This is a genomic window from Butyricicoccus sp. AF18-9LB, from assembly GCF_027684505.1.
Classification (GTDB): Bacteria; Bacillota; Clostridia; order Oscillospirales; family Butyricicoccaceae; genus Agathobaculum; species Agathobaculum butyriciproducens.
Window position 1 is genome coordinate 2,051 of sequence record NZ_JAQCWA010000008.1, and the last position, 57,111, is coordinate 59,161.

Annotated in this window: 54 protein-coding genes and 1 other annotated feature (1 of these 55 running past the window's edge); of the genes, 32 read left to right on the forward strand and 22 right to left on the reverse strand. The window is 54.0% G+C overall.

Features of this window, described 5'->3' with window-relative positions:
• Positions 1–56 precede the first annotated feature (56 nt).
• Positions 57–470 carry an EamA family transporter gene (locus PGY33_RS06580; protein WP_117488099.1) on the reverse strand — a complete coding sequence of 138 codons (414 nt, stop codon included), beginning with the start codon at positions 468–470 and terminating at the stop codon, positions 57–59.
• A gap of 203 nt (positions 471–673) precedes the next feature.
• Positions 674–2,608 (reverse strand): methionine--tRNA ligase, encoded by a 1,935-nt coding sequence (metG, locus tag PGY33_RS06585; RefSeq protein WP_117752003.1) that lies wholly within the window; start codon positions 2,606–2,608, stop codon positions 674–676.
• Between the two features lie 527 nt (positions 2,609–3,135).
• Positions 3,136–3,379, forward strand: a binding site (T-box leader).
• A 76-nt stretch (positions 3,380–3,455) separates the two neighbouring features.
• Between metG and PGY33_RS06590 the strand changes: the two genes are divergently transcribed.
• The 4 genes from PGY33_RS06590 to leuB are packed head-to-tail and all read left to right on the forward strand — an operon-like array spanning position 3,456 to position 7,841.
• Complete coding sequence (locus tag PGY33_RS06590; RefSeq protein WP_118480023.1) at positions 3,456–4,967, forward strand: 2-isopropylmalate synthase; 1,512 nt, start codon at positions 3,456–3,458, stop codon at positions 4,965–4,967.
• Between the two features lie 21 nt (positions 4,968–4,988).
• Positions 4,989–6,251 (forward strand): 3-isopropylmalate dehydratase large subunit, encoded by a 1,263-nt coding sequence (gene leuC / locus PGY33_RS06595; RefSeq protein ID WP_181967635.1) that lies wholly within the window; start codon positions 4,989–4,991, stop codon positions 6,249–6,251.
• A gap of 17 nt (positions 6,252–6,268) precedes the next feature.
• Positions 6,269–6,760 carry a 3-isopropylmalate dehydratase small subunit gene (locus PGY33_RS06600; RefSeq protein WP_117488093.1) on the forward strand — a complete coding sequence of 164 codons (492 nt, stop codon included), beginning with the start codon at positions 6,269–6,271 and terminating at the stop codon, positions 6,758–6,760.
• 4 nt (positions 6,761–6,764) lie between these two features.
• Positions 6,765–7,841, forward strand: coding sequence for a 3-isopropylmalate dehydrogenase (leuB, locus tag PGY33_RS06605; RefSeq protein WP_118480025.1), 1,077 nt, complete (start codon positions 6,765–6,767; stop codon positions 7,839–7,841).
• A gap of 165 nt (positions 7,842–8,006) precedes the next feature.
• On the opposite strand, the gene PGY33_RS06610 is transcribed toward leuB, so the two are convergent.
• A complete protein-coding gene (locus tag PGY33_RS06610; RefSeq protein ID WP_118480027.1) occupies positions 8,007–9,743 on the reverse strand; it encodes a carbon starvation CstA family protein in 1,737 nt (578 codons plus the stop codon).
• A 764-nt stretch (positions 9,744–10,507) separates the two neighbouring features.
• Between PGY33_RS06610 and thiD (PGY33_RS06615) the strand changes: the two genes are divergently transcribed.
• From thiD (PGY33_RS06615) to PGY33_RS06645, 7 genes are all read left to right on the forward strand, one after another.
• Positions 10,508–11,299, forward strand: coding sequence for a bifunctional hydroxymethylpyrimidine kinase/phosphomethylpyrimidine kinase (gene thiD / locus PGY33_RS06615; RefSeq protein ID WP_270477822.1), 792 nt, complete (start codon positions 10,508–10,510; stop codon positions 11,297–11,299).
• 6 nt (positions 11,300–11,305) lie between these two features.
• On the forward strand, positions 11,306–11,815 hold the full coding sequence (thiW, locus tag PGY33_RS06620; protein WP_116704920.1) for an energy coupling factor transporter S component ThiW: 510 nt from the start codon (positions 11,306–11,308) through the stop codon (positions 11,813–11,815).
• Positions 11,812–12,639, forward strand: a complete 828-nt coding sequence (gene thiM / locus PGY33_RS06625; RefSeq protein ID WP_270477824.1) for a hydroxyethylthiazole kinase — start codon at positions 11,812–11,814, stop codon at positions 12,637–12,639. Before thiW ends, thiM begins: the two co-directional genes overlap by 4 nt.
• A 77-nt stretch (positions 12,640–12,716) precedes the next feature.
• The gene (gene tenA / locus PGY33_RS06630; RefSeq protein ID WP_270417902.1) at positions 12,717–13,385 is read left to right on the forward strand and encodes a thiaminase II; all 669 of its coding nucleotides are present in this window, start codon (positions 12,717–12,719) and stop codon (positions 13,383–13,385) included.
• A gap of 3 nt (positions 13,386–13,388) precedes the next feature.
• A complete protein-coding gene (locus PGY33_RS06635; RefSeq protein WP_270477827.1) occupies positions 13,389–14,144 on the forward strand; it encodes an ABC transporter ATP-binding protein in 756 nt (251 codons plus the stop codon).
• The gene (locus tag PGY33_RS06640) at positions 14,141–14,890 is read left to right on the forward strand and encodes an ABC transporter permease (RefSeq protein WP_118359346.1); all 750 of its coding nucleotides are present in this window, start codon (positions 14,141–14,143) and stop codon (positions 14,888–14,890) included. Before PGY33_RS06635 ends, PGY33_RS06640 begins: the two co-directional genes overlap by 4 nt.
• Positions 14,891–14,951: 61 nt before the next feature.
• The gene (locus PGY33_RS06645; protein WP_270477829.1) at positions 14,952–15,968 is read left to right on the forward strand and encodes an ABC transporter substrate-binding protein; all 1,017 of its coding nucleotides are present in this window, start codon (positions 14,952–14,954) and stop codon (positions 15,966–15,968) included.
• 50 nt (positions 15,969–16,018) lie between these two features.
• On the opposite strand, the gene PGY33_RS06650 is transcribed toward PGY33_RS06645, so the two are convergent.
• A complete protein-coding gene (locus tag PGY33_RS06650; RefSeq protein WP_270477831.1) occupies positions 16,019–16,963 on the reverse strand; it encodes an L-lactate dehydrogenase in 945 nt (314 codons plus the stop codon).
• A gap of 116 nt (positions 16,964–17,079) precedes the next feature.
• Between PGY33_RS06650 and PGY33_RS06655 the strand changes: the two genes are divergently transcribed.
• The 6 genes from PGY33_RS06655 to pyrB all read left to right on the forward strand — a co-directional run bounded on the left by PGY33_RS06655 (position 17,080) and on the right by pyrB (position 23,789).
• Positions 17,080–18,333 carry an S-layer homology domain-containing protein gene (locus PGY33_RS06655; RefSeq protein WP_270477833.1) on the forward strand — a complete coding sequence of 418 codons (1,254 nt, stop codon included), beginning with the start codon at positions 17,080–17,082 and terminating at the stop codon, positions 18,331–18,333.
• Positions 18,334–18,384: 51 nt separating this feature from the next.
• Entirely contained in the window at positions 18,385–19,083 is a 699-nt protein-coding gene (locus tag PGY33_RS06660) for an N-acetylmuramoyl-L-alanine amidase (protein WP_118480043.1), read from the forward strand.
• 10 nt (positions 19,084–19,093) lie between these two features.
• Positions 19,094–20,449 (forward strand): DNA repair protein RadA, encoded by a 1,356-nt coding sequence (radA, locus tag PGY33_RS06665; RefSeq protein WP_110436803.1) that lies wholly within the window; start codon positions 19,094–19,096, stop codon positions 20,447–20,449.
• Positions 20,450–20,510: 61 nt separating this feature from the next.
• The gene (locus PGY33_RS06670) at positions 20,511–21,467 is read left to right on the forward strand and encodes an efflux RND transporter periplasmic adaptor subunit (protein ID WP_118480045.1); all 957 of its coding nucleotides are present in this window, start codon (positions 20,511–20,513) and stop codon (positions 21,465–21,467) included.
• The gene (locus tag PGY33_RS06675; protein WP_118480047.1) at positions 21,464–22,636 is read left to right on the forward strand and encodes an ABC transporter permease; all 1,173 of its coding nucleotides are present in this window, start codon (positions 21,464–21,466) and stop codon (positions 22,634–22,636) included. Before PGY33_RS06670 ends, PGY33_RS06675 begins: the two co-directional genes overlap by 4 nt.
• A gap of 88 nt (positions 22,637–22,724) precedes the next feature.
• Positions 22,725–23,789 (forward strand): aspartate carbamoyltransferase, encoded by a 1,065-nt coding sequence (pyrB, locus tag PGY33_RS06680; protein WP_118359360.1) that lies wholly within the window; start codon positions 22,725–22,727, stop codon positions 23,787–23,789.
• A gap of 213 nt (positions 23,790–24,002) precedes the next feature.
• On the opposite strand, the gene PGY33_RS06685 is transcribed toward pyrB, so the two are convergent.
• Entirely contained in the window at positions 24,003–25,055 is a 1,053-nt protein-coding gene (locus tag PGY33_RS06685) for a tyrosine recombinase XerC (RefSeq protein WP_117488071.1), read from the reverse strand.
• Between the two features lie 129 nt (positions 25,056–25,184).
• On the opposite strand from PGY33_RS06685, the gene PGY33_RS06690 reads away from it, so the two are divergent.
• On the forward strand, positions 25,185–25,709 hold the full coding sequence (locus PGY33_RS06690) for an O-acetyl-ADP-ribose deacetylase (protein WP_116704923.1): 525 nt from the start codon (positions 25,185–25,187) through the stop codon (positions 25,707–25,709).
• Entirely contained in the window at positions 25,702–26,700 is a 999-nt protein-coding gene (locus tag PGY33_RS06695) for a helix-turn-helix transcriptional regulator (protein WP_118480049.1), read from the forward strand. The genes PGY33_RS06690 and PGY33_RS06695 overlap by 8 nt, the downstream gene beginning before the upstream one ends.
• A gap of 232 nt (positions 26,701–26,932) precedes the next feature.
• On the opposite strand, the gene PGY33_RS06700 is transcribed toward PGY33_RS06695, so the two are convergent.
• From PGY33_RS06700 to metF, 3 genes are read right to left on the reverse strand one after another with little or no spacing between them, the layout of a single operon-like run.
• Positions 26,933–29,302: a homocysteine S-methyltransferase family protein gene (locus PGY33_RS06700; protein ID WP_270477836.1), complete on the reverse strand. Its 2,370-nt coding sequence runs from the start codon at positions 29,300–29,302 to the stop codon at positions 26,933–26,935.
• Between the two features lie 5 nt (positions 29,303–29,307).
• Positions 29,308–29,952: a vitamin B12 dependent-methionine synthase activation domain-containing protein gene (locus PGY33_RS06705; protein WP_270477837.1), complete on the reverse strand. Its 645-nt coding sequence runs from the start codon at positions 29,950–29,952 to the stop codon at positions 29,308–29,310.
• Positions 29,949–30,809 carry a methylenetetrahydrofolate reductase [NAD(P)H] gene (gene metF, locus PGY33_RS06710; protein WP_118359370.1) on the reverse strand — a complete coding sequence of 287 codons (861 nt, stop codon included), beginning with the start codon at positions 30,807–30,809 and terminating at the stop codon, positions 29,949–29,951. Before metF ends, PGY33_RS06705 begins: the two co-directional genes overlap by 4 nt.
• A gap of 176 nt (positions 30,810–30,985) precedes the next feature.
• Here metF and PGY33_RS06715 point away from each other — a divergent pair, with 176 nt between their 5' ends.
• Complete coding sequence (locus tag PGY33_RS06715; RefSeq protein ID WP_199667436.1) at positions 30,986–31,879, forward strand: radical SAM protein; 894 nt, start codon at positions 30,986–30,988, stop codon at positions 31,877–31,879.
• 1 nt (position 31,880) lies between these two features.
• Positions 31,881–32,678 (forward strand): bifunctional hydroxymethylpyrimidine kinase/phosphomethylpyrimidine kinase, encoded by a 798-nt coding sequence (gene thiD, locus PGY33_RS06720; protein WP_118480057.1) that lies wholly within the window; start codon positions 31,881–31,883, stop codon positions 32,676–32,678.
• Between the two features lie 236 nt (positions 32,679–32,914).
• Here thiD (PGY33_RS06720) and hydF read toward each other — a convergent pair whose 3' ends face one another.
• From hydF to PGY33_RS06740, 4 genes are all read right to left on the reverse strand, one after another.
• Positions 32,915–34,132 carry a [FeFe] hydrogenase H-cluster maturation GTPase HydF gene (gene hydF, locus PGY33_RS06725; RefSeq protein ID WP_118480059.1) on the reverse strand — a complete coding sequence of 406 codons (1,218 nt, stop codon included), beginning with the start codon at positions 34,130–34,132 and terminating at the stop codon, positions 32,915–32,917.
• A 12-nt stretch (positions 34,133–34,144) separates the two neighbouring features.
• Positions 34,145–35,593, reverse strand: a complete 1,449-nt coding sequence (gene hydG, locus PGY33_RS06730; protein ID WP_118480061.1) for a [FeFe] hydrogenase H-cluster radical SAM maturase HydG — start codon at positions 35,591–35,593, stop codon at positions 34,145–34,147.
• Positions 35,594–35,665: 72 nt separating this feature from the next.
• Positions 35,666–36,712: a [FeFe] hydrogenase H-cluster radical SAM maturase HydE gene (gene hydE / locus PGY33_RS06735; RefSeq protein ID WP_118480063.1), complete on the reverse strand. Its 1,047-nt coding sequence runs from the start codon at positions 36,710–36,712 to the stop codon at positions 35,666–35,668.
• Positions 36,705–36,962: a TM1266 family iron-only hydrogenase system putative regulator gene (locus PGY33_RS06740; protein ID WP_110436788.1), complete on the reverse strand. Its 258-nt coding sequence runs from the start codon at positions 36,960–36,962 to the stop codon at positions 36,705–36,707. The genes hydE and PGY33_RS06740 overlap by 8 nt, the downstream gene beginning before the upstream one ends.
• Positions 36,963–37,388: 426 nt before the next feature.
• Between PGY33_RS06740 and nrdD the strand changes: the two genes are divergently transcribed.
• The 3 genes from nrdD to PGY33_RS06755 are packed head-to-tail and all read left to right on the forward strand — an operon-like array spanning position 37,389 to position 40,541.
• Positions 37,389–39,509 carry an anaerobic ribonucleoside-triphosphate reductase gene (gene nrdD, locus PGY33_RS06745; protein ID WP_118480065.1) on the forward strand — a complete coding sequence of 707 codons (2,121 nt, stop codon included), beginning with the start codon at positions 37,389–37,391 and terminating at the stop codon, positions 39,507–39,509.
• A 5-nt stretch (positions 39,510–39,514) separates the two neighbouring features.
• Entirely contained in the window at positions 39,515–40,009 is a 495-nt protein-coding gene (gene nrdG / locus PGY33_RS06750) for an anaerobic ribonucleoside-triphosphate reductase activating protein (protein ID WP_270477841.1), read from the forward strand.
• A gap of 16 nt (positions 40,010–40,025) precedes the next feature.
• Positions 40,026–40,541: a deoxyuridine 5'-triphosphate nucleotidohydrolase gene (locus tag PGY33_RS06755; protein WP_118285774.1), complete on the forward strand. Its 516-nt coding sequence runs from the start codon at positions 40,026–40,028 to the stop codon at positions 40,539–40,541.
• Between the two features lie 153 nt (positions 40,542–40,694).
• On the opposite strand, the gene PGY33_RS06760 is transcribed toward PGY33_RS06755, so the two are convergent.
• Positions 40,695–40,841, reverse strand: a complete 147-nt coding sequence (locus tag PGY33_RS06760) for a hypothetical protein (protein ID WP_158557213.1) — start codon at positions 40,839–40,841, stop codon at positions 40,695–40,697.
• 141 nt (positions 40,842–40,982) lie between these two features.
• Here PGY33_RS06760 and PGY33_RS06765 point away from each other — a divergent pair, with 141 nt between their 5' ends.
• The 8 genes from PGY33_RS06765 (at position 40,983) to PGY33_RS14475 (ending at position 48,985) form a co-directional block, all read left to right on the forward strand.
• A complete protein-coding gene (locus PGY33_RS06765) occupies positions 40,983–42,458 on the forward strand; it encodes a DUF3794 domain-containing protein (RefSeq protein WP_270477842.1) in 1,476 nt (491 codons plus the stop codon).
• Positions 42,459–42,472: 14 nt separating this feature from the next.
• A complete protein-coding gene (spoIVA, locus tag PGY33_RS06770; RefSeq protein ID WP_118480071.1) occupies positions 42,473–43,948 on the forward strand; it encodes a stage IV sporulation protein A in 1,476 nt (491 codons plus the stop codon).
• Positions 43,949–44,078: 130 nt separating this feature from the next.
• The gene (locus PGY33_RS06775; protein ID WP_118359391.1) at positions 44,079–44,591 is read left to right on the forward strand and encodes a hypothetical protein; all 513 of its coding nucleotides are present in this window, start codon (positions 44,079–44,081) and stop codon (positions 44,589–44,591) included.
• Positions 44,592–44,652: 61 nt separating this feature from the next.
• Positions 44,653–46,572 carry an HlyD family secretion protein gene (locus PGY33_RS06780; protein WP_118480073.1) on the forward strand — a complete coding sequence of 640 codons (1,920 nt, stop codon included), beginning with the start codon at positions 44,653–44,655 and terminating at the stop codon, positions 46,570–46,572.
• A 162-nt stretch (positions 46,573–46,734) separates the two neighbouring features.
• Entirely contained in the window at positions 46,735–47,607 is an 873-nt protein-coding gene (pdxS, locus tag PGY33_RS06785; RefSeq protein WP_118480075.1) for a pyridoxal 5'-phosphate synthase lyase subunit PdxS, read from the forward strand.
• Between the two features lies 1 nt (position 47,608).
• Positions 47,609–48,193, forward strand: a complete 585-nt coding sequence (pdxT, locus tag PGY33_RS06790) for a pyridoxal 5'-phosphate synthase glutaminase subunit PdxT (RefSeq protein ID WP_118480077.1) — start codon at positions 47,609–47,611, stop codon at positions 48,191–48,193.
• Positions 48,194–48,360: 167 nt separating this feature from the next.
• A complete protein-coding gene (locus PGY33_RS06795) occupies positions 48,361–48,732 on the forward strand; it encodes a transposase (protein WP_118480079.1) in 372 nt (123 codons plus the stop codon).
• The gene (locus PGY33_RS14475) at positions 48,704–48,985 is read left to right on the forward strand and encodes a helix-turn-helix domain-containing protein (RefSeq protein WP_442861225.1); all 282 of its coding nucleotides are present in this window, start codon (positions 48,704–48,706) and stop codon (positions 48,983–48,985) included. The genes PGY33_RS06795 and PGY33_RS14475 overlap by 29 nt, the downstream gene beginning before the upstream one ends.
• Before the next feature lie 69 nt (positions 48,986–49,054).
• Here PGY33_RS14475 and PGY33_RS06800 read toward each other — a convergent pair whose 3' ends face one another.
• The 9 genes from PGY33_RS06800 to PGY33_RS06835 form a co-directional block, all read right to left on the reverse strand.
• Positions 49,055–49,867 carry an HAD family hydrolase gene (locus tag PGY33_RS06800; protein ID WP_118480081.1) on the reverse strand — a complete coding sequence of 271 codons (813 nt, stop codon included), beginning with the start codon at positions 49,865–49,867 and terminating at the stop codon, positions 49,055–49,057.
• A complete protein-coding gene (locus PGY33_RS06805) occupies positions 49,864–50,784 on the reverse strand; it encodes an RluA family pseudouridine synthase (protein ID WP_118480083.1) in 921 nt (306 codons plus the stop codon). The genes PGY33_RS06800 and PGY33_RS06805 overlap by 4 nt, the downstream gene beginning before the upstream one ends.
• 2 nt (positions 50,785–50,786) lie before the next feature.
• Entirely contained in the window at positions 50,787–51,257 is a 471-nt protein-coding gene (gene lspA, locus PGY33_RS06810) for a signal peptidase II (protein ID WP_118480085.1), read from the reverse strand.
• A 61-nt stretch (positions 51,258–51,318) separates the two neighbouring features.
• Entirely contained in the window at positions 51,319–54,108 is a 2,790-nt protein-coding gene (gene ileS, locus PGY33_RS06815) for an isoleucine--tRNA ligase (RefSeq protein ID WP_270477846.1), read from the reverse strand.
• A 27-nt stretch (positions 54,109–54,135) separates the two neighbouring features.
• Positions 54,136–54,729: a DivIVA domain-containing protein gene (locus PGY33_RS06820; protein WP_117488033.1), complete on the reverse strand. Its 594-nt coding sequence runs from the start codon at positions 54,727–54,729 to the stop codon at positions 54,136–54,138.
• 95 nt (positions 54,730–54,824) lie between these two features.
• Entirely contained in the window at positions 54,825–55,103 is a 279-nt protein-coding gene (locus PGY33_RS14480) for a YggT family protein (RefSeq protein WP_147358098.1), read from the reverse strand.
• Between the two features lie 9 nt (positions 55,104–55,112).
• Positions 55,113–55,613 (reverse strand): cell division protein SepF, encoded by a 501-nt coding sequence (locus PGY33_RS06825; RefSeq protein WP_243022707.1) that lies wholly within the window; start codon positions 55,611–55,613, stop codon positions 55,113–55,115.
• 20 nt (positions 55,614–55,633) lie between these two features.
• Positions 55,634–56,359 carry a YggS family pyridoxal phosphate-dependent enzyme gene (locus PGY33_RS06830; protein WP_118480089.1) on the reverse strand — a complete coding sequence of 242 codons (726 nt, stop codon included), beginning with the start codon at positions 56,357–56,359 and terminating at the stop codon, positions 55,634–55,636.
• On the reverse strand, positions 56,356–57,111 hold the 3' portion of the coding sequence (locus tag PGY33_RS06835; RefSeq protein ID WP_118480091.1) for an HlyD family efflux transporter periplasmic adaptor subunit. The gene runs 534 nt beyond the window's last position; 756 of the gene's 1,290 nt are visible here — the last part of the coding sequence; its start codon lies off the right edge, out of view — the gene reads right to left on this strand; its stop codon occupies positions 56,356–56,358. Before PGY33_RS06835 ends, PGY33_RS06830 begins: the two co-directional genes overlap by 4 nt.

A 57,111-nucleotide genomic window follows, 5' to 3' on the forward strand; every position in this document is an offset into this window, starting at 1 on the left:
TAAATCACTCTTGTTCAATTATGCGGTATTGCCTTAACTCTTTTGCTTAAAATATATCACAGAATCATAAACAGCGTGCCTGCCGCAATCAGAATGCCGCCGATCACACCCTTGACCGTCACGGTCTCGTGCAGGACAACAAACGCCAGAATCATCGTGATAACAACGCTCAGCTTGTCGATCGGAGCCACACGGCTAGCCTCTCCCATCTGCAGTGCCTTGTAGTAAAACAGCCACGAGCCGCCGGTCGCCAGTCCGGACAGGGTAAGAAATACCCAGCTTTTGGCGCCGATTGCGCTTACGCCGCCCTGTTTTCCCAGCAGGAAGACCATGCCCCATGCCATCACGAGCACCACAGCGGTTCGGATAGCAGTAGCAAGCGTGCTGTCCACGTTTTCCACGCCGATTTTGGCTAAAATCGTTGTCAGTGCGGCAAATACCGCAGAGAGCAGCGCATAAATGATCCACATTGCATTTCGCCCTCTTGTCATAATTTTCGCTTCCTAAATTGTTGATTGTAGTGTGTGCGAAATTATACATGGGATAACACATCTGTTAACCCATTCGTAGGGCGGGCTGCCCTCAGCCCGCCGTTGCAACCGAGTGTTCCCGTTTATGTGCGGCGGGGTGAGGGCACCCCGCCCTGCGGAATCCGTTGTAAAGTGTGTTTATTTTAGCACAGTTTAGCGCCAGCCGGAATGCTGTCGTCCAGCATGAGCAGGTTGAGCTTTTCGTCCTTTTCGGCGGAAAGCAGCATGCCGTTGGACTCCTGACCCATCATCTTGCGCGGCGGCAGGTTGGTAACGGCGACGACCGTCTTGCCGACCAGCTCCTCCGGCTTGTAATACTTGGCAATACCGGACAGAATCTGACGCGGCGTGCCCGAGCCGTCATCCAGCTGGAACTTGAGCAGCTTATTGCTCTTCTTGACGTTCTCGCATGCGAGTACCTTGCAGACCGTCATATCGACCTTGCAGAAATCGTCAAACGGGATATCCGGCAGGAACTCAACTGCAGGCTTCTGCTCTGCCTCGGCAGCCTTCTTTTCCTCCTCGATCTCAGCGAGCTTCTTCGGAATGTCGATGCGCTCGAACAGGATGGAGGCTTCGCCGACCGGCTGACCCGGCTGCATGCCGTCAAACGAGGTCAGGCTCTCGACGCCCTTGTTTTCAACACCCAGCTGTGCGAAAATCTTGTCCGCGGTGTCCGGCAGATACGGCTTCAACTCAACAGCGGCAAAGCGGATCGCTTCGAGCAGGTTGTACAGCACCGTGCCCAGACGCGCCTGCTTGCTCTCGTCCTTGGCGAGTGCCCACGGCATGGTCTCGTCGATATACTTGTTGGAGCGACGCAGCAGTGCAAATACCTCGTCGATGGCATCTGCAACGTGCAGGGTGTCCATCTTCTTCTCAACAGCCGCCGGCAGACCGAGTGCGACTGCCTTCAGCTCGTCGTCGAGTGCTTCCGGTGCGGTCGGCGCCGGAACAATACCGCCGAAATACTTCTTGGTCATGGCAATCGTGCGGTTGACCAGATTGCCGAGCACATTTGCCAGATCAGAGTTAATGCGTTCGCAGATCAGCTCGTAGGAGAGCACACCGTCATTTGCGAACGGCATCTCGTGCAGAACGTAGTAGCGGATGGCATCCACACCGAACAGGCGAACCAGATCGTCCGCATAGATAACGTTGCCGAGCGATTTGGACATCTTGCCGTCGCCGACCAGCAGCCACGGATGACCGAATACCTGCTTGGGCAGCGGCTCGCCGAGCGCCATCAGGAAGATAGGCCAGTAAATCGTGTGGAAGCGAATGATATCCTTGCCGATCAGGTGCACGTCCGCCGGCCAGAACTTCTTGTAGTGCTCATCGTGGTTGCCGTCCGGATCGTAGCCGCAGAAGGTGATATAGTTGGTAAGCGCATCCAGCCAAACGTAAACAACATGGCCCGGGTCAAAGTCTACCGGAATACCCCAGCTGAACGAGGTGCGGGAAACACACAGGTCCTGAAGTCCCGGCTTGAGGAAGTTGTTTACCATCTCGTTCTTGCGGCTCTCCGGCTGAATGAACTCGGGGTGCTCCTCGATGTGCTTCATCAGGCGGTCGGCGTACTTGCTCATGCGGAAGAAGTATGCCTCCTCCTCAGCGTCTACACACGGGCGGCCGCAGTCCGGGCAGCAGCCGTCCTTCAGCTGGCTTTCGGTCCAGAAGGACTCACACGGCTTGCAGTATTTGCCCTTGTACGCACCCTTGTAAATATCGCCCTGATCATAAAGCTTTTTGAAGATCTTCTGCACTTTTTTCTCATGCATCGGGTCGGTGGTGCGGATGAATTTGTCATAGGTGGTGTTCATCAGATCCCAGATGGTCTTAACCTCACCGGCAACCTTATCAACGTGCTGCTGCGGCGTAATGCCGGCTGCCTCGGCCTTCTCCTGAATCTTCTGACCATGCTCGTCCGTACCGGTCTGGAAGTAAACATCGTAACCGGTCATGCGCTTGTAGCGTGCGATAGCGTCGGCCAGCACGATCTCGTAGGTGTTGCCGATGTGCGGCTTCGCCGAGGTATAGGCGATCGCCGTCGAGATATAATAGGGTTTCTTGTCCATTCGTGTATTCTCTCCTTACATATATAAATATGTTTTATGCGTAACAGCGGGGAACAGGGAACAAAAAATCCTCCGTTCCTGCAATGGCCTGTATTTTGCCACTGCAAGGACGGAGGACAAACCTTCCGTGTTACCACCTTGCTTTACGCCTTCCTCGCGGAAAGGCGCCTCAGCGGGTAGGATGCTACCCATCGTCCTCGATAACGGCAGGACCTTGCCGCCGCAGCCTTGCCTACTATTATAAAGCAGGTTCGGTGCGAAGCTCCAAGACCATGTTCGGCAGTGCCCTCTGCGCTCCGCTTTCACCGCCCGGAACTCGCTTTGACGTACCTCACTGCGTACTCTTCTCTTCACTGCTTTTAACAGATGTGCTCAGGAAAACAGCGTTTTCCTGTATACAATGTTATTTTACTATATCGGGGAAGGTTTGTCAAATCTGTTTACGGTGCAGCAAGGCCGGTCGTCGCAGCCTCAAGTAAAAAAAGTCTTGACAACAGTGGCTCAGAGGTCTAATATAAAACATATTGATAAAGGTGATGAACGGGTAAAGTAATTGTCACCCCTGTCCGCAGAGAGTTGCCGGTTGGTGTAAGGCAGCGTCAGGAAGCAGTGAAACTCGCCCGGGAGCTGTCCGCTGAAAGTCCTTCGGACCGGTAGGAGGGAACGGATACCCACCGTTACAGGGGAGCGCATTGTCAGATGTGCATAGAGTGGTCGCACCATACTGCGGCAACAAGAGTGGTACCGCGGAGCTTTCGCTTCGTCTCTTAATGATTGGATTAAGGGACGAAGCTTTTTTTGTCCCTGTAAGCCCGGTAAAATTCTGAATAGGAGAGGACAAGATACCATGGGAAGAACAGTTAAGATTTTTGATACGACGCTGCGTGACGGTGAGCAGTCTCCCGGCTGCAGCATGAACCTGAATGAGAAGATCGAGGTCGCAAAGCAGCTCGAAGCCCTCAAGGTTGATATCATTGAAGCAGGCTTTGCCGCTGCTTCGCCCGGCGATGCTGCTGCTATCGCAGCAATCGCTGATACTGTACGCGGCGCTACCATCTGCTCGCTGGCACGCTGCCGTGAGCAGGACATCGAGGCGGCATGGAACTCCATTCGCCGTGCAGAGTCTGCCCGCATTCACACCTTCCTGGCAACCAGTCCGGTACACATGGAGTACAAGCTGAAGATGACGCCGGACGAGGTGCTGGAATCCGTAGCACATAACGTGGCCTTCGCCAAGAAGTTCTGCTCGGACATCGAGTTCTCCGCTGAGGACGCAACCCGCTCCGACCTCGACTTCCTGTGCCGCGTCGTTGAAACCGCCATCAAGGCCGGTGCTACTACCATCAACATTCCGGATACCGTCGGCTACATGATCCCGCAGGAGTACGCCTCCCGCATCAAGTACCTGCGTGAGCACACCGAGGGTATCGAGAACGTCATCCTGTCCTGCCATATGCACAACGACCTCGGCATGGCAGTTGCAAACTCTCTGGCAGGCGTTGAAGCCGGTATTGACCAGATCGAGTGCACCATCAACGGCATCGGCGAGCGTGCCGGCAACGCCTCCATGGAGGAGTGCGTCATGGCGCTCAAGACCCGTGCCGACCACTTCGGCATCGGCTGCAACATCGAAACCACCCAGATCTACCGCGCAAGCCGCATGATCCAGACCATTACCGGCGTTGCTGTTGCACCGACTAAGCCGATCGTCGGTGCAAATGCGTTCGCACACGAGGCGGGCATCCACCAGCACGGCGTGATGGCCAACAAGGAAACCTACGAGATCATGACTCCGGAATCCGTCGGCATCCCGAAGAACGCGATCGTGCTCGGCAAGCATTCCGGCCGCCATGCGTTCGAGGAGCGCCTGCATGAGCTGGGCTACACGCTCGATCACGAGAAGCTCGAGAAGGCATTCGAGAAGTTCAAGGTTCTGGCCGACAAGAAGAAGGTCATCAAGGATCGCGACCTCGAGGGTCTGATCGGTGCTGTTCCGGTTTCCGGCGAGGAGCGCTACACGCTCGACCGCTTTGTCATCAACTCTGGCAACACCATTACCTCTACCGCTGTTATCCGCGTCAAGAAGGGCGACGAGATGTTTGAGCGTGCTGCCGCTTCCGACGGCCCGATCAATGCATCGTTCCATGCAATCGACAAGATCATCGGCAAGGAAATCGTTCTGGAGGACTACTCGCTGCGCGCACTGACCGACGGCGAGGACGCACAGAGCGAGGCTATTGTCAAGATCCGCGTAGACGGCAGCAACGAGGTTGTTACCGGCCGCGGCGTATCGGTTGACGTTATGGAGGCGTCCATCAAGGCGTACATCAACGGCATTAACAAGTATTTTAACGACTAATTCAGCAGGAGGAACGCTGTTATGGGTATGACAATGACGCAGAAGATCCTCGCAAAGCATGCGGGTCTGGAAAGCGTAACGGCAGGTCAGCTGATCGAGGCAAACGTAGATCTCACGCTGGCAAACGATATCACCGGTCCGGTTGCCATCCGAGAGATGGAGAAGGCGGGCTTCGATAAGGTGTTCGACAACACCAAGATCGCACTGGTAATGGACCACTTTGCACCGAACAAGGATATTAAGTCCGCAGAGCAGTGCCTCGAGTGCCGCGAGTTCTCCAAGAAGTACAACATCGTAAACTTTTTCGACGTTGGCGCAATGGGTATCGAGCACGCGCTGCTGCCGGAAAAAGGCCTGACCGCTCCCGGTGAGCTTATCATCGGCGCGGACAGCCACACTTGCACCTACGGCGCACTGGGCGCATTCTCCACCGGCGTCGGTTCTACCGATCTCGCCGCAGGCATGGCGACCGGCAAGGCATGGTTCAAGGTGCCGAGCGCCATCAAGTTTGTGCTCACCGGCAAGCTGAGCCCGTGGGTATCCGGCAAGGACGTCATCCTGCACATCATCGGCAAGATCGGCGTGGACGGCGCTCTGTACAAGTCGATGGAGTTCGTCGGCGAGGGTGCACACGCGCTGTCCATGGACGACCGCTTCACCATCTGCAACATGGCCATCGAGGCCGGTGCAAAGAACGGCATCTTCCCAGTAGACGACAAGACGATGAATTACATCAAGGGCCGCGTAAACCGCGAGGTTACCGCATTCGAGGCCGACGCTGACGCCGAGTACGAGCAGACCATCGAGATCGACCTGTCTGCACTCCGTCCGACCATCGCGTGCCCGCACCTGCCGGAGAACACCAAGACCATTGACGACCTCGGCCATATTGAGGTTCAGCAGTCGGTCATCGGCTCCTGCACCAACGGCCGCATCGACGATATGCGCGTTGCAGCCGAAATTCTCAAGGGCCGCAAGGTAAATCCGAATGTGCGCACCATCATCATCCCCGCAACACAGGAAGTTTACCTGCAGTGCATCGAGGAGGGTCTGACCAAGATCTTCATTCAGGCCGGCGCTATCGTTTCCACGCCGACCTGCGGCCCGTGCCTCGGCGGTCATATGGGTATTCTGGCGCACGGCGAGAAGGCGGTTTCCACCACCAACCGCAACTTTGTAGGCCGTATGGGTCATATCACCTCGGAAATTTATCTGGCAAGCCCGGCCGTCGCTGCCGCAAGTGCGGTAGCAGGCTATATCTGCGCACCGGACGACCTGAAGTAAGGGAGGAAACACATACCATGAACGCAAAAGGCAAGGTTTTCAAGTACGGCGATAATGTCGATACCGACGTTATCATCCCCGCACGTTATCTGAATATCGCAGACCCGAAGGAGCTGTCCACCCACGCAATGGAGGACATCGACGCGGATTTCGTAAAGAATATGCACCCGGGCGACATCGTTGTCGCAACCCGCAACTTCGGCTGCGGCTCCTCCCGTGAGCACGCACCGCTCGTTCTCCGCGAGAACGGCGTTTCCTGCGTTATCGCGTCCTCGTTCGCGCGTATCTTCTACCGCAACGCCATCAATATCGGTCTGCCGATCCTCGAGTGCGAGGCAGCGGCCAACGGCATCGACGCAGGCGACGAGGTAGAGGTCAACTTCGACACCGGCGTGATCACCGACGTTACCAAGGGCGAGAGCTGGCAGGCAGCTGCATTCCCGCCGTTTATCCAGAACATCATCAAGGCAGGCGGCCTGCTCAAGTCGCTCAAGGAGAGAGAGGCATAATCCCATGGAATACAATATTGCTGTTGTCAAGGGTGACGGCATCGGCCCGGAGATCGTATCCGAGGCTATGCTCGTGCTCGATAAGGTCGGCGAGAAGTTCGGCCACAAGTTTGGTTTTCAGGAGGTCCTCGCAGGCGGCTGCTCGATCGACAAGAACGGCATCCCGCTGACCGATGAGACCATCGAGATCTGCAAGAACGCGGATTCCGTTCTGCTCGGTGCAGTCGGCGGTCCGAAGTGGGACGATGTGCCGAGTGCAAAGCGTCCGGAGAAGGCACTGCTCGGTCTGCGCGCCGCACTGGGTCTGTTCGTCAACCTGCGCCCGGCGCAGATGCACAAGGCACTTGCGGATGCGTGCCCGATCAAGCCTGAGATTATTGGTGACGGCTTCGACATTCTCGTTTGCCGTGAGCTGACCGGCGATGTTTACTTCGGCAAGCACTACCGCCGCGAGAGCGACAAGGGCTGGGGCGAGACCGGTGCAGACGACATGAACTACTCGGTTTATGAGGTAGAGCGCATCGGCCGCCGTGCTTTTGAGATGGCGATGAAGCGCAATAAGAAGGTCTGCTCGGTAGACAAGGCAAACGTGCTCGAAACCAGCCGCGTATGGCGCGAAACCATGCACCGCATCAAGGACGAGTACCCGGAGGTCGAGTACACCGATATGTATGTTGACAACTGCGCGATGCAGCTTGTCCGCAATCCGGGTCAGTTCGATGTTATCGTAACCGGCAACCTGTTCGGTGATATTCTGTCTGACGAGGCTTCTATGATCACCGGCTCCATTGGTATGCTGCCATCCGCCTCGATGAATGAGAGCGGCAAGGGTATGTATGAGCCTATCCACGGCTCCGCGCCGGACATCGCGGGCAAGGGCATCGCAAACCCGATCGCGACCATCCTGTCGTGCGCGATGATGCTGCGCTACTCCTTCGGTCTGAAGGACGAGGCAGACGCCATCGAAAGCGCTGTTGAGAATGTCCTCAACGCAGGCCACCGCACCGCGGACATCGCCGCAAAGGGCGAGAAGGTACTGTCCACCTCCGAGATGGGTGCACTGATCCGCGAGCAGCTTTAATTGTGCGGTGTTGCCTTAAGAATAATCAGGAATGAGTAATCCGTAATTACTCCGTGAATTTTTTCCTATCAAGAAACCCGGTTGCGATTAGGCTGCAACCGGGTTTTTCGATAGTCTCGCGGCTTCGGTTTTTCGAAGCCGTTTTTGTTATATGGAGAATCGGCTTTACGCGTTCTCACTGTTTCTCTCGCTCTTGGCATAGCTCTTGAACGAGTGGATAACGATCGTCAGACCGAGTACGATCAGCAGTACCGCAAGGATAAGCTGCAGACCGTTTGCGATGAATACCGCTCCCCAAGTGGTCTCACCGGCCGGAATAGCCGTTGAGGCGGCAGCAGAGATCGCCTTTACCATAGCAAGGAAACGCTGCACCAGCGCGGTGAAGGTAACACACAGCATGATGACCAGCGGCGGGAAGATCATCTTGTTGCTGCGGCCGGTAACCTTGAGGAATACGCAGAGCGTGATAAGCACCAGAGCGCTCAGCAGCTGGTTGGCAGAACCGAACAGCGGCCAGATATTGGCGTAGCCGATCTTGGTAAGCAGAAAGCCAAATGCCAGCGTGATAATCGTGGAGAAATATACGTTGCAGAACAGCTTGCGCCAGCCCTCGGCATGCTCCATGTCATCGATGGAGAACAGCTCCTGAAAACTCATGCGGCCGATACGCGCAACCGCGTCCAGACTGGTCAGCGCCAGTGCAGAAACGCACATGGTCATAAATGCAGTGGCAACATAAACCGGAACGCCGAACATCTCGAAGAAGCCTGCGACACCGCTGCTGAATACCTGAAACGGCGTGCCCGCTGCCGGCGTACCGTCAGCTGCTGCAGCAGCACCAGCAACGCACAGTGCCAAAACAGCCAGCAGGCTTTCCAACACCATCGCGCCGTAGCCAACCTTGGGCATGTCCTTTTCGTTCGCAATGGTCTTGGAGGACGTACCCGAGGAAACCAGGCTGTGGAAACCGGAAACCGCACCGCATGCAACGGTTACAAACAGGATCGGGAACATCGTGCCAAGCTTCTCATTGGTAAAACCGGTGAATACCGGCAGGTTCATAGTCGGATGTGCAACAACCAGACCGACAACTGCGCCTGCGATCATGCAGATGAACATGAAGGTGGTCATGTAGTCGCGCGGCTGCTTGAGCAGCCACATCGGAAGGACAGCGGCGAAGAAGATATAAACGAAGGTGATATAGCTCCATGCTGCCTTACCGAAGATAAGCGGGCAGTTCATGCCGATTGCAAAGGAGGCAACGATGCACACAATGCCGACAACTGCTTCTTTCCAGCCGGTCAGGTTAAACTTTTTCTGGATAAGGCCGAGCACAACCGCGAATACCATAAACATGATGGAGATCATGCCTGCCGCACCGTTGGTGGTTGCGGCAGCAGCCAGCTCGGTAACGCCTGCGTCAGTGACAGTGTAGGCGTTGAATGTGCCCGCAACCATATCTGCGAATGCCGCAACAACGATGCAGCAGAAGATCCACGAGAAAATCAGGAACAGCTTGCGGCCGGTTTTGCCGATGTACTTCTCAATCAGCATACCCATCGACTTGCCCTTGTTCTTAACCGAAGCGTACAGCGCGCCGAAGTCGGCTACCGCGCCGAAGAATACGCCGCCGATCAGCACCCACAGCAGTACCGGCAGCCAGCCGAACGCCGCAGCCTGAATTGCGCCGGTTACAGGGCCTGCGCCCGCGATGGAGGAGAACTGGTGACTGAATACCGTCCAGCCGTTGGTCGGCACAAAGTCCTTGCCGTCATTAAATTCAACGGCAGGCGTCTTGGCTTTCGGGTCGATACCCCATTTGTTCGCCAGCCAGCGTCCGTAGAAAACGTACGCGCCGAACAGAACAACAGCCGCGATCAGCACGATTACAAGTGTGTTCATGTTTTTTCGTCTCTTTCTTGAAATGATTTGCGATTCCGCAGCCAAAGGTACGCAAAAAAGCCTTCGTCCATGCAGGAGGATCACGAAGATGATCCTGCAAAGACGAAGGCATATACATTATTGCTGTATTTACTTCCGCGTTACCACTTTGCTTGCCGACAGTACGCTGCCGACCTCTCATTGCCGCCCGGTACCGCATTCTTCCGGAGGGCTTTTCCTGTTAACGGTGGATATCCGGCCTCGACTACTCGGCATTGCCTTTGATCGAAGCTGCTCGCAGGGGATAGCGAACCCGTGCCTTGCTGCCGTCTTGCACGACCGACGGCTTTCTGTGAGCGGTGATACGGATACGTCATGTCCTGTTCAAAGCATTTGGCTACTGAACGATTCGTATGATAGACCTCTTTTTGCCGTTTGTCAACCGGACAGGAGACGAAAAATGCAATTTTGGCAACACCTGCAAATCCGGCAGTATTGATAAATAAAAATTTGTTTATTTTTTAACGGCGTATCAGATACAGCAAGATTCTATACTTGACAAATGCATTTTACACGGCTTATACTGATATTATATAAAAGACAAGCAAGGGTGCTGTGATGAGCGGCTGAGAGGGCGAGAAACCCAACCTTTTGAACCTGTTGGTTAATGCCATTGTAGGGAAGCTGTCGCATTGCTGGGATTGAGTGCTTCGGTTTTGCCGCAGGGTGAAAACGAGGCGTTTTTTATTTTCCCGGCAGCGATGATAAAATTGGAGGGAACAGGAATGAAAACAGTGCTTACCATTGCCGGTTCGGACTGCTCCGGCGGTGCAGGTGTACAGGCCGATCTGAAAACCATGGCGGCACACGGCGTGTTCGGCATGAGCGTTATCGTATCAGTCGTAGCGGAAAACACCGCACGCGTGATCGACATTCAGGACATCAGTCCCAAGATGATCGAAGAGCAGATCGATGCCGTATTTGAGGATATTGTGCCGGATGCGGTTAAAATCGGCATGCTGTCCTCGCCGGAGTGCATGAAGGCGGTAGCCGGCAAGCTGGCACAGTACAAGCCGGCGCACATCGTGATTGATCCGGTGATGTTCGCCAAAAACGGTGATCCGCTGATGGATCCGGCGTCTGTCGGCACACTTATTGAGACCGTGCTGCCGTTTGCTGAGGTGCTGACTCCGAACGTACCGGAGGCGCAGTATCTGGCAGATATGGAAATCCGCACGCCGGAGGACATGGAGGAGGCGGCACGCCGCATCTATGCCAAGGGCTGCAGAAACGTGCTAGTCAAGGGCGGCAAGAACATCGCGGGCGCGGTGGATGTACTGTTTGACGGCGAGACCTGTCACCGCATTGAGATTGAGCAGATCGACACCACCAGCACGCATGGCACGGGCTGCACGCTGTCCTCTGCGATCGCATCCAATCTGGCGCTTGGCCACAGCGTGCCCGAAGCGGTAAAGCTGTCTAAAGAGTACGTCACCGACGCTATCCGTCATGCACCCGGTCTGGGGCATGGCTGCGGTCCGCTCAACCATTTTTGCCGTATTTTTTCGGAGGAGTGAAAGACAATGAAAAAGAATTCTATCCGTAAGCTGACCATTGCAGGCGTTCTCGTCGCAGTTGCAGTCGTTGGCAGCCTGTTTTCCATACCGGTGCTTGGCGCAAAGTGCTCGCCGGTGCAGCATATGGTAAATGTGCTCGGCGCCGTTCTGCTGGGCCCGTGGTACGCGCTCGGCATGGGCTTTGCAGCAGCACTGATTCGCAATGTGCTCGGCTTGGGAAGTCTGCTGGCATTCCCCGGCTCGATGATCGGTGCGCTGCTGTGCGGTCTGGCCTACAAGGCCTGCCCGAAGCTGCCGGTCGCTTACGTTGGTGAGGTATTCGGCACCGGCATTCTCGGCGGTCTGGCTTCCTACCCGATTGCCGCATTCGTGATGGGCAATACCAAGGCAGCTCTGTTCACCTTTGTGCCGTCCTTCCTCGTGTCCACTGCGGTAGGTGCGGCGATTTCGGTTCTGGTGCTGAGCGCCCTCAAGCGCACGCATGTTCTCAGCGCACTGGAAGGTGCTAAGCATTGATCGAAACCATTAAAACCGTTCTCGAAAACACGCAGAACCGCACACCGATGGTGCATTCCATCACTAATAATGTTACCATCAACGACTGTGCGAATATCATCCTTGCGGCAGGCGGCACGGCCATTATGGCGCAGGATGAGCGTGAGGTCGAGGAGATTACCTCGCACGCGCAGGCACTTGTAATCAACATGGGCGCTGTCCGTGCACAGGAGGCCATGCTGCGTGCAGCCAAGATTGCCAGGCGAAACGGCAATCCGGTCGTACTCGATCCGGTAGCCGCCGGTGCCAGCACGCTCCGGCGTGAAATGTGTTCCCGTCTGCTAAGTGAAAATCTTGTTTCGGTCATTCGCGGCAATGCATCCGAGGTGCGGGCGCTCGCCGCCGGCGCCGAGCAGGAGACCGGCGTGGAAGCCAGTGCGCTCGACAGCGTGACCGAGGACAATTTACAGGAATCCGCAGCGTGGCTGCGGTCGTTCAGCCGCCGGACCGGAGCTGTCGTCATGCTCACCGGCGCGATGGATGTGATTACCGATGGAACCCGTACCGCAGTGGTACGCGGCGGCAGTACGTATCTGCGGCGGATCACCGGCGCAGGCTGTATGCTCACCTCGCTGACCGGCGTATACTGCGGTGCGAATCCAGATATATTGTTAGAAGCCGCAGTCACGGCATCGGAGGTGATGAAGCATTGCGGAGAAACAGCCGAGGCGCGTGTGCGTAAAGAGATGGAGGGCACCGCTTCCTTTCGTACGCGCCTGATCGACGCGGTAAGTCTGCTGAACGCGGACGAGCTGACGCCGAACCTCTGTTTGCAGATTCTGTAAGCAGAAAAATGCTGCCGGCAGAATTTTGCCGTCAGTCTTAGGAAAATCATCAACATACTTTCATTGGGGGTACCACCTTGAACAACAAAACCACCGAAAGACTGCTTGCCGCAACGCAGGACATCTGGGAAGGCTATCTGAACCATCCGTTTGTCCACGGTATTGCCGACGGCAGCCTCGACATTCAAAAATTTCGTTTTTATCTTCTGCAGGATTATGTTTACCTGTTTGATTACGCAAAGGTATTCGCGCAGGGCGTTGTCAAGTCCCGTGATCCCGAGATCATGCGCGTGTTCGCAACCTCGGTGGCGAATATTCTCGGCGGCGAGATGAACATTCACCGCGGCTACATGGGCCGTCTCGGCATCACCGAGGAGGATGCAGAGCGCGTCAAGCCATCGCTGAATAACGAGTCTTACACCTCATACATGCGCGCTGTTGCGGCCGAGGAAGGTCCGGCGGAGATCATGGCGGCTGTGCTTTCGTGTGCACTCAGCTATGAATACATCGCCAAGTGGATCGTCGCCAACTACCCGAACGCCGATCAGCATGAGTTCTACGGTGAGTGGGTACAGGGCTACGCATCCGAGGACTATGCGGCAGAAAACCGCAAGCTGGTCGCTTATATGGAGCGCCTGAGTGAGGGCTATACCGAGCCGCAGCTTGCGCGTCTGACCGATATTTTCGTCGCATGCTCGCGCTACGAGGGCATGTTCTGGGACATGGTCTGGAACGAGGCGATGTAAGCCATGCTGGAGTTTCAGAGCGTCGTTTTTCAGTACGACAGTGAGGATTTTAACATCATCGACGGTCTGTCCTTCCATCTTGAGAAGGGAGAATTTGTGTCGGTCATCGGGCCGTCCGGCTGCGGCAAATCCACCATTTTCCGCCTGACCAACCAGCTTCTGCCGCGCAAGAGCGGTGAAATTCTGGTGGACGGCAAGAGCATCGACGGACGGCGCGGCTACTGCGGCTACATGCCGCAGCGCGACCTGCTGTTTCCGTGGCGCACGGTGAACGAAAACCTGCGTCTGCCGATGGAAATTCGCGGCGGCATTTCCCGCGCGGAGATGGACAAGCGTGCGGCGGAAACGCTCGAGCACGTCGGTTTGGCTGGCTGGGGCGACAAGCGCCCGGAGGAGCTTTCCGGCGGCATGCGTCAGCGTGCGGCATTCGCGCGTACGCTGCTGACCGGCTCGGAACTGCTGTTGCTCGATGAACCGTTTTCCGCACTGGACTTTCTCACGCGCATTACCATGCAGGAATGGCTGCTCGATCAGTGGGAGCAGGACAGCAAGACCGTCCTGTTCATCACCCACGATGTAGAGGAGGCTATTTTCCTGTCCGGCCGTGTTCTGGTCGTGGAGGATACACCGATCCGCAAGCTGCACTCGTTTAAGGTGCCTGCACCGTATCCGCGCACGCGTGCGTGCCTGACCGACCCGAAGATGCTCGAGCTGAGAGAAAATCTGATTTCGCTGCTCAGAAAAGAGGTGCAGGCATGAAAAAGAATGCAAATCTGCCCGCACTGATCTTTATGTTCGCGCTGCTCATCGTCTGGCAGTGCATAGCCATGGGCATGAATGCGGCCTACATTCTGCCGTCGCCGACACAAGTGCTTGTGCGCCTGTGGGAGCTGCGCAAGCCGCTGTTCACCGCACATCTGCCGGCCACCATGCTGTGTACCGGAGTCGGCCTTGCGATCTCGATCGCGCTCGGTCTGCTGCTCGCCATCGTAATGGACGCGAGTCCGTCGGCGGAGAAAATGCTGTACCCGCTCATCGTCGCTTCACAGACCATTCCGACGACTGCACTTGCGCCGCTGTTTGTGCTCTGGTTTGGCTACACGATCTGGAGCAAGGTGCTCGTCACCGTGCTCATCACGTTTTTTCCGATCGCGATGACCGTGTTTGACGGTTTCCGCTCAGCGAAGACCGATATGATCGATATGCTCAAGACCTTCGGCGCAGGCAAGAAGGAGATTTTCCTCAAGCTGAAGATCCCGGCAGCGCTGCCGTACTTTTTCTCGGCGCTCAAAATGGCGATCCCGATGTCGATCATCGGCGCTGCTATCGGCGAGTGGCTGGGCGCACAGGCGGGTCTTGGCTATTTCAGCCGCCGCATGATGACGCAACTGGACGGCGCAGGCGTGTTTGCACCGATCGTACTGCTGAGCGTGGTTGCGATGATCGCAGTAGGTATTGTAAGCTGGCTGGAAAAGAAGATCATCACCTGGCGCAGCAGTTTATAATCTTGATAACATAATTTTAAGAAAACGAAATTTTTGTTCTAACATAAGGAGAAAATTACATATGAAAAAGCGTATTTTTGCACTTCTGGCAGCAGGCACCATGCTGCTGACCGGCTGTGGCGCACAGAACGCCGCACAGTCTGATGCGGCAAACAGCGGCAGCGATGATCTGCAGCACCTGACCGTTGTGCTCGACTGGTATCCGAATGCTCTGCACGCATTCCTGTACGAAGCACAGGAGAAGGGGTACTTCGCCGAGGAAGGTCTGGATGTGGATATCCAGTCTCCGGCAGGCGTAAACGATGCGATGAGCATGGTTGCTGCCGGTAAGGCAGATATCGGTCTGTACTATCAGCAGGATGTGATTCAGGCTCGCGCAGAGCAGAATGTGCCGATCAAGTCCATCGGTGCGGTAGTTCAGGGTCCGCTGAACATCATCCTGTCGCTCAAGGACAAGAACATCACCAAGCCGCAGGATCTCGAGGGCAAAACAGTCGGCTACGCAGGCACCGAGCTTTCCGAGGCACTGGTCCGCAGCATCATGCAGTCCAACGGTGCCGATCCGAACAGCGTGAACATGGTTGACGTTGGCTTCGACCTGATGAGCTCGATGACCACCGGCAATGTTGATGCAACCATCGGCTGTCTGGTTAACCACGAGGTACCGCAGATGGAGAAGGAAGGCTTCGAGGTCAATTACTTCTTCCCGGATGATTACGGTGTTCCGAAGTATTACGAAGGTATTTTCCTCGCAAGCGATGATATGATTGCGAACAATTCCGATACGCTGAAGGGCTTCCTGCGCGCTTGCAGCAAGGGCTTTGAGGACTTCAAGAGCAATACCGACGATGTTCTGCAGGTTCTGCTCGACAATCAGGACGAGGCAAACTTTGCACTTGATCCGGATGTAGAGAAGAAGTCCTGTGAGACGCTGCTGCCGCTCATGGAGACCGAGGACGCCAAGTTCCTTTCTCAGACCGAGCAGTGCTGGCAGGAGAACATTGACTGGATGTACGATCAGGGCCTGATTGCAGAGAAGCCGGATGTTTCCGACGTTATGGTAAACCTTGACTTCTAAAAGTACGCATATAGAACAGGGGACAGAGCATTGGCTCTGTCCCTTTTGTGTTATCCGTCCAGCTTGTCGATCATTTCGCGCATTGTGTCCGCGGAACGCTGCAGCTGTGCCAGTTCTTCCTCGGAGAGTGGAATATCCAGCACGGCTTCCGCGCCGTTTCGTCCGACGATAGTCGGCACACCCAGACAAATACCGTCCACGCCGTAGTGTCCGTGAATCATCGAGGTGACCGGCAGCACGGAATGTTCATTGCGCACAATGGCCTCCGCGATACGCCGCACCGCCATGCCGATACCGTAATAGGTTGCGCCTTTGCTGTCGATAATCTGGTAAGCCGCATCGCGCACATGCTCGTAAATGCGGGAAAGCTCGTCTGTGGGCTTGGTGATGCCGGCAATGCGGCAGTAATCGTCCAGATCGGCGCCGGAGATGTTAGCGCTCGACCATACCGCCAGCTCGCTGTCGCCGTGCTCGCCGATGATAAACGCATGCACGTTGCGGCTGTCCACGCCAAGCCGCTGCCCGAGCAGGTACTTGAGCCGCGCAGTATCCAGCACGGTACCGGAACCGAGCACACGTCCGGCAGGGAAGCCGCTCAACTGCTGCGCCAGACAGGTCAGCACATCGACCGGATTGGATACAACCAACAGGATCGCCTCACGATTGACTGCCGTAAGCTGTGCAATGATGGATGACAGGATGCCTTTATTGCGCCCGAGCAGCTCCAAACGGCTTTCGCCCGGTTTCTGGTTTGCGCCTGCCGCAATGATGATAAGACCGCATTCGGCGAGGTCAGCATAGTCTCCGGCAGTGACGCGGCACGGCTTGCTGAACGCCACACCATGATTGATGTCCGATGCCTCACCGATAGCCTTGCCGCGGTTCATATCCACGAGTACCAGATCGGAGAATAGTCCGGAAACCGCCAATGTGTACGCGCAGGTCGCACCGACAAAGCCTACACCAATCACGCCGCATTTTTGAATATTCGTCATATTGGATACACTCCTTCTGCGAGTAGTATATCCGTTTTGTTGTTGGAAAACACATGACTTTGTGCTATACTTATACTGTATTTTTATCGGCAATATCAGTTCAGGAGGATAGGGCTATGAATAAATGGTTACGCGCTGTCTGTGTTGGCGCGGCTGCCGCTGCTATGCTGACCGCTTCGGCCTTTGCGGCAAATTATACGAATTGTGCGGATTCGCTGCACGAAATGGGTCTGTTTCAGGGCACGCAGAACGGCTACGATCTTGACCGCACGCCGACCAGAGCGGAAGCGGCTGTCATGCTGGTGCGGCTGCTCGGCAAGGAGGCTGAGGTCAAGACGCTGACGTATACTGCACCGTTTACCGATCTCAAGGGATGGGAAAAGCCGTATGTGCAGTATCTGTACAGCAACGGTCTGGTGAACGGCACGAGCCGGACGACCTTCAATCCGACTGGCAAATGCACCGCGCAGATGTACGCGACCTTCCTGCTGCGTGCGCTCGGCTACTCGGATACGGCGGATTTCAGCTATGCGAACGCAATAGAGACTGCTCGTGAACAGGGTATTTACGACACCGGTATCATCAACACGCAGAATTTTCTGCGCGATGATGCTGCAGCGGCAAGCTACACGGCGCTGTCCGTTTCGCCGAAGAACAGTGAAGGCACACTGCTGGACCAGCTTGTCAGCGAAAACGCGATAACCGAAGCGAACGCGAAATCGTATCAGAATCTGTTTTCGACCTACGCGCAGTACCGCGAGGCAACCGCCGGTATGGATGCTCTGCTGCATTACTCGGTCAACAGCGAGCTTGCATCTCCGGTGGTTGTAACTCGTGACGGCAAGACCGTCATGCAGGTGCAGACGAGTGAGACCACCGTGTTCGACCGCGAGAAGAACGAGCTGCTCACCGACCGCAAAATGACGCTTTCCGCGCCGAATACATCGGATAAGCAGTTGCTGACGCAGAGTTATCTGTCGGACGGTGCGCTGTATCACAAATTGAATGGCTCATGGTCGGCAGAGCTGGTGACTGCTGCTGAGCAGGAGGGCCTTGCCGCGATGTATGGCCGCGTACCGTTGGTGTGTGTCGATTCGCTGAGCCAGCGTGCAGGCAGCTGGACCATTATCTGTGCCGATACGCCGAACGTGTATACCGAACTGCTCTGGTCGGTCGAAAGTGCAATGGGTGATTTAGACGAAGCCGTCCGGCTGCAGCCGACCACGGTAACACAGTCGGTCAGCGGCGGCACAATTCACAGGCAGAGCGTTTCTGCAGCCTTCACGCTGGACGGCATGACGGCAGAGCCTGTTATCATCAGCACACTGGACAAAACCGGTGCAGATGCTGTGCTGAACGCGCCCAAGTAAACGCATAAGTTCCGCCTTTTTCGCATATTTGTGTAATACGGAGGTGCGGAGATGGAGAGACGGCTGAAATGCGGCGTTTGCGCCGCGGCGGCACTCGCGCTGGTGCTGTGCTTTGGCATGGAGCAGAAAACCCGTGCAATGCAGACGGCAGGGAACACCGAAGTTACGCTCGTCATTGATGCCGGACACGGCGGCTTCGACGGCGGTGCGGTCGGCGCGGATGGAACCGCCGAGCAGGATATCAATTTGAGCATTGCAAAACGGGTGCAAGTGCTGGCGAATTTCTTCGGTGTGCCGACTGCTATGACGCGGCCGGATGAAAATGCACTTGATTACGACCCTTCCCGCACGGTGCGAGAGAACAAAATCGCGGATATCAAGGCGAGAGAAAAGCTGGTAAACAGCATTCCGTCACCGGTGTTTTTGAGCATTCACCTGAATAAATTCAGTGACGCACAGTACCATGGCGCACAGGTGTTCTACTCGGCAGGGAATGTGCAGAGCAAGCCGCTGGCCGAGCAGATACAGCAGTGCCTGATCGACGGCTGCGACCCATTGAATCATCGCAAGGCTAAACAGGCAGACAGCGCCATCTATCTGATGAAAAAGCTGGACTGCCCGGCGGTTATCATCGAATGCGGCTTTCTGTCCAATCCGGCCGAAGAAGCGCGGCTGCGGGACGAAGCCTATCACAAACAACTTGCTGCCGCCGTGATCTGCGGATATTTACGCAGCCAGAGCGGAATGTAACGGAGGAAATATGAAGCAAAAGACAGTTTTTCTGTGCGGTGACTGCGGATATGAAAGTCCGAAATGGTACGGCAAATGTCCGTCCTGCGGCGCATGGAACACCATGAGCGAATTCAAGGAGAAGCCGGTTTCGGCGGCACGCGGCACAAATACATTTCAGCGCGGCGAATCGCGGCCGACGCTGCTCAAGGATATTGATACCGGAGACGAGAGCCGGTTCCATTCGGGCATCGGTGAACTTGACCGCGTTCTCGGCGGCGGCGCTGTACACGGCTCGTTTGTGCTGGTCGGCGGTGAGCCGGGCATCGGCAAATCGACGCTTCTGCTGCAGATGTGTCAGGAAATGTGCAAAAACGCACGCGTGCTCTATGTTTCGGGCGAGGAATCGCTCAAGCAGATCAAAATTCGTGCGGCACGCCTGCACATTTCTTCACCCGAGCTGTACATCCTTGCAGAGACCGACATGGAGCAGATCATCAACGAAACCGAGCTGCTCGAGCCGGATATTCTGATCGTGGACTCTATCCAGACGGTCTACAAGCGTGATTTAACTGCCGCTCCCGGCGGTACAACGCAGATCAAGGAATGCGCGATGAGCCTGATGCAGTACGCGAAGAATCGCAACGTGACGATTTTTATTGTTGGTCATGTCAACAAAGAGGGTACGCTGGCAGGTCCCAAAATCCTCGAGCATATGGTAGACTGCGTGCTGTATTTCGAGGGGGAATCCGCCGGTCCGTTCCGCTGTCTGCGTGCGGCGAAAAACCGTTACGGCTCGACCAATGAAATCGGCGTGTTTGAGATGAGCGATCACGGTCTGCTCGAGGTGCAGAATCCGTCTGCGGCTATGCTGGCCGGTCATCCGCAGGGTGCGTCAGGTAACTGCATTGCCTGTGTGATGGAGGGCAGCCGTCCTCTGCTCGCCGAGGTGCAGGCGCTTGCTGCGAAAACGCAGTTTGGTGTGCCCCGCCGCACCGCTGCCGGCGTGGACTACAACCGCATGGTGCTGCTGCTCGCCATTCTGGAAAAACGCTGCGGGCTGTTTCTCTCATCGAGCGATGTGTACGTCAACGTCGTCGGCGGCATGCGGCTGGACGAGCCTGCTGTGGATTTGCCGATGGTGCTGGCAATCGCATCCAGCTTTCGGGACAAGCCGCTGCCGGAAGGCGTCATGAGCTTCGGCGAGGTCGGTCTGACCGGCGAGCTGCGCGCGGTATCCAATCCGGGACAGCGTATCAATGAAGCATATCGTCTTGGTTTCCACACCTGCATCATGCCCATGCAGGATGTGGACGAGGACCTGCTGCAGAAAATGAATATCGTGCGTGCGAAAACCGTCGGTGACGCGATTCGTGCCGTATTGTGAGCATAATTTACACCTCCTCTCCGCAGACTAAACTCAGTTTGCGTCAGGGGAGGTTTTGCATTTGGAGAAAAAGATCCGCGCGGTGCTGCTTACGACGGCAGGTGTGCTGACGGCAATGCTGTTCTGGTCGTGGAAGCACCGTCCACCGGAGGCGGTTTTGGTACGCACAGCGGCCGCCGAAACGCAGGATATCTACAATAGTGTGACGATTTTCGGTACGGTCGAGTCCGCAGAGAGCACAGCGGTTTGTCCGGCGAAAAATGGTGTAGTAAGTGCAGTGTATGCCGAGGCAGGCGACACCGTGCAGAAGGGTGATATTCTGTGCACGCTGACTGATATCGGCAGATCGCAAACAGCTGCGGATTACTGGCAGACCGCACAGAGCGTGTTTGCAATTTCCGGCACGGTGAACACTGTCACCGCCGAGGACGCTCACGCGCTGTATGCGCCGATGGACGGTACTGTGCTGACCGTTCCGCAGGCGGGCGAGAGTGTATCGGCCGATATGCCGTGCATACAAATTGCGAATCCGGATAAGCTGCGCGTGCGTGCGCAGTCTCCCGAGCTATATGTAGGAGAGCTTGCTGTCGGGCAGCGCGCTAACATCACATTTTCGGCAGTGGACGGCACCTTTCACGCCGAATTAACCGCAATTGCTCCTGCGGCTGTGAAAACCTTTAGTCTGACAAACGAAGATGCCGAAGCAACCGTTGAGGTGCTGCTCGATTTGAACGGCTCAACCGAAAATCTGCGCCCCGGTTATTCCGCGACCGTTAAGGTGCTCACAGACCATCGAGACGATGCTGCGGTTGTACCATATGAAGCAATTTGCCAGCGCGGAGAACAAGAGTTTGTATTCTGCGTGCAGGACGGCCATGCCGTGCAGTGCGCGGTACAGACCGGCTATCTGCTCGAGGATACGGTTGAAATTATAGACGGCTTGCCAACAGGTGTATCGGTCATTCTGTCGCCGCCCGATGAATTGACTGACGGTGATCCGGTGGAGGTACAGACATGAGACTGCGGGATATTCTGTCACTTGCGGCACATAATCTGCGGGAAAGTCCGCTGCGGACGGCACTTTGCGCGCTTTCTGTTGCGGTTGGAAGCGGTGCACTGCTGCTTATCCTTTCCATTGGTCTGTATGGGCGAAAACAGGTGGACGTCGGTTTGCAGACACTCGGCGTCAGCGGTTTATCGGTGTACACGGAAAGCGGACACGCGGGAACGATACTCTCGGCAGCACTGGCGGATGAGATAGAGCAGGATGTGGACGGCATTCGCACGCTGATGCCGATCAAGGCGCAGAGCGGCACCGTGCGCGTCGGACACACAACTGAGCACGCGGTACTTCTCGGTGCAGACGAACGGCTCGGTGAAGTCATGCAGATGGAGATGCTGGCAGGCACACTGCCGAACGCATGGCAGTGTGCAAACGCTGAGCCGGTCGCCGTGGTCGGCGATGATCTGGCACAGGCGCTGTACAGACGGACAAATATCACCGGACGGCAGATTCGGCTAAAGGTAAACGGCACCGACCGGTATTTCACGGTATGCGGTGTTGTGCGGGCACAGACGGGGGCATTCGGCGGAATGCTGTCGGCGGTTGCACCGCATCTGGTCTATGTGCCGTATGTGTGTATCGCGTCGCAAACCGAACGCACGGATCAAGTGTTCGTGCAGTGCATTTCGCAGGCAGATACTGCTTCGGTCAGCTCTCAGATCGAAAAGTACCTGACCGATCGACAGCAGGTGCGCGGCGTGCATGTACAGAATATGTCGGGTGCGGTGCAGACCGTACAGCAGCTTGCCGAAATGGGAATCGGCCTGTTTGCCGCCGTCGGTGCGGTAACACTGTTTGTCGCGCTCATCGGTGTGATGGGAAGCATGCTGGCTGCCGCTCACGAGAAAACAGGGGAGATCGGCATTCTGCTGGCGCTCGGCGCACAGCCGCATGATATTCGCCGGACATTTCTCCTGCAGGCTGTGCTGCTGTGCCTGTTCGGCGGAACCGCCGGTCTGGCAGCCGCAGGTGCGCTCCTGCACTTCGGAGCAGCACTGCTCCTGCCGGAAGGCCGTGTGTTTGCCGGATTGCTGATACTTTCCACACTCAGCGGAGCCGCTGCCGGACTGCTCCCGGCGGTTCGTGCGGCTGCTCTCGATCCAATCGACGCAATATGCAAATAACTCTTTTCTTTCGCCTTTATTTGTGCTATCATTAACAGTGACAAATAACGAATAGGGCGACTGTACCGTAGAAAGGAATGGAGTTTGCATGCGCCATATTATTGATTTATGTGATTTAACGGAAAAGGAATTTTCCGATCTGTACAAGCTGGTCAGCAATATTATCGACCGACCGGAGGGTTATGTAGATGCCTGCCGCGGCAAGGTGCTGGGCAGCCTGTTTTATGAACCTTCTACCCGTACCAACCTGTCGTTTTCCACCGCGATGATGAGACTGGGCGGCAGTGTTGTCGGTTTTTCCGATCCGAACGCTACTTCTGCGTCTAAGGGCGAAACGCTCAAGGATACTATCAACATGGTATCCAGCTATGCGGATATGATCGTCATGCGCAACCCGCGAGAGGGTGCAGCCAAGGTAGCTTCAATGTACTCGTCTGTGCCGGTCATCAATGCCGGCGACGGCGGTCATCTGCACCCGACCCAGACGCTTGCCGATATGATTACCATTCTGCGTATGCGCGGCTCGGCTGACGATATGAAGATTGGCCTGTGCGGTGATTTGAAGTACGGCCGTACCGTGCATTCTCTGCTGCATTTTCTGCAGCGGTATCATAATGTACAGTTTTATCTGATTGCACCTGATGCACTCAAGCTGCCGGACTATATGGTAAAATTCCTGAAAGACAACAATATGCCGTTCTGCGAGGTAGACAGCATTGATGAAGTTCTTCCCGAGTTGGATGTGCTGTACATGACCCGCATTCAGCGCGAGCGCTTTGTCACGGCAGAGGAGTACACAAACCTTGAAGGCAATTATCAGCTGACTGCTGAGAAGATGAAGCGCGCCAAGAAGGACATGCTGGTGCTTCATCCGCTGCCGCGTGTTGATGAGATTGCACAGGACGTGGATGATGATCCGCGTGCGGTCTACTTCCGCCAGGCACGATTCGGCATGTTCGGCCGTATGGCACTGCTGCTGACGCTGTCCAAGCTGCCGTTCGAGCGTGCCGGTCATCATGAAATCGGTGCAGATCCTGGCATCCGCTGCTCCAACCACAAGTGCATTACAAGAAGCGAGCTGTATGTACCGCTGCACGGCAAGGTCGGTGACCGCTGTCCGTACTGCGATGCCGCGATAGAGCTGCAGCTGTAATAAAAAACAAAGGGGCTGTTGCAGAACAGGTCCGCAAAGAGCGCAGGGACGAAAGGCTGCATAAGGCATTTCGTCCCTGTGCCTGTTTTCGGAAATGGGTGGTTTGATTTTGTTTCACACCTTAATCATAAAGCAAAAAGACGAGTAAGCACTCCCTTTCGAGGGAACTTACTCGTCTTTTCTTACGCACTATTTTGCAGCGCGCCCCTTTTGTTACTTATCGCTGTTTTTCGGCTGTTTTACAGGCACACGCTCACCGTTCGGCCGGATTTCCGCCAGCGGATTTCTTGCCGCAGCTTCACGCATGTTTTCATTCTCGATGTGGGTATAGATCATGGTCGTATCCACACTCGAGTGACCAAGAATGCTTTGCAGCGTGCGGATATCCACGCCGTTCTGGTACATGAGCGTTGCTGCTGTGTGACGCAGCTTGTGCGCAGAGTATTTTTTCTGATCGAGACCGGCCTGACCGATATATTTCTTTACCAGCCACTTGACTGTCTGTGCGTTAATACGGTTGCGCTTTTTGCTGACAAACAGCGCGTCCGCGTCCTGCTCGTTCGGCTCCAGGCGTTTGGGCAGATACTGCTCGAGTGCGGCAAGACACGCATCATTGAGAAATACCGTCCTCTGCTTGCCGCCCTTACCGAGCACGCGCACGGTATCGTCCTTGAAGTCGGTCAGATTCAGTCCGACCAGTTCGGAAACACGCATGCCGCAGTTAAGGAAAAACGTCAGGATGCAGTAATCTCGCTCGGCATACGGGCCGGTGACGGATTCCAGAAGCCGCACGCTGTCGTCCGTTGTAAGATAAGTCGGCAGAGATTTACGGACAGTCGGCGCTTCCAGTCCGCTGACCGGATTGACCTCTAAAACATGCTGTTTATCGGTTAAATACCGAAAAAACGCGCGTATCGCAGAGACCTTGCGTGCACGCGAGTTGACACTCAATCCGTAATTGGTGTGGTTGCTGTTCTGCTGAGTTGGGCGGCTCTGCGCCATGTATTCCAGATAATCATAGGTGTCCGACAGCGTGATATCACGGATAAAATCCAGATCAATGTCGCTGATGTCGATCTCATCAAGCGGAAGATTTTTATCGACTGCGCCTTTGTTGTGCTTGAGTACGCGAAAAAACAGCCGCAAATCAAGATAATACTCGTGTGCGGTTTTTGCGGATTTGCCGCGTATTGTGGAAATATAGGTTAAAAAATCCCGCAAAACGCGCGGTGCGTCTGCGGCGTATTCGTTCATCGGCTTGTCCATTGCTGCGCTCTCCTCGCCTGCTGTGATACTGTATTTATTATAACGCATTCTGCAATTTGCGTCAAACTTGCAATTTTCGGAAAAACAACGTATAATAAAGCCAACAACTTAATGGAAGGGGCATGGCTGATGAGCCGAATTTCTATTCAGCGCGGAGATATTACCCAATGCACGACAGATGCGATCGTAAACGCTGCCAACACGTCCCTGCTGGGCGGCGGCGGTGTGGACGGTGCCATTCATCGTGCAGCAGGACCGGAGCTGCTGGCGGAATGCCGCACGCTCGGCGGCTGTCGGACTGGCGAAGCCAAAGCAACACGAGCATATCGTCTGCCATGTCGGTATGTCATTCATACGCCGGGACCGATCTGGCGCGGTGGACATGCGGGTGAGGCGGTACTGCTGGCAGGCTGCTATCAAAACTGCCTGCGCATTGCATCTGAATTAAATTGCAAAACCGTGGCGTTTCCGTCCATCAGCACCGGTGTGTATCGCTTTCCGCTGAATCGTGCCGCTGAAATCGCTATCCGTACGATTGAGGAATATCTTTCAACTCATGCAGAAATTGAGCAGGTAAGCATGATCTGCTTTGATGGAACCACGCTTTCGGCGTATCAAAACGCGCTTTCTGAACGGGAGGCTAACCATGTCTAAAAATCCGAATCAAAAGCTGAAGCTGCTGTATTTATACCAAATCCTGCTGCAGCGAACGGATGAGAACCATAAACTTACCACAGATGAACTGCGTGCGGCGCTCGAGCGCTGCGGAATTACCGCTGAGCGCAAAAGTATTTATTCGGACATCGAAGCACTCCAGAATTTTGGTCTGGATGTAATTTGTCAGAGAGGTACCGGCGGCGGCTATTACGTCGCGTCACGCGAATTTGAACTGCCCGAGCTCAAGCTGCTCGTGGATGCAATCCAGTGCTCCCGCTTTATCACCGAGAAAAAATCCAACGAGCTCATCGGCAAAATCGAGCACCTCACCAGTGACCATGAAGCGCATACGCTCCAGCGTCAGGTGTATGTTTCCGAACGTGTGAAAACGCTTAATGAGCAGATTTACTACAATATTGATGCGCTGCATGCGGCCATATCCAACGATGTCCAGATTACGTTTCACTATTTCAACTGGGTGCTGAATTTCTCTGCCAGTCCGCGCATTCAAAAGCAGTACCGCCGAGATGGTGCGCGCTACCGCGTCAGTCCGTGGGCACTGACGTGGGACAATGAAAATTACTATCTGATTGCCTTCGATCACGATGCCGGTGAAATCCGCCACTACCGCGTAGATAAGATGGATTCACTTGTGCAGACCGACCTGCCTCGTGAGGGTAAACAGCTGTTCGATGATCGGTTTGACGCGGCAGCCTACTCCCGTAAGGTGTTCGGCATGTTCTCCGGCGAGGAGAAAACCGTGAAGCTGAAATGCCTGAACCGCTTTATCGGTGTCATGCTCGACCGCTTCGGCAGCAGTCTGCGTCTGTTTCCGGCGGATAACGAACATTTTTATCTGGATGTGGATGTTGTCGTCAGTCCGCAGTTTTTTTCCTGGGTGTTCAGTCTGGAAGGCGATGTGCGCATTGTAAACCCGCCGGAGGTCTGCGAAGCGTTTGAAAAGCAGATTCACAAATTCATAGACTAAGTACCGTTTAACGTACTTTCCTTTTGTTATACTATGTACAACAAAAGGAAAGGGGATGCGCAAGATGAACTGCACTCTCGAATATGTAAACGGACACATTGAAGTATATGACGGAACCGGCGCGTTTCTTTTCTCTGCCGACACCAAGCAGGAGGCGCTTGAAGAACTCGAAGACGCCGCTTAATTTCGTAAAAAAGAGACTGTATCGGTGATACAGTCTCTTTTTCTTATCTTATACGCCAAATACGGAATCCGCATAATGCACGGTTGCCATAGCGTCCTTCGCGTAGCAGTCCGCGCCGATGGAATCTGCGTATTCCTGTGTGAGCACGGCACCGCCGACAACGACCTTGGTGCCCGGCTTTTTCTCACGCAGCTGTTTAATGGTCTCTTCCATGCTGACAACCGTTGTCGTCATCAGCGCACTCAGGCCGACCACTGGAACATCTTCCTTGATAGCGGTATCAACGATCACCTCGGGCGGAACGTCCTTGCCGAGGTCGAGCACCTGATAGGCGTAGTTTTCCAGCAGAACCTTGACAATATTCTTGCCGATATCGTGAATATCTCCCTTGACGGTCGCAAGAATAATTTTGCCCTTGATCTGCTGGCTCTCGCCCTTCATCGCGTCCTTTACGACCTCGAAAGCCGCCTTGGCTGCTTCTGCGCTCATGAGCAGCTGCGGCAGGAACACGGTGCCCTTCTCGAAGCCCTTGCCGACGCGGTCAAGCGCCGGAATCAGCTCGTTGTTGACAACCTCGAGCGGCGGAACCGTCTGCAGCATTTCCTTTGCCGCGTCGATCGCACGTTCACGCAGGCCGCGTTCAATGCTCTCCGCAAGCGGCATCGCCGTGCCGCCTGCTGCCGCAGGAGCCGCTGCCGGCTGGTTGCCGTAGGCCGCAATGTAGCCCGCGCACTGCTCATCCAGGTTGGCCAGCGCCAGATAGGAACGATACGATTTCATCATCGCCTCGTTATTCGGGTTGATGATCGCGCAGGACAGACCGCTCTGCATCGCCATTGTGAAGAAGTTCGAGTTGACAATCTCACGCTGCGGCAGACCGAACGAAATGTTCGATACGCCGAGAATCGAGTGACCGTGCAGCTCATCACGAATGCGGCGCAGCGTTTCAAGCGTTACGAGAGCCGAACCGCTGTCCGACGAAATGGTCATCGCCAGACCGTCAATCACGATATCCTCATGCGGAATACCGTATTTCTCCGCTGCATCGTAAATCTTCTTTGCAATCCGGATGCGGCCCTCTGCCGTGGACGGAATGCCGTTTTCATCCAGTGCCAGACCAACAACAACACCGCCGTACTTGCGTACAAGCGGGAACACGGCTTCCATGCTTTCCATCTTGCCGCTGACCGAATTGATCATCGGCTTGCCGTTGTACAGACGCATGCCGCGCTCCATTGCGATGGTATCCGAGGTATCAATCTGCAGCGGCAGCGCGATAACACTCTGCAGGCGCGTAACAACGCGCTCCATCATCACGGGTTCGTCGATTTCGGGCAGACCGACGTTGACATCAAGAATATGTGCGCCGCTGTCCTCCTGCGCCATGCCTTCACCGAGGATGTACTCGATGTTATTCTCGCGCAGAGCTGCCTTGAATTTGCTCTTGCCGGTCGGGTTGATACGCTCACCAATGATAACCGGCTTCGGACCGATCTCCACGGCCTGCGAGAACGAGGAGACCACCGTACGGCGCTTGGCCACCGGCGGTCGGAACGGTACCTTACGGCACTTTTCGATGGTCAGCCGCAGATGCTCCGGCGTAGTGCCGCAGCAGCCGCCAAGTGCCTGCACGCCCATGCCTGCGATTTCTTCCATCAGGTCGGAAAACTCAGCAGGCGCGATATCGAATACCGTCTTGCCGTTTTCGCTGCGCGGCAGACCGGCATTCGGGTTGACGATGATCGGCAGTGAGCTGACCTGCGTCAGACGCTCGATGATCGGGTGCATCTGCTTCGGACCAAGACCGCAGTTAACGCCGAGCGCGTCTACGCGCAAGCCCTCGAGCATGGAAACCGTGGAATCCACCGTGCCGCCTGTCAGCAGCTTGCCTTTTTCATCGAAAATCAGCGTTACGAGCACCGGCAGGTCGCAGTTTTCCTTGGCAGCCAGCACAGCCGCCTTGGCCTCGTAGCTGTCGCTCATAGTTTCGATGAGCACGAGGTCTGCGCCCGCCGCCGCACCGATGCGAATGGTTTCTCCGAACAGCTCGACCGCCCGTTCAAACGGCAGGTCGCCCATCGGCTGGAGCAGCTTGCCGGTCGGGCCGATGTCAAGCGCGATATAGGCATCCTCTCGGCCTGCCTGCTGACGCGCGGTTTTTGCATGCGAAACTGCAGCTTGTACGATTTCCTGCAGGTTATCCGGATATTTAAGGGCATTTGCACCGAAAGTGTTGGTGTTCACCACATCACAGCCAGCTTCAAAGTAGCTGCGGTTCAGCGCAATAATCTCATCCGGATGGGACAGATTCCATGTTTCCGGCAGTTCACCGGCTTTTAAGCCGTGCTCCTGCAGGATGGTGCCCATGCCGCCATCGAAAAATACCCATTCTTTTCCCAGTCGTTCGGTCAGTTTCATTCTTTTCATCTCCTGTAAGTGCAATCCGTCTTGCCGCATTCCTCACAGCCCTTGCGGTGACACGGCTGCGGTGTTTCAGACAGACCGATTACCGCCGTTACCGACTTGATAGGTGCCAGAAGACAGCTTTCGGTCACGGTCAAGCCAATCTTGCGCGGCGTATCCAGCAGGCGGCTGAAATCCCGCTGGTGTGCGATCGGAAAATCGCCGTAGCCAGGACTGAACCGCGGGCGGCAGTACATGCCGCGCTGAGCGGCTTCCTGCCGGATGCATTCGTTGACCTCATCGCAATAGGTCTCGACCATGGCCGCTGCCGCCGCCTGATAGATCACCGCGTCGCTCATCCGGACTGCAGACGCGCGGGCAATCAGGCGATCCGGTCCGATGCCGAGCGTTGCTGCCATCAGACAGACCTCGCTGCAGCCCTGCAGATTACGTGCCAGATTTTTGCTGTGAATTTGTACATCTGCGATCTCGAGCGTTTGCGCGTCAATATGCTGCAGCGGAAACACGCGGAAGATCGACTTGGGTTCCGCCGCCTGCTGCAGTGCTTCACCGCATCGTGTCAGGCTGGCCTGCACAGCCTCATCCGGCTGCGTGCCGTGATAACCCATGTAGCGGATGGCTTCCGATCTGTCCAGTTCAATCACTTGAGAATCTCCGACAGGCTGGACTGAATGCCTGCGGCAATTTCCGGCTTGTTCATCGAGTAAACATGGATATGGTTGACGCCGTTTGCAATCAGGTCGATGATCTGCTCGGTCGCGTAGATAACGCCTGCCTGCTTCATAGCCGCCGGATTGTCGCCGAAACGGTCAACGATGGCCTTGAAGCGTTCGGGCAGGTAGGTGCCGGACATGGAAGTGATACGCTTGATCTGCTTGACATTCGTCACCGGCATAATGCCCGCAACAACCGGAACCGTAATACCCTTTTCTCGAATGCGATACAGGAAGTTGTACATGATGTTGTTATCAAAGAACATCTGCGTAGTCAGAAATTCACAGCCTGCGTCTACTTTTTCCTTGAGGTGCAGAATATCCTCGGTTTTATTGGCTGCCTCAACGTGACCCTCCGGGTAGCAGGCGCCGCCGACGCAGAAATCGCCCTGCGACTTGATATCGCGTACCAGCTCAGCGGCATAGTGGTAGTCAGAATGCGGAGCACCGCCCTCCGGAATATCACCGCGCAGTGCAAGAATGTTCTCGATACCGGCATCCTTATACTTTTTTACCATCGCTGCAACGTGCTCACGGGTAGACGAAACACAGGTCAGATGGGTCAGAACGGTAACATCATACTTCTTCTTGAGATCTGCCGCGATGTTGACAGTGTGTTCGCTCGTGCCGCCGCCTGCACCGTATGTAACGCTCATAAAGTCCGGACGCAATGCCGCAATTTCCTGCGTTGCGTGTGCGACAGACTCATAGCTGCTGTTGGTCTTGGGCGGGAATACCTCAAAAGAAAGGGTTACTTTGTCCTGATTCAAAAGTTGAGAAACCTTCATATTGCATCTCCTATGTTTCTACTTGTATTTCTGTTTAATAAAAGACACGATTTTGATCCGCGCGAAAATTCTATACGTTCCAAAGCCGTAGTGTTTATTATATCACATTTCCCTACTTTATTTCCAGACAAAAATACGATATAATATACCGTATCGGAGGGATTATTTTGACCGATATGCTTAAGAACTGTCAGCTGTGTCCGCGTGCCTGCGGCGCAGACCGTACAAAGAACCGCGGAGCCTGCGGTGCAGGCGTTGAAATCGAAGCCGCACGCGCGTCGCTGCATATGTGGGAGGAGCCACCGATTTCGGGTACAAATGGCTCGGGCACGGTGTTTTTCTCTCATTGCTCGCTCGGCTGTGTGTTCTGCCAAAACCGCAAGATCAGCCGCAGAGAGGCCGAGGGACAGAACATTACGGCAGATGCACTGGCGAAAACCTTTCTCTCTCTGGAGAAAAAAGGTGCGCATAACATCAACCTTGTTACCGGCGCCCATTATGTGCCGCAAATTATCGAAGCACTGCAAATTGCCAGAAAACAGGGACTTTCGCTTCCTATTGTATACAATTCCAGCGGATATGAGCAAGTGGAAACGCTGCAGCTGCTCGATGGTCACATTGACATCTATCTGCCGGATTACAAGTATTACAGCAGCTACTACGCAGGTCTGTACTCGCATGCGGAGGATTACCGTGAGTTTGCCGTTCCGGCTATTGATGAAATGGTGCGCCAGACAGGTGCACCGCAGTTTGATAAAAATGGCCTGCTGAAGCGCGGCACGGTCATCCGGCATTTGATGCTGCCCGGACTGGCCGGCGACACCGCGCAGGTACTTCGGGATATCGCCTCTCGATGGGGCGACAGCGTGCTTGTCAGTCTTATGCGGCAGTACACGCCGTTTGATATGCATGATTATCCCGAGCTTGACCGCACCATCACCGCAGAGGAGTACGCAGATGCCTGTACGCTGTTCGGTGAGCTTGGACTCGGCGGCTTTTTTCAGCAAGATGAATCCATCAGCGAGAGCTTTATTCCCGCCTTTGACGGCACAGGATTGGAGGAAAACTAACATGAAAACCGTTCTCAGCATTGCAGGCACCGACCCGACCGGCGGCGCAGGTATTCAGACCGACCTGAAAACCTTTGAAGCCTTCGGCGTGTATGGCATGGCCGTTATCACTGTCGTGTGTGCACAAAATACCACTGGTGTATTCGGTCTGCAGCCGGTTTCCGCTGAACTGGTTGGCAAACAGATTGACTGTGTGTTTGACGATATTTGCCCGGATGCCGTCAAGGTCGGCATGCTGTATGACGCAGAGATTATTCACACAGTAGCGGAGCGCTTGAAGGCGTACCACGCCCAAAATATCGTACTCGATCCGGTGATGATGTCCTCAAGCGGTACCGCGCTGCTGCATCACGATGCGGCAAAGGTTCTGCAGGAGGAGCTGTTCCCGCTGTGTACCTTGGTAACGCCTAATCTGCATGAGGCAGCCGCTGTCTGCAGCCATAACATCACCAACCGTGAAGATATGGAGCAGGCGGCACGCGAAATCGTCGGCAAGACCGGCGGCGCTGTTCTGGTCAAGGGCGGTCATCTGGCAGACTGCGCAGATGATCTGCTGTTTGACGGCACAGAAATGCACTGGCTTCCCGCGCCGCGTATTGACAACCCGAACACACACGGTACCGGCTGCACGCTATCCAGTGCAATCGCATGCGGACTGGCACAGGGCGTGTCGCTCATCGGCAGCGTCAAGCGAGCCAAGCGATATCTGACCGCCTGCATTGACTTCAAACTGGATCTTGGTCACGGTTCCGGTCCGCTGCAGCACCGCATTGCGGATTGGGAGAACCGGCATGCGTGAACTGCGGTGCATTCCCGACGCAGGCCAAGCATTTCAATTTTTCAAAATGTAAGCAGGAAAAAGTGCAAAGAATACAGGGACAAAAGGCTGAAAAAGGCTTCTTGTCCCTGCACTCATTTACACTGCACCGGTGTTGTTTTACACCTTAATCTAAAGCAAAAAGGCGAGTAAGCAAACCCCATTCGGAGAAACTTACTCGTCTTTTCTTGCGCGCTGTTTTCAGCGCGCCCCATGTTTTATCCGTTTGCGGTGCTGCTCCATGCCTGATGCAGATCAGGGAACGGAGCAAGTGCACGATCGAGAATGCCGTGCATATGAGCGATGGCAATGCCATAGTTGGTCATCGGCACATTCCGCTCGGCGCTGTGCCGCAGACGATACTGCATTTCCCGCTCGTTCAGCATGCAGCCGCCGCAGTGCACGACAAGTGCGTACTTGCTCACGTCCTCAGGAAACTCATTACCCGCGGTAAACGAGAACTGCACATCCTTACCGGTAAATCTGCGAATCCAGTTCGGCAGTTTTTCCGTGCCGATATCGCCGCACTGGCGGTGATGCGTGCAGCCTTCGGAGATGAGCACAGTATCGCCATCCTGCAAAGAATTCAACTGTGCAGCACCGAGAATCGCCTGCCGCAGATTGCCTTTGTATCGGGCAAACAGGATGGAGAACGAGGTCAGCCGGACATTTTTCGGCACCAGCTTGTCCACAATGCCGAACGCCTGCGAGTCCGTGATAACCAGCCGCGGCGGCTCACGCAAGGATTCCAGCGTGCGGGTCAGCTCGGTTTCACGGGTGACAAGCGAAATTGCGCCTGCTTCCAGAATATCGCGGATGGTCTGCTGCTGCGGCAGGATCAGCCGGCCTTTCGGTGCAGCTGAGTCGATCGGCACGACCAGTACGACTGTGTCATTCGGCGCAAGCAGGTCAGCAACCAGACGTTTTTCCGGCTCGGTCGGCTTGACGGCTCGTGCGATCAGTTCCTTGAGTTCACGGATGTTGCTGTCGGCTGCTGCGCTGACGTAAATCTCGTTTTCCGGCATAGCGACAGGAACCGAAGTCAAATCCGCCTTGTTGTGCGCGATGACAAACGGAATCTCCCGCTTGCGGAACAGCTCGATAAGCTCCTGCTCGGCAGGCTGCAAACCACGCGTGCTGTCCGTGACAAGAACCGCAATATCCGTCTTTTCCAGCACGCGGAGCGCCCGGCGGACACGTTCCTCACCGAGCGTGCCCTCATCATCAATGCCCGGCGTGTCGATGATAACCACCGGACCGATAGGGAGGAGTTCCATCGCTTTCTGCACCGGATCAGTCGTAGTGCCCTTAATATCGGACACGATGGACAGCGTTTGTCCGGTCACACGGTTCACCACGCTGGATTTGCCCGCATTGCGCAGACCGAAAAAGCCGATGTGTACACGCTCGCCGGAGGGCTGTGCGTTCAGTCCCATAGGAAACCCTCCTTAGAAGCGGAAATCACGGCGGTTGGAGCTGCAGATATCCTTGATATGCTCGGCTGCAATTTCGCGTACCTTATCGCGCGGGATTTTTTTAAGTTCCTCCTGAATCAGCTCCATGCCGACGCGCTTGGTGTCCTCGCTTGCGTAATCGACCAGATACTCCGCGAGTGTCATCAATGCGTTCGGGTGGCAGCAGTTGAGGATCTGGCCGCTCTTGCACAGGCTCATGAAACGGTCGCCGGTGCGCCCCTCACGGTAGCAGGCGGTGCAGAACGACGGAATAAACCCAAGCTGCATGAGCCAGTGAACAACCTCATCGAGCGAGCGCTGATCGGATACATCAAACTGCTCAGAGTCGTGCGGACGCTCCTCTTCCTCGTAGCCGCCGACCGAGGTACGGGAAGCACCGCTGATCTGCGAAATGCCCAGACCAAGTGCCCTCTCACGCACCTGCTGGCTCTCGCGGGTGGAGATGATCATGCCGGTGTACGGCACGGCAATGCGGATGCACGCGATAACCTTTGCAAACAGCTCGTCGCTCAGGCCGTTGTCGAATACGTTCGGATCGATATCGTCCGCGCGCTTGATACGCGGTACGCTGATAGTATGCGGGCCAACGCCGTGTACAGCCTCCAGATGCTCGGCGTGCATGAGCAGACCGGCAAACTCGTACTTGTACATTTCCAGACCGAACAGAACACCCAGACCAACGTCATCAATGCCGCCGTCCATCGCGCGATCCATTGCTTCGGTGTGGTAGTCGTAATCGTGCTTCGGACCTGCCGGATGCAGCTTGAGGTAGCTCTGCTTGTGGTAGGTCTCCTGAAACAGAATGTAAGTGCCGATGCCGGCGTCCTTCAGCTTGCGGTAATTCTCGACTGTGGTCGCCGCAATGTTGACGTTGACACGTCGAATTGCACCGTTTTTATGCTTAATGGAGTAGATGGTGTTGATGCACTCGAGAATGTACTCGATCGGGTTGTTGACCGGGTCCTCACCGGCCTCGATGGCAAGGCGCTTGTGCCCCATATCCTGCAGTGCGATAACCTCGCGGGCAACCTCTTCCTGCGTCAGCTTTTTGCGGGTGATATGGCGGTTTTTTGCGTGATACGGACAGTAAACACAGCCGTTTACGCAGTAATTCGACAGATACAGCGGTGCAAACATAACAATACGGTTGCCGTAGAACGCCAGCTTGATCTCCTCGGCCAGCTGATACATCTCCTCGATCTTCTCGGGGATATCGCAGGCCAGCAGCACGGAGGCTTCGCGATGCGTCAGACCGGCACAGTGTACGCCGGTAGCCGTTTTCTGCGGACGGGCCTTTTCCAGAATGCTGTCGATCAGCTCGATGTTGTGTTTGTTCTCCTCGGCGTATTTCAGCGTTTCAAGGATTTCCTCATGGTTGATAAACTCCTCTGCATGGAGTGATTTCGGGTTGTACTGAGCCATTTTTTCGTTTTCCTTTCTTATCTTGCGGTCAGAGGATTACTCTTTCCGTCAGAGTCCCTTAAAATGTATCACTTATCGGATAATATCTCCGCGTGCGGTAACAATCCGGCAGCCGACCGATGCCACACGGCGCGACAGGCAGCCGATGCACTGTGCAGCCTCCTCACCGGTACATAGTTTGCCGTCGTACAGTGCATATTTTTTTCGCACCCCAAGCGGAGACAGATTGGGCATCACTACGTTTGCACCAGCCTGCAGTCCGCGCTCGCGGCCGTCCGGCCGGATGGTGCCGAGCGCCGTTGTAGCGGGCAGCAGCAAATTCGGTTGGATCAGCCGCAGCAGTGACAGCAGATACACTGTCTGCTCACACGTTCCGGCCGGAAAATCGCGGAACGGTGTGTCCTTCTGCGGAATAAACGGGCCGATACCGCACATCTCCGGCCGAAATTTTTCGATGAACTTTAAGTCCTCAGCGAGTGTTCGTGCCGTCTGATACGGCGAGCCGACCATAAAGCCGCAGCCGGTCTGGTAGCCGATGTCTTTCAAATCACGAAGGCAGCGCATACGGTTGTCAAACGACATCTGCGCCGGATGCAGCTTTTCATAATGTGCCTTATCGGCGGTTTCGTGACGGAGCAGATAACGGTCCGCGCCAGCATCGAACATCGCCTGATAGGCTTCACGAGGGAACTCTCCGAGCGACAGCGTTACTGCACAGTCCGGAAACTCGGCTTTGATCTGTCGTACCAGATGGCAAACCACATCGACTGAGAATGCGCTGTCCTCGCCGCCCTGCATGACAAAAGTGCGGAAGCCGAGCACATAGCCTTCCCGGGCACAGTCCAGTATCTGCGCCTCGCTCAGTCGATAGCGGTCACACGCAGGATTGGAACGCCGGATACCGCAGTAATAGCAGTCGTTGCGGCAGATATTGCCGATTTCGATCAGTCCTCGAATGTACACATCCGTACCATATACCTGTTTTCGTAAGGCAACCGCTTTCTCTGCGGCATAGGCTGCCAGTTCATCGCTCTGGTTTTCGATTAGATATTCGTATTCCTCTATTGACAGGCTGTGCTGCGCTTCCAGCCGGTCAATGAGCTGCTTCGCCTTATTCATCGCTCTGCACATTGGAGTACGCGGTCTTGACGCTGATGCCGTCCAGATTGCCGATTTTGCCGGACAAAGCCGAAATCACATCCTGCGGCGCATCAATGGCGATGGACACAATGTTGATATTGCGCGCTCGATAGGGAATACCCATGCGCCCGATGATATAGCTGCCGTACTCATGCAGCAGGGTATTGAGCCGTTCCACAGAATCCGTGTTCTCTACCACGATTCCCATTACGGCAACTCTTGTTTGCATAAAAACACCTCGGAACAAAAAATAACTGCGTCCTCTGAAAGACGCAGTCCGATACAGATATAAACGGCGCTTCCGTGCAGGAAACGCTGCAATACGATATGGACGGCTCCTTTCATGCAGAATCTGCGGACGCAGAGGCTTACTGTCAGGATCGCTACATCTATTATAGAGGATAGTCGGCAGACCCGCAAGCAAAACCGACGATTTTATGCAAAGAATTATTTTCGCAAAAATATGTATGATATTTTTGTCGAATTTTATCCTTCCAAATCTATATCTTGTATGGTACAATGCAATAGCGGCACATGATATATGGGTATGCACTTTTACGCTTTGCCTGTAAACAGCAGTGCTTTTTTGTTCGCTTTTTATCGGACAATATGATATAATGATGAACATATGAAATTTAGAGAGGAAGAACAACACATGGTTCGAGTTGTCAAAAAGGATCACACCAAAGAACCGTTTAACATCCAGAAGGTTGTTATCGCCGTTAATAAGTCGGCAAACCGTGTCCTCTACAACTTTACAGAGGATGAGTTGAAGTCGATCTGCAATCATGTCGAGGGTTATATCCGTGACCATCACATGACCGAGATTCAGATCTGGCAAATGCACAACATCGTTGAGTCTGCACTTGAGTCGGTGCAGCCGGAGGTTGCCAAAAGCTACCGCGACTACCGCAACTATAAGCAGGATTTTGTCGGCATGCTGGACAGCGTATACCAGAAAAGCCAGTCCATCATGTATATCGGCGATAAGGAAAATTCCAACACGGATTCCGCGCTGGTCTCCACTAAGCGCAGCCTGATCTTCAATCAGCTCAACAAGGAGCTGTACCAGAAGTTCTTTATGAACACCGAGGAACTGCAGGCCTGTCGGGACGGCTACATTTACGTCCACGATATGTCGGCACGCCGCGATACCATGAACTGCTGCCTGTTTGATGTAGCGAGTGTCCTCAAGGACGGCTTTGAGATGGGCAATCTGTGGTACAACGAGCCAAAAACACTTAATGTTGCATTTGACGTGATCGGTGATATCGTGCTTTCCGCTGCAAGTCAGCAGTACGGCGGCTTTACCGTGCCGTCGGTCGATCTGCTGCTCGAGCCGTATGCCGAGCGCAGCTACAAAATGCTGACCGAGAAGTATACTCGTCTGGGACTGGATGCTGATACGGTCGAGAAGGAAGTTATGGCGGACATTCTCAACGACTTTGAGCAGGGCTTCCAGGGCTGGGAGTACAAGTTCAACACGGTAGCATCCAGCCGCGGCGACTATCCGTTCATCACCATGACAATGGGAACCGGCACTGGTCGTTTTGCCAAGCTGGCCTCCATTACCATGCTGAATGTACGCCGCAAGGGGCAGGGCAAAAAAGGCCAGAAAAAGCCGGTCCTGTTCCCGAAGATCGTATTCCTGTACGATGAGAACCTGCACGGTCCCGGCAAGCTGCTTGAGGATGTATTTGAAGCCGGTATCCTGTGCTCGTCCCGTGCAATGTATCCGGACTGGCTGTCGCTGACCGGTGAAGGCTATGTGCCGAGCATGTATAAGAAGTACGGCGCGATCATCAGTCCGATGGGCTGCCGCGCGTTCCTGTCTCCGTGGTACGAGCGCGGAGGCATGAAGCCCGCTGATGAGAGCGACAAGCCGGTATTTGTCGGCCGCTGGAACATTGGCGCGGTATCGCTGCACCTGCCGATGATCTACGCTAAGGCACAGCAGGAGAGCCGTCCGTTCCGCGAGGTGCTGGACTACTATCTGGAGCTTATCCGCAAGCTGCACATCCGCACCTATGCATACCTGGGGGAGATGCGTGCATCTACCAATCCGTTGGCGTACTGCGAGGGCGGCTTCTACGGCGGGCATCTCAAGCCGTCGGACAAGATTAAGCCGATCATGAAAACCGCTACTGCGTCGTTCGGCATTACTGCACTCAACGAGCTGCAGGAACTGTACAACGGTAAATCGCTTGCCGAGGACGGTCAGTTTGCCCTCGAAACACTGCAGTATATCAACGATAAGGTCGAGCAGTTCAAGAACGAGGACGGCAATCTGTATGCTATCTACGGTACACCGGCAGAGAGTCTGTGCGGTTTGCAGGTCGAGCAGTTCCGCAAGAAATACGGCATCATCGAGGGCGTTTCCGATCGTCCGTATGTCTCCAACAGCTTCCACTGCCACGTTACCGAGGACCTGACACCGATTCAGAAGCAGGATCTTGAGGGGCGTTTCTGGAATCTGTGCAACGGCGGCAAGATCCAGTATGTCAAGTACCCGATTGACTACAACCATGAGGCGATTCGCTCTCTGGTGCGCCGCGCCATGGCAAAGGGCTTCTATGAGGGTGTCAATCTGTCACTCGCGTACTGCGATGACTGCGGTCATGAGGAGCTGTCTATGGATGTCTGCCCGAAGTGCGGCAGCCGCAACCTTACCAAAATCGAGAGAATGAACGGCTATCTTTCCTACTCTCGCGTGAAGGGCGATACGCGCCTGAACGATGCCAAGATGGCCGAAATTGCTGAAAGAAAGAGTATGTAACACGAATGCAGTATCACAATATAACCAAGGACGATATGCTCAACGGCGACGGCCTGCGTGTTGTGCTGTGGGTGGCCGGCTGCGGACATGCCTGTCCCGGCTGTCACAACCCCATCACATGGGATGCGGAAGGCGGTCTGCTGTTTGATCAGGCAGCAAAGAATGAGCTGTTCACCGAGCTCGGCAAGGACTATATCTCCGGCATTACGTTTTCCGGCGGCGATCCGCTTTTCCCCGGCAACCGTGAGGAGGTCAGCGAGCTGTGCCGCGAGATTCGGCAGAAGTTTCCGGACAAGACCATCTGGCTGTACACCGGCTATCGCTGGGAGGAAATCAAGTGGCTGCCGTTTCTCGATCAGATTGACGTGCTGATCGACGGTCGTTTTGTACAGGTGCAGGCCGATCCGCAGCTTCACTGGTGCGGCAGTGCCAACCAGCGCGTGATCGATGTTCCGCGCACGCTTGCGGCTAACAGTATCGTCCTGCATGACGATAAGTAAAAAGGAGTGCTGAATTATGCAACAGATCGCACAGTTTTTCAAGGTATCCGAGGAACAGTTTGTCCGTGACTGGTGCGCGGCTACCCGCCGCAGCGCGGATGAGGCCAAGAAGGTCTATCAGAACATCCGGCTGCCGCGCCGCGCGACCAAAGGCTCTGCCGGCTATGATTTTTTTGCGCCGGAAAGCTTTACGCTTGTTCCGCATGAGACCATCCTTATTCCGACCGGTATCCGCGTTATGATCGAGGACGGCTGGGTGCTGAGCCTGTACCCGCGTTCCGGTCTGGGCTTCCGTCACCGTCTGCAGCTTGACAATACGGTTGGCATTATCGACAGCGACTACTTTGAGGCTAAAAATGAAGGACACATTCTCATTAAGATGACCAGCGACGATCACAAGGGCAAAACCCTCTCGGTTGCCGCAGGCGACGGCTTTGCACAGGGTATTTTCCTGCCGTTCGGTATCACCGTGGACGATGAGGCTGACGGTGAACGCACCGGTGGCTTCGGCAGCACGACTGAAAAGAAGTAACAATTCCATAAACAGCCAAAAGCGCATTCACAGAGATTTATCTGCGAATGCGCTTTTTCTTATGCCCTGTTTACATGAAACAGGCAGCACAGGATCCCGCGTAAGCACTTGGGACTTTTCCATACAACAACCTTCATCATGCCTTACCCTCCTTCAGCACTGCAGCAGGAACAGCCCTGCCGCGATCACTGCCAGTGCAATCAGCCACACCGGCAGACAGGATGGGAGCAGACTGCCCAGCAGCAAGCCTGTTCCAAACATAAATACGGCAAGACCGATCGCCTGACCACGGCAGAACATAGCGCATCACGCTCCTGTTACCAGTATAAGCAGCGAGGATGGAAAATGTGACAGCAAAGCGAAAACGATCTGCTCATATTTTACACAAGCGCTTCATATGGTAATGCAGGAGCAGCGGTGAAACCAAAGGAGGCAGCATCAATGGAACTGAATCAAACAAGCATCTGCTACTATGAAAAGAAATTAGCGCATATCTCTGTGGCGACAGAGAGTGCGGATTCGATTGTGCCGGACACATTTCCGGATATCGGACGAATCGTGTGCGCGTATGGTACGGCGACCATCAAGGACCAGACTCCGCAGAATGGCCGCCTGTTGGTATCCGGCACCGTGCAGACGACTGTACTGTACGAACCGGAAAACGGCGGTAAACTGCGTCGGCTCTCCGTGCCGGTCACGTTTGCGCATATTGAGGAATGCGAGGGTGTCTCGGCAGAATCTGTCTGCAGCACCGTGTGCCGCATTGCTGCGGTAGAGGCCGAAGCTATGAACAGCCGCAAGGTATGCGTCAGCGTTCAGCTTTGCTTTTTAACCGAAGGCTACTGCAAAGCAGAGTGCGACGTGACAGAATCGGTCGAACTGGACGGCATAGAATGCCTGAGCCATTTGCAGAGCATAACGCTGCTGGAGCAGGTGCGCAGTTATCCGGTGACAATACTGGACGACATACAGCTTGCGGATGCAGCGGAGCTGTCCCTTCTGCACACCGACTGCACGATGCAGGTATCCGAGTGCCGCGCCATGCATGGCAGAATCATCGTGAAAGGTGAAGCGATACTGCACTGTCTTGCCATGCAGGAGGATGATGCTGTGCGCGTACTGAACAACAGCACGCCGTTCACGCAGATTCTCGAGTTGCCGGAAGCAGAAGAAGGCGCCCTGACCGCAGTTCATATGACCGTATCCGAGGCAGACTGCCGATTGGAATCCGATGGCATGTTGTCCTGCACCATCAGCGCACAAGCAATAGTACTGCTGCGGCAGGAGCGTAAGCTGCGCTGCATCGAGGATATGTATCTGCCCGGCAAGGTACTTGCTGCGCAGGCAGAACATCCTGTATTGCAGAATATGCCGTCCGCGCAGCCGTTTACCGCCGAAGGCAGTGAGACTTTGCAGACTGCACAGCATGTTTCTCATGTGATTTCCGCGCAGGCGGTCTGCTGCGGCGCAAAGCGCGTATCGGAGAGCGAGCTGCAGGTCAAAGCCGGTGTTCGTGTGCTGTATTTGAGTGATGAACAGCAGCTTTGCGCAGTGCAGCGTATTGTACCGCTGACCATGCCGTATAGTGAAGTCGGAGAGCCGGAAGATCTTACACTTTCAGCACGCGCCACAGCGGCGGGTGAGCGCGGATTGCTTTTGACTGTCAACGCAAACGGCACTGCTGCAACACAGGAGCGCGTGACGTTCTGCTATATCTCTGCGCTGGAGATCAAGCCAAAGGAGAGCAGACATAACGGCGTAACGCTGGTGCTCAGGCAAATCACCGGCGAAGAACGGCTATGGGACATTGCCAAAAACTGCGATACGACCGAGCAGGCGATCCGCTGCGCGAACGACTTGCCGGCAGAGGCAGAGTATGTGCAGAATGCCATGCTGCTGATTCCGATTCAGGACTGAAAGGCGGGAAGAGAATGGAAAACCAGATTTACGATCAAATCAGCAGCCGTACCGGCGGTGATATTTATATTGGTGTTGTCGGTCCGGTTCGTACGGGCAAATCCACATTTATCAAGCGGTTCATGGAGACTATGGTGCTGCCCGATATGGAGAATCCCTACAAGCGGGAGCGCGCACGGGATGAATTGCCGCAGTCCGGCACCGGACGGACAATTATGACTGCCGAACCCAAATTTGTGCCGGAAGAAGCGGCGGAGATCGCTCTGCCGGAAGGCGGCGCATGCCGGGTACGGCTGGTGGACTGCGTAGGCTATCTGGTAGAGGGCGCACTCGGCGGCATGGAGGGAGATACACCGCGCATGGTATCTACACCGTGGCAGGAGGAACCCATGACACTGGCCGAAGCGGCAGAGATTGGCACACACAAGGTTATCGGTGAACACTCTACCATCGGACTGGTGGTGACGACCGATGGCAGCTTTACCGATCTGCCGCGTGAAGCCTATATACCGGCAGAAAAACGCGTAATCGAGGAACTGCAGTCACTCGGCAAGCCGTTTCTCGTGCTGGTAAACTCGTCAGAGCCGAACGGCGAAGCAGCACAGTGTGTATGCGCCGAGCTGCAGTCGCAGTACGGGATTGCACCGATTACGGTGAACTGTCTTGAACTGGATGAGAGCGGCATTGCAGATATTCTGCAGCAGGTGCTGTATGAATTTCCGGTCTGCGAGATTGGTTTTGTCCTTCCACGTTATATCGGTACTCTGCCGCTGTATCATCCGGTGCAGAACAGCATTTACCAGTGCATCCGCACAGCCACCGAGGGCGGAGAAAAAATGCGCGATGTACAGAAGCTATGCCGTACCCTCGAAGAGAACGAATACGTCGAGCGGGCGAGTGTGGACAATATGGCGCTCGGCAGCGGCTCGGCGGTCGTGCATGTGGACGTACCGGAAACCGTATTCTATGGCATTGTCGGCGAGCAGACCGGCATTCAGGTGCGGGATGACGCAGATTTGATTCATGTGCTTGAGGATTTCGCTGCAGTGAAACAGCAGTACGAACGGCTGCATGGTGCGCTCGATCAGGTATATCAGACCGGTTACGGCATTGTGATGCCGTCGGTGGAGGAGTTGTCGCTCGAGGAACCGGAAATCGTTCGGCAGGGAGGGCGGTATGGCGTGCGTCTGCGGGCTTCTGCACCATCCATCCATATGATGCGGGCCAACATCAAAGCCGAGGTCAATCCGATCGTCGGCACGGAAAAGCAGTCGGAAGAACTGGTACACTATCTGCTCAGCGAGTTTGAGGAACAGCCGGAGAAGATTTGGGAGACCAATATTTTCGGAAAGTCGCTCAATGAACTCGTGCGTGAGGAATTGTCGCACAAATTGAGCCGTATGCCGGATGATGCTCGCGGTAAAATCCGTGAAACACTGGAAAAGATCATCAACGAAAGCGCAGGAGGACTCATCTGCATCATCCTGTGAAATCAGGCGTGCCTGCCAAAAACAGGCACGCTTTTTTAACAGAATTGTAAAGACTGTCCGCTTGTAAAGGTCGATTTGCTGTGCTAAAATGTATAGTGTATAGAAATGCGCATTTGAAGGAGACTTTTACTTGACCAAACAAGTGTTTATCATAAACGGCAGCGGCGGTGTCGGCAAGGATACCGTATGCAGTGCTGCCGCGCAAAGCTGGAAGGTGCAGAACATTTCGTCCATCACACCCATTTTGCAGGTGGCCAAAGCCGCCGGATGGGACGGCACCAAAACACCGGCGGCACGCCGTTTTCTTTCGCAGCTGAAGGCAGACTGCACAGAATTCAACGACCTTCCGTTCCGCTACTGCACAGAACAGCTGCAGATATTTGCTGAAAATGATGCAGAACTGCTGTTCGTCCATATCCGAGAGCCGGAGGAGATCGAGCGCTTCCGTCAGGCGGCAGGCGTAAACTGCAAGACCATTCTCGTGCGTCGACCGACACTTGAGCAGGCACGCGGACAGCTTGGCAACCGCTCGGATGACGGCGTTGCAGCGTACGCCTATGATGCGGAATTCCTCAACGACGGTTCGCTGGAAGAACTGCCCGCAAAAGTACATGACTTTTTACAGGCTCTGATCGAGAGATAACTTTCAAGATCGGGCACGGCTCTGTTTTACAGGAACAGCGCATAGAAAGGAACATCAAAATATGAGCCAGAACAAGAAGAAGTTCTTCGGCAAACACAAGCATGAACAGGAGCTTGAGCAGACACAGACGCTTCCGTCGATGTCAGAAAACACTGCTGACAAGATCGTTCAGACGGAGGACAATACTGCACTGGAAGAAGCATCCGAAAAAGCTGATGCTGACGAAAAAAACGAGAAGGCAGAGCAGCTAGCTGAATCCTTTCGCAAAAGATTTAATCGAAGCAAGTGCGTCCGCGTTATCATTGCAGCAGGATTGATTATTCTGCTGGTCGGCGGTTCGGTATTTGCTGTTATTCAGTCGCGCAATACCGGCATGGAGGACACAGTTCCGACGACTGCGGTCGTTACCTATGGCGATATTGGCACTTATATCGAGGGCAGCGGCGAAACAGCTGCACGCAACACGGAAGAACTTGGCCTGGGACTTGAGGGCAAAATCTCTCAGGTGCTGGTTTCCGAGGGAGATGAGGTGCATGCCGGTGATCCGCTGGTCGTTGTCGATCCGACCGGAATCCGCGAACAGCTGACAGCGGCACAGGCCGAATTCACGGCCGCGCAGAGTGAGTTGACCAACGCACAGGCAGCGATCACGCAGGCACAGAGCCGCATTGCCTCGGCACAGAGCCAGTACACCCACAGCAGCGCTACGGCACCGTTCAGCGGCAAGTTTATCGCATCAAGCACATTTGCGGTAGGGCAGAAGGTAAGTGCAGGACAGACCATCGGCCGTATGGTCAACGACAGCCAGATGCAGCTTGCTGTACAGTTTAGTTCGGAATATGCCAAAGATATCAAGGCCGGTCAGACGGCTACGATCTCTACCTCTGCCGGACAGGTTTCCGCTGTGGTTTCGTCGATTGATTCCACTTCCGGCAAAGGTACGTTCCTTGTCGTATTAACCGTGCAGAATCCCTCCGGTTCACTGGCGCAGGGAACGAGTGCTACCGCAACGATCAACAGCGACAGCGCCGGCACGATTTTCTCTTCCGGTTCGGGCACGTTGGACTACAGCAAGGAGCAGATTATCACGGCACCGATCAGCGGTGAAATCACGGCCTATAACGGCTCGAACCGCACATACAGCAGCAGTGCAGCCATTATGTCAATTTCCAATGTTGCAGCGCCGGATACTTCGGACGCGCGAAACAGTCTCACGGCTGCACAGAGCACGGCTGCAGCCGCACAGGCCAAGGTGAGCGAAATTCAGACGCGCATTCTCAAGCTGCAGCAGGAGATTCTGGATGCTACGATGACGGCTTCAATTGACGGCGTTGTCACCTCACTGAACGCAGAAGAAGGGGAGGAGACCGATGGTACCGAGCCTCTGGTTGTTGTTTCCGACCTGAACGATACCGTTGTTACGGCCGAGCTGACGACAGATGAAGTGCAGTCTGTCGAGCCTGGTCAGACGGTGACAATGAACATGTACACAATGGATGGTTCCGAGCTGCCGCTCACCGGTGTGGTTGACTCGGTTTCGCCGGAGCCGAGTCAGAACACGGGCAGTCAGGGCAGTCTGACGACTTTTAAGGCAATTATCACGGTTGATTCTATCGAAGGTCAGGCGATTTCCAGCGGCATGATGGTCGATTACAAAATTGCAGTTGCCGAATCGGACAGCTGCCTGATGGTACCGACTTCCGCTATCGTTCACACGGCGGATGGCAGTACGGGTGTATTCACCAAAACGCTCATCGACAAGGACGGCAACGAAATTCCGTTCGATGATACACTGCCGATTCCGGACGGCATGGAAGCACCCGAAGGTTATCAGCTGGTAGCGGTGGAAACCGGCGTTTCAGATGCGAACAATACCGAAATTTTCTGGGGCATCGATGAAGGTGCAACAGTTTATCTGAATGCCACACCAAATACATCAGACGCGGTAACTGATGAGGAAAATACAGCATATAACAGCTGATAAGCAGTATAAAGCACGGCTTTTGTTTTAGAACAGAAATCGTGCTTTTCTTTATCTCTTGCAAACTGGCATTACAAAATAATTGCAATCTGAGTATTTTAACATATTCAGATTAGGCGTATAATGCGTTCATACACCAAACAACAAAGGAGTCTGAACGACATGAGCGTACAATATAAGCTGAACAAGGAGCTGGCCCAGATGCTGAAGGGCGGCGTCATTATGGACGTAACCACACCGGAGCAGGCGAAGATTGCCGAAGCAGCGGGCGCATGTGCAGTTATGGCGCTGGAGCGCATTCCGGCTGACATCCGTGCAGCAGGCGGCGTTTCCCGCATGAGCGACCCGAAGATGATTCGCGGTATTCAGGAAGCGGTTTCCATTCCAGTTATGGCAAAGTGCCGTATCGGTCACTTTGTTGAGGCACAGGTGTTGGAGGCAATCGAGATCGACTATATCGACGAGAGTGAAGTGCTGTCTCCGGCGGACGATGTATACCACATTGATAAGACACAGTTCAAGGTTCCGTTTGTATGCGGTGCGCGTGATCTGGGTGAAGCTCTGCGCCGCATCGCTGAAGGCGCTGCAATGATCCGTACCAAGGGTGAGCCGGGCACCGGTGATGTTGTACAAGCGGTTCGTCACATGCGCGCTATGAACGCAGAGATTCGCCGTGTGCAGAATCTGCGTGAGGATGAGTTGTTTGAGGCCGCAAAGCAACTGCAGGTTCCGGTTGAACTGCTCAGAAGTGTGCATGAAAATGGCCGACTGCCGGTCGTAAACTTTGCGGCGGGTGGTGTTGCAACTCCGGCGGACGCAGCACTGATGATGCAGCTCGGCGCAGAAGGCGTATTCGTTGGTTCGGGCATCTTCAAGTCTGGCGATCCGGCAAAGCGTGCTGCAGCAATCGTAAAGGCGGTTACTAACTACACCGATGCAAAGCTGATCGCAGAACTGTCTACCGATCTGGGTGAAGCAATGGTTGGCATTAACGAGAGCGAAATCGCATTGCTGATGGCAGAGCGAGGCAAGTAAAATGGCAGTTGGAATTCTGGCGCTGCAGGGCGCCTTTGCAGAGCATGCCGCAGTGCTGGATAAACTCGGTGTATCGCACTTCGAAATTCGTCAGAAGCGCGATTTGGATCAGCCGATGAATGGTTTGATTATTCCGGGTGGGGAAAGCACAGTAATGAATAAACTCTTGCGCGAGCTGGATTTGTATGATACGCTGCGTGAACAGATTCAAAACAGACTTCCTGTATTCGGAACCTGTGCCGGTCTGATTCTGTTGGCTAAGCAGATTGATGGCGGCATACCATGCTTCAGTGTGATGGATATTCGTGTAAAACGTAATGCCTATGGCAGACAGCTTGGCAGTTTTTTCACGGATGATCGGTTTGGCGGTAGCGAGAGAATACCGATGACATTCATTCGCGCACCATATATTGAGAGCGTAGGAAATAATGTCGAGGTGCTATCCATTGTTGACAGTAATATTGTTGCCGCGCAGCAGGATAATATGCTCGTGACCGCATTTCATCCGGAATTAGATAAGGATTTGACGGTGCATCAGCATTTCATTCGGATGGTTGAGCAGTTTCGGTTGAAGAATGCAGGATAACTAAAATAAGCGGCTCTGTATGAGCCGCTTACAGTCTGTCGAAAAACCCAGTTGCCCATTAAGCGGCAACTAGGTTTCTATCACATATACAACAGAAAATAGACAGGTCCTTAGGACTCCATTGCTACTGCAATGTGTGACGGAAATGTGTGACGGAGCCGGATCCGATGCTGAGTATGCTGGAATGGCTGTGCACAGAGCTCATGGAGGTCGAGGTGGACCAGCAGCTAGGAGCAGAGAAAAGTCAGCGCATTGTCAGCATGGTGGTACTTATCGTGTGCGGTGTGGATGAAAACGGTCATAGGGATATCATTGCCGTTGAATCTATGGCCGAAGAATCCGGGAGCTCCTATGAAGTGCTGTTTCAGAATCTGGAGGACCGTAGTCTGTCCACGCCCAGGCTTATCATTTCAGATGCACACGCCGAACTGGTTTCGGCAATTCGTGAATCCTTTCCCGACGCCTCATGGCAGCGCTGCAAGGTGCATTTCATGCGGAATATTCTGGTCTATGTGCCGCAGAAAGAGAAGAAATCCTAATCGTATTCGTGAAGCAAGGCGACGTTCCGGTGTTTCAACGCTTAAAATTGCTTCGGCGCTCGGTATCTGCCGTGATACGGTCTATCGCTGGGAACGTGGCGAAACATTATTTTCGTCCAGCGTCCTGTTGAATTTGGGGTACATTTTTGGTATAACTTGTGATTGGCTAGTATGTCGTAGCGATGACCCGTATAAAACAGTTGACGAGGTAGACATTCGTAGTGTAAAATCTAATTTAGACATAGGAATCTAATTATACAAAATAAAGATTTTGTATAATTAGCAAACCATCTATCTAATAACAATTAGTAATTAACTGTTTTCATCCTATTTTCTCCAGATACTCTATCATATCAGCCACAGCACGATCATTATTAGAACTTACCATCACATTTACATTTCGCAGCACTTCCGGCTCTGCATTGGCTGGTGCAAACGAAATCTGAGCTTCGTGCAGCATGGATTCATCATTGTAGCTGTCGCCAATAGCAAACACACGTTCAACATCCGGTAAGTATTCAACAATACTTCGTAGAGCCGAACCCTTATTCACACCAGCGGCTGTGATTTCACAGAATGTCGGCATGCTGGATGTCACATCAAATACATGCGGATACCGAATCAGTAAATCCTGCGTCAGTGCGGTGATCGGTGCTGGTTCACCGGTAAAATTGACCGTACACCAATCCGCAGTTGCGCTTTTTGCAAACTGCTCATTAGAAAGCATCTGATAATCTAAATGCAGCTTGCGCATGTGCTGCAGCGTGTGATCGCTCATTTGACGAATCAGCGCTGTTTCGGCGGTAAAAATCTCGCATCCAAATTGTGAATTATTTAACAATACATACTCAATCATTTCCTTCGTCTCGTACGGCATACCGGAGCAATGCAAAATCTGGCGATTTTCATCGCAAATCAATGAACCATTCATCACACTGTATGGCGCATTGACCGGCAACTGAGCTATATATGTGCCAATAGCATGAGGAGAACGGCCGGTCGCAAGCGACAGCCGTCCTCCCTTTTTCGTAAAATATTGTAATGCGCGCAGATTTTCTTCCGGAATTTGCTTTGAATCATCGAGCAGCGTACCATCCATATCGCAGGCCAACAGCATACCCTTAAACTTTTTCATTGCATACGCTCCAATTTATCAAGAACTTCAGTAAAATATTGTGGCAGCGATGCCAAAAAATCCATCCGCTCCCCTGTTCTCGGGTGCGTGAGCGTCAGCTTCGCTGCATGCAGACATTGACCGCCGATATTGGAAAACCGGTCTTTTTTCAGTCCGTACACCGGATCACCGATAATCGGATGACCAATAGACGCCATATGTACACGAATCTGGTGCGTACGTCCAGTCTCGAGCTGAAACGCCATATGTGTGTAGCCGTTATACCGTTTGATGACAGTATAATGCGTGATTGCCTCCCGTCCGCCTTCCACGATTGCCATTTTTTTTCGATCAGTCTTGTGACGGGCAATCGGCTTATCCACCGTTCCTGTATCATCCTTAACAGAACCAACCACAATCGCTTCATAGCCGCGATATGCCGTATGCGCCGCAATCTGAGCCGCCAGACTCTGATGTGCGGCGTCATTTTTCGCCACAACGAGCAGACCACTGGTATCCTTATCTATACGATGCACAATGCCCGGTCGATGTTCACCGTTAATACCAGACAGGCTGTCACCACAGTGGTACATCAATGCATTAACCAACGTACCATCCCAGTTGCCAGCCGCAGGATGCACAACCATGCCGCGCGGCTTGTTGACCACCACAATATCCGCATCCTCATAAACGATATCCAGCGGAATATTCTCCGGCTTGAGATCAACTTCCTTTAACTCCGGAAGTTGAACCGTAACCGCCTCGCCGCCGACCAGCTTGTAATTTTTCTTGAGCGGCTGACCGTTACAGCTTACCGCCTGCTCCGACAGAAGATTCTGCGCCGCAGAGCGAGTCAGTCCTTCAATCTGCTCTGCCAGCCAGCTGTCGATACGCTTGCCGGATTGCTCTGCCGAAACTGTAAATTGTAATTCACTCATGGTTACTTCTCCGCTTCGCTTGTCTCCTTGTGCTGAAACATAAAATATAGCACAAACAGTACGCCACCTACACAAATGAAGATATCTGCCACATTAAATACCGGGAAATGAATCAGACGGAAGTCAAACATATCGACAACAAAACCGCGTGCTACACGATCAATGGCGTTGCCGAGTGCACCTGCCGCTACCAGAATCAGCGACCAGCAGCCAAGCTGAGTCTGCAGCATATTCCTGTAAATCGCTGTGAAAATGGCAACTGTAATCACAATGGCCAATACAACAAAAATCCAACGTGAATCAAACTGCGCGAACAGGCTGAATGCTGCACCGCGGTTCTCAATATAGGTCAAGTGAAACACACCATTGATCAACGGAATGGTCTGCTGTGCCTGCAGGGATGTAAACGCCCAGTATTTCACTGCCTGATCTGCCGCGATCATCAGCAAGATTGCACAAATATAAATCGGCATTTTCTACCTCCAAAACAAAAAGGAGGAACAGAATTGCTCTGCTCCCCCTTGGATTCTTCTTTTAGCCTACAACCTTGGCACAGCGAGCACACAGACCCGGATGCTTTGCATCAGAACCAACGGTCTTAGCCTGCTTCCAGCAGCGCAGGCACTTCTCACCTGCTGCGCGGGCAACAGCAATCTTCAGACCCGGCAGATTCTCGCTTACAGCGCCCTCGCCGTCACCGGCAACGACATCAAGTTCGGAAACGATGCACAGATCAGCCAGATCCTGACCACAGCCGTTCAGGAATGCAGCCTGCTCAGCGTCAGCGTAAACAGTAACGCATGCTTCCAACGGCTTGCCGATGGTCTTAGCAGTACGCGCACCCTCGAGCGCCTTGTTTACGTCATCGCGGAATGCGGTCAGCTTGTCCCACTTAGCACGATCCTCATCGCTGAAGGACAAAGCCTCGTCAGCCTGCGGCATCTCGTTATATGCTACGTTGCGAGCATCATCCTCAGCAGCGTGCGGCATAGCCTGCCAGATTTCGTCTGCGGTAAAGCACAGAATCGGAGACAGCATGCGAACCAGCGCACTCAGGATACGATAGATCGTAGTCTGTGCAGAGCGGCGGCTCAGACCATCGGTCTCATCGCAGTACAGACGATCCTTGATCACATCGAGGTAGAAGTTGGACATATCAACAACACAGAAATTATGAATTGCATGGAATACGGTGTGGAATTCGTAGCTATCATATCCCTCACGAACCTTTGCAGCAAGGTCGTTCAGCTTCATCAGTGCCCACTTATCCAGCTCCGGCATATCTGCGTATGCAACAGCGTTGGTCTTAGGATCAAAGTCAAACAGGTTGCCCAGAATGTAGCGAGCCGTGTTACGGATCTTAAGGTAGTTCTGCGACAGATGCTTGAGCATGTCCTTGGAAATACGCATATCCTGACGGTAGTCAGAAGAAGCAACCCACAGACGCATTACGTCTGCGCCATACTGCTTGAGGATATCCTCCGGAGCAATACCATTGCCCAGAGACTTGGACATCTTCTGGCGCTCCTCATCAACAATCATACCGTGGGTGATAACCGTCTTGTACGGAGCCTTGCCCTGTGTAGCGATAGAGGTCAGCATCGAGGACTGGAACCAGCCGCGATACTGGTCGTTGCCTTCCAGATATACGTCAACCGGGGTCTTCTGGCCTTCGCGGTTCTCGATAACAGCGCGCCAAGAGGAACCGGAATCGAACCATACATCCATGGTATCGGTTTCCTTGTCAAATTCGCTGCAGCCGCACTCACATTTGGTGCCTGCCGGCAGAATCTCAGCAGCCGTCATGTCGAACCATGCGTTGGAGCCCTTTTCACGGAACAGATCAGCAACGGTCTTAATCGTCTGCTCATTTACCAGCGGCTTGCCACACTTCTTGCAGGTGAAGATCGGAATCGGAACACCCCAAACACGCTGACGGGAAATACACCAGTCAGAACGCTCACGGATCATGGAGGTCATGCGCTCCTGACCCCAGCCGGGAATCCACTTGATGTCCTCACAAGCCTTGACTGCGTCATCCTTGAGCGCATCAACAGAGCAGAACCACTGCTCAGTAGTGCGGAAGATGATCGGATTTTTGCAGCGCCAGCAATGCGGATAGCTGTGCACGATGTCCTCTGTTGCGAGAAGTGCACCGCAGTCATCCAGATCCTTGAGGATAACCTCGTTGGAATCATCCACGAACATACCCTCGTACTTGCCGGATTCAGCGGTATGGCGTCCCTTGCCGTCAACCGGAACGATGATCGGGATGTTGTACCTCTGGCAAACGATAAAGTCATCAGCACCGAAGCCCGGAGCGGTATGAACACAGCCGGTACCGGCATCGAGCGTTACATGGTCACCGGTGATAACCAGAGAATCACGGTCGAACAGCGGGTGCTTGGTCTTGATCAGCTCCAGATCAGAGCCAAGAACGGTTGCGAGAACTTCCCAGCTGTCAATACCGGCAGTCTTCATAACAGAAGCAACCAGTTCCTTAGCCAGAACATAAACCTCGCCGTTCGGGACCTTAACGAAATCATACTCGAAGTTTGGGTTCAGAGAAATTGCAAGGTTGCCCGGAATGGTCCAGGTAGTGGTGGTCCAAATTACGAAATATACGTTCTCTTTGGTACCAAGCAGTTTGGTGATAACACCCTTGTCATCGGTTACAGCGAACTTTACAAAGATAGACTTACACGGAACATCCTTGTACTCAATCTCTGCCTCAGCCAGTGCGGTCTCGTCGTGCGGGCACCAGTAAACCGGCTTCTGACCCTTGTAGATGTAACCCTTCTTAGCCATCTCGCCGAAAATCTCAATCTGAGCAGCCTCGTAATCATGGGTCAGGGTCAGGTACGGACGATCCCAGTCGCCGATAATGCCCAGACGCTTAAACTGGGTACGCTGGGTATTGACATGATTGTGTGCGAACTCTTCACACTTGGAGCGGAACTCCGCAGTGGAAACCTTGCTGCGATCCATGCCGTAAGCCTTGATTGCCTGACGCTCAATCGGAAGACCATGGGTATCCCAGCCCGGAATGTACGGAGCCTGATAACCCATCATATTGCGCGAACGCAGAATAAAATCCTTGAGGATCTTATTCAGTGCATGACCCATATGCAGATTGCCGTTTGCATACGGAGGGCCGTCGTGCAGAACGAAAAGCGGCTTGCCTTCGTTCTTCTTCATCAGTTCATGGTAGAGGTCGTTCTTCTCCCAGTTTTCCAGAAAACCCGGCTCGCGCTTCGGCAGACCGGCACGCATCGGGAATTCGGTTTTGGGCAAATTGATCGTATTGTTGTAATCCTGCTGCATTGTGCAGTGTTCAGTCCTTTCGCTTATTTACTTAACATCCTTCGGGTCGTATTCAGTGCCAAACTGCAGTTCGCCGAAGTCAAATTTACGCGTTGCATCTTCAACTGGTGCATCGCCCTTCCCAGTCGCATTTGTGTTCTTTGCATCTTCAGTCTGCTGTACCGGAGCGAGGTTTTCGCCCTTCGCCAACTCTGCCAGTGCTCTTGCCTGCGACTGATACAGCTTTGCTACATGAGCGATGAACTCAGCAGTGTTCTTGCGGGCAGTCTCCAGTTTCTGTTCCTCGGTGTTGATTTCCGCCTGGGTGTCTTTCACCTTGTTTGCGGTTTCATCCTTCGCAGAAGCAATGATCTCCTCTGCTTCCTTCTTTGCCTTGTCGATTGTCTCCTGTGCAATCGACTGAGCGGTCAGTAGGGTACGGTGCATTCCTTCTTCAACACCGCGGTATTCTTCAATTTTATCGACCAGCACCTTCATTTTTGCCTTCATAGCAGCGTTTTCCTTCTGCATCGCTGCAAATTCCTCTGCAACACGCTCGAGAAAAGTATCGACAGACTTCATGTCATATCCGCCGAAAACTGCTTTTTCAAAGCCGATTTCTTGTATTTCCTGCACCGTCATATGTTTTTCCTCCGTCTTTATATCATTTGCCGTACTGACACGGAAAAATGGTCGGGCTGCGCCCGACCAAAATCAGCGCCGTTTGTCCGGCAGGCTTAAAGCATATATACCATTTGTTCTAAAACAATCAGAACAAAAAATGCCAGCATAAACGCAAAATCAAACGGACAATTCCGCAGTGCACTCACGCGGCTCAGCAGACTGCGAAAAGGTTGAATGAGCGGCTCGGTAACAAGACACAGAAACTCGTAGATTTTCGAGTCGCTGCCCTGTACGAACCAACTCATGATTGCCCGTGCAAAAAACATAAACTGCAGAATGCGCAATAAGCTGCCTACGAAATATATTACCAAGCTGTTCACGATAGTACTCACGATCTGCGCTTAGAAATACATACCGCTGTTTTCCAGTTCATCGATCAGATCGCCCATAATATCAACATTGTAGGGTGTGATAATATAGGTGCTGTTTGCAACCTTCTTGATCTTGCCTTCGTTTGCATATGCAACACCGCTGAGAAAGTCCACCAGGCGACGGGCAATATCCTTGTTGGTCTGCTCCAGATTGAGGACAACCGTACGCTTGTCCTTGAGATGATCTGCAATCTCTGCAGCCGCCTCAAAGCGATCCGGCTTGACCAGAACCACAGCCAGCTGTGTAGTAGTATTGATGTTTACAACCTTATCGCTGCGATCGTGACGGCGCACCTGAGGCGCGTCCTGTGCATCACTGTCGTACGAACGGTCATAGGATCTTCTATTGTAAGATGATGGCTCGCTATCCATCGCAGGTTCTTCGTTTCTCTGACGGGGCATCTCGTCTTCGTAGTCGTCCTCCAACTCACTGCCCTTTACCCAATCAATAAAGCCTTTGATCGAACCCATGCCAAGTTCCTCCTTATGTTTTAAGGCGAAACGATCTGATACGGCCGTTTGCCAAAGATCGCCGTGCCCACGCGAACCATGTTCGCTCCGCACGCAATCGCCGTTTCAAAATCATTCGTCATTCCCATAGACAAATAATCCATATCTACATTATCGTATTTTTTCGTCAAAATGTCAATAAATACTTGACGCATTTCGGTAAAGTAGTTTGAATTTTTTGTTTTTTCATCTGCAACGGGAGGAATTGCCATCAATCCGCGGATATGAAGTGACTTTTTTGCGCTCAATTTCACGATCGCATCGTGCAGTTCTTCGGGCGGAAGACCGCTTTTCGCGGCTTCTCTGCCGATATTTACCTCCAGAAGAATATCCTGACAAACACCGCGCTTCTCGGCTTCCTTGGCGATAGCCTCGCCGAGATGAACCGAGCCGACTGACTGAATCAGCGAAACCTTGCCGATCAGGTACTTGACCTTGTTGGTCTGAAGCGTGCCGATAAACTGAAGGTCTGCGCCATCGTAGGCGTCCTGTTCATACTTTTCCTGCAGCTCCTGCACACGGTTTTCGCCGCACACGCGGATGCCTGCTTCGATGGCTGCCTGCACGCGCTCGGCGTTATTCATTTTGGTCGCAGCCACCAGCGTAATTTCACTGGGATCGCGCCCTGCCTGCACGGCGGCATTGTTGACGCGCTCGATCACAGATTTTACGCGTTCCTGCAGTTCTTTCTTTTCTTGCTCCGTCATGTTTTCACCACCATATTATTTTGCAGATTTTTACCTTGAACGATAACCTGGTCTCGCTCGACCAGCATATCGGAGTCGGTCGCACTCTGTTTGACGACATAATAATCGTCCGCCTCAAACAGCTCGTTAATCATTTTGAATTTCTGTATCGAGCCGCTCAGGATGAACACGCCGGGGATTTGCGTGGTCTTTCCGTCGCTGTCTGTTTGTTCCTGCACGCGGACGGCACTCTTCGGCACCTTGAGTCCGGTGTAGGTCGCAATGATAATTTCGATTGGCTGTTCGCGCATGGAAACCATTTCACTGCTGAATTCTGTGCCTTCCATCACCAGCAGAGCTGTATCGCTGTCACCTTGATGGTTGATGGAATGTACGGTTACTTTGGATTCCATCGAAGCCTGTGTAAAGTTTACCGTCAACTCCTGACCGACCTGCAGACGCTCAGCCTGCTCGGCCGGAATCTTAGCTGCAAGATACCAGTTGAATCCCTTGACAATCTTGCCGAGCGAATTGCTGTTCTCAGCAGACGGCTGCTGCGCAACGGTCTTGTCAAACTGCTCCACGGTCATCTCATCCAGTGAGGATGGTGTGAGAATACTCTCGTATCCATCCACTACCTCGGAGAAATATCCGGACGAAGATGCAGTAAGTTCCGTGGTCCGGCCGGTAAGCTGATGCTCAAGCGAGGACTGCTCAGAAACCAAAGCGTCACGTTCGGCAGATACCTCGTTGGTATCCACATTGCCTGCCTC

What these genes read in the sequence shown, in the direction of transcription:
- spoIVA (WP_118480071.1), top strand. Translation starts at nt 42,473, where the DNA reads ATGGAAAACCAGATTTACGATCAAATCAGCAGCCGTACCGGCGGTGAT.
- thiD (WP_270477822.1), top strand. Translation starts at nt 10,508, where the DNA reads ATGAAAACAGTGCTTACCATTGCCGGTTCGGACTGCTCCGGCGGTGCA.
- metG (WP_117752003.1), bottom strand. Translation starts at nt 2,608, where the DNA reads ATGGACAAGAAACCCTATTATATCTCGACGGCGATCGCCTATACCTCG.
- PGY33_RS06610 (WP_118480027.1), bottom strand. Translation starts at nt 9,743, where the DNA reads ATGAACACACTTGTAATCGTGCTGATCGCGGCTGTTGTTCTGTTCGGC.
- PGY33_RS06820 (WP_117488033.1), bottom strand. Translation starts at nt 54,729, where the DNA reads ATGACGGTGCAGGAAATACAAGAAATCGGCTTTGAAAAAGCAGTTTTC.
- PGY33_RS06780 (WP_118480073.1), top strand. Translation starts at nt 44,653, where the DNA reads ATGAGCCAGAACAAGAAGAAGTTCTTCGGCAAACACAAGCATGAACAG.
- ileS (WP_270477846.1), bottom strand. Translation starts at nt 54,108, where the DNA reads ATGCAGCAGGATTACAACAATACGATCAATTTGCCCAAAACCGAATTC.
- pdxT (WP_118480077.1), top strand. Translation starts at nt 47,609, where the DNA reads ATGGCAGTTGGAATTCTGGCGCTGCAGGGCGCCTTTGCAGAGCATGCC.
- PGY33_RS06580 (WP_117488099.1), bottom strand. Translation starts at nt 470, where the DNA reads ATGTGGATCATTTATGCGCTGCTCTCTGCGGTATTTGCCGCACTGACA.
- PGY33_RS06800 (WP_118480081.1), bottom strand. Translation starts at nt 49,867, where the DNA reads ATGAAAAAGTTTAAGGGTATGCTGTTGGCCTGCGATATGGATGGTACG.
- hydF (WP_118480059.1), bottom strand. Translation starts at nt 34,132, where the DNA reads ATGGGACTGAACGCACAGCCCTCCGGCGAGCGTGTACACATCGGCTTT.
- leuC (WP_181967635.1), top strand. Translation starts at nt 4,989, where the DNA reads ATGGGTATGACAATGACGCAGAAGATCCTCGCAAAGCATGCGGGTCTG.
- PGY33_RS06755 (WP_118285774.1), top strand. Translation starts at nt 40,026, where the DNA reads ATGCAACAGATCGCACAGTTTTTCAAGGTATCCGAGGAACAGTTTGTC.
- metF (WP_118359370.1), bottom strand. Translation starts at nt 30,809, where the DNA reads ATGAAGGTTTCTCAACTTTTGAATCAGGACAAAGTAACCCTTTCTTTT.
- PGY33_RS06805 (WP_118480083.1), bottom strand. Translation starts at nt 50,784, where the DNA reads ATGAGTGAATTACAATTTACAGTTTCGGCAGAGCAATCCGGCAAGCGT.
- PGY33_RS06660 (WP_118480043.1), top strand. Translation starts at nt 18,385, where the DNA reads ATGGAGAGACGGCTGAAATGCGGCGTTTGCGCCGCGGCGGCACTCGCG.
- PGY33_RS14475 (WP_442861225.1), top strand. Translation starts at nt 48,704, where the DNA reads ATGTGCCGCAGAAAGAGAAGAAATCCTAATCGTATTCGTGAAGCAAGG.
- hydE (WP_118480063.1), bottom strand. Translation starts at nt 36,712, where the DNA reads ATGAATAAGGCGAAGCAGCTCATTGACCGGCTGGAAGCGCAGCACAGC.
- nrdG (WP_270477841.1), top strand. Translation starts at nt 39,515, where the DNA reads ATGCAGTATCACAATATAACCAAGGACGATATGCTCAACGGCGACGGC.
- PGY33_RS06655 (WP_270477833.1), top strand. Translation starts at nt 17,080, where the DNA reads ATGAATAAATGGTTACGCGCTGTCTGTGTTGGCGCGGCTGCCGCTGCT.
- hydG (WP_118480061.1), bottom strand. Translation starts at nt 35,593, where the DNA reads ATGGCTCAGTACAACCCGAAATCACTCCATGCAGAGGAGTTTATCAAC.
- pdxS (WP_118480075.1), top strand. Translation starts at nt 46,735, where the DNA reads ATGAGCGTACAATATAAGCTGAACAAGGAGCTGGCCCAGATGCTGAAG.
- PGY33_RS06650 (WP_270477831.1), bottom strand. Translation starts at nt 16,963, where the DNA reads ATGACGAATATTCAAAAATGCGGCGTGATTGGTGTAGGCTTTGTCGGT.
- PGY33_RS06715 (WP_199667436.1), top strand. Translation starts at nt 30,986, where the DNA reads ATGCTTAAGAACTGTCAGCTGTGTCCGCGTGCCTGCGGCGCAGACCGT.
- pyrB (WP_118359360.1), top strand. Translation starts at nt 22,725, where the DNA reads ATGCGCCATATTATTGATTTATGTGATTTAACGGAAAAGGAATTTTCC.
- thiW (WP_116704920.1), top strand. Translation starts at nt 11,306, where the DNA reads ATGAAAAAGAATTCTATCCGTAAGCTGACCATTGCAGGCGTTCTCGTC.
- PGY33_RS06685 (WP_117488071.1), bottom strand. Translation starts at nt 25,055, where the DNA reads ATGGACAAGCCGATGAACGAATACGCCGCAGACGCACCGCGCGTTTTG.
- PGY33_RS06795 (WP_118480079.1), top strand. Translation starts at nt 48,361, where the DNA reads ATGCTGAGTATGCTGGAATGGCTGTGCACAGAGCTCATGGAGGTCGAG.
- PGY33_RS06640 (WP_118359346.1), top strand. Translation starts at nt 14,141, where the DNA reads ATGAAAAAGAATGCAAATCTGCCCGCACTGATCTTTATGTTCGCGCTG.
- PGY33_RS06760 (WP_158557213.1), bottom strand. Translation starts at nt 40,841, where the DNA reads ATGTTCTGCCGTGGTCAGGCGATCGGTCTTGCCGTATTTATGTTTGGA.
- leuB (WP_118480025.1), top strand. Translation starts at nt 6,765, where the DNA reads ATGGAATACAATATTGCTGTTGTCAAGGGTGACGGCATCGGCCCGGAG.
- PGY33_RS06830 (WP_118480089.1), bottom strand. Translation starts at nt 56,359, where the DNA reads ATGACGGAGCAAGAAAAGAAAGAACTGCAGGAACGCGTAAAATCTGTG.
- radA (WP_110436803.1), top strand. Translation starts at nt 19,094, where the DNA reads ATGAAGCAAAAGACAGTTTTTCTGTGCGGTGACTGCGGATATGAAAGT.
- PGY33_RS06690 (WP_116704923.1), top strand. Translation starts at nt 25,185, where the DNA reads ATGAGCCGAATTTCTATTCAGCGCGGAGATATTACCCAATGCACGACA.
- thiD (WP_118480057.1), top strand. Translation starts at nt 31,881, where the DNA reads ATGAAAACCGTTCTCAGCATTGCAGGCACCGACCCGACCGGCGGCGCA.
- PGY33_RS06590 (WP_118480023.1), top strand. Translation starts at nt 3,456, where the DNA reads ATGGGAAGAACAGTTAAGATTTTTGATACGACGCTGCGTGACGGTGAG.
- PGY33_RS06765 (WP_270477842.1), top strand. Translation starts at nt 40,983, where the DNA reads ATGGAACTGAATCAAACAAGCATCTGCTACTATGAAAAGAAATTAGCG.
- PGY33_RS06600 (WP_117488093.1), top strand. Translation starts at nt 6,269, where the DNA reads ATGAACGCAAAAGGCAAGGTTTTCAAGTACGGCGATAATGTCGATACC.
- nrdD (WP_118480065.1), top strand. Translation starts at nt 37,389, where the DNA reads ATGGTTCGAGTTGTCAAAAAGGATCACACCAAAGAACCGTTTAACATC.
- PGY33_RS06740 (WP_110436788.1), bottom strand. Translation starts at nt 36,962, where the DNA reads ATGCAAACAAGAGTTGCCGTAATGGGAATCGTGGTAGAGAACACGGAT.
- PGY33_RS06675 (WP_118480047.1), top strand. Translation starts at nt 21,464, where the DNA reads ATGAGACTGCGGGATATTCTGTCACTTGCGGCACATAATCTGCGGGAA.
- PGY33_RS06825 (WP_243022707.1), bottom strand. Translation starts at nt 55,613, where the DNA reads ATGGGTTCGATCAAAGGCTTTATTGATTGGGTAAAGGGCAGTGAGTTG.
- PGY33_RS06645 (WP_270477829.1), top strand. Translation starts at nt 14,952, where the DNA reads ATGAAAAAGCGTATTTTTGCACTTCTGGCAGCAGGCACCATGCTGCTG.
- lspA (WP_118480085.1), bottom strand. Translation starts at nt 51,257, where the DNA reads ATGCCGATTTATATTTGTGCAATCTTGCTGATGATCGCGGCAGATCAG.
- PGY33_RS06700 (WP_270477836.1), bottom strand. Translation starts at nt 29,302, where the DNA reads ATGAAACTGACCGAACGACTGGGAAAAGAATGGGTATTTTTCGATGGC.
- PGY33_RS06635 (WP_270477827.1), top strand. Translation starts at nt 13,389, where the DNA reads ATGCTGGAGTTTCAGAGCGTCGTTTTTCAGTACGACAGTGAGGATTTT.
- PGY33_RS06695 (WP_118480049.1), top strand. Translation starts at nt 25,702, where the DNA reads ATGTCTAAAAATCCGAATCAAAAGCTGAAGCTGCTGTATTTATACCAA.